Source organism: Yinghuangia seranimata (assembly GCF_029953285.1).
GTDB classification, from domain to species: Bacteria; Actinomycetota; Actinomycetes; order Streptomycetales; family Streptomycetaceae; genus Yinghuangia; species Yinghuangia seranimata.
The window spans coordinates 1-48,218 of sequence record NZ_JASAOI010000018.1; the positions used below are offsets into that span (position 1 = coordinate 1).

The following is a 48,218-nucleotide window of genomic DNA, read 5'->3' on the forward strand; positions in this document are numbered from 1 at the left end:
CCCCCCCCTTCCGCGTGTGTCGCGCGTTCGGCTATGTCCGGGCCTTCACCAGCTTGCGGTTGGCGAACTCGAAGACGCCCAGTCGGCCGAGTTCGCGGCCGAAGCCGCTGCGCTTGACGCCGCCGAACGGGAGGTCGGCGGCGGTCGACGGCGACTCGTTGACGTAGACCATGCCGACGTCGAGGAGGTCCACCAGCGCCAGCGCGTCCGCGGGGTCGGCGGCGTGCACCGACGCGGACAGGCCGTACGGCGAATCGTTGGCGATCCGGACCGCGTCCGCCACGTCGGCGAACGCGTGCACCACGGCGACGGGACCGAAGACCTCCTCGTCCCACGCGCGCATGCCCGGCGCGACGCCGGTCAGCACGGTCGGCTGGAAATAGGCGCCGGGCCCGGGGACGGGGCCGCCGCCGGTCACCGCGACCGCGCCCTTCGCCAGCGCGTCGGCGACCTGTGCGGCCACCACGTCGCGGGCGGCGTGCGAGGACATCGGCCCCATCGCCGTGCCTTCGTCCATCGGATCGCCCACCCGGATCCCGGCGACGGCCGCCGCGAACCGCGCGACGAACTCGTCGTACAGGTCCGCGGACACGAGGAACCGCTTGGCCGCGTTGCACGCCTGCCCGCAGTTGCCCATGCGGCCGACGACGGCCTCGGCCACCAGGGCGTCCAGGTCGGCGGTGTCCAGGACGATGAACGGGTCGGAGCCGCCCAGTTCGAGCACCACCTTCTTCAGGTGGCGGCCGGCCGCCTCGGCGACGGCGGCGCCCGCGCGCTCCGAGCCGGTCAGCGACACGCCCTGGACACGCGGATCGCCGATGACCGCCGCGACCTGCCCGTTGTCGAGGAACAGGTTGGTGTAACCGCCGGCCGGCAGGCCCGCGTCGGCGAAGACCTCCGCCAACCGCAGTGCGGACTCGGGGCACTGCGGGGCGTGTTTGAGGAGGACGGTGTTGCCGAGCAGCAGGTTCGGCGCCGCGAAACGGGCCACCTGGTAGTACGGGTAGTTCCACGGCATGACGCCCAGCAGCGGCCCGATCGGGGCCGTGCGGAGGAGGGCGGTCGCGCCGTCGTTCCGCGGGAGGACTTCGTCCGCGAGGAACTCCTCGGCGTGGTCGGCGTAGTAGCGGTAGATCTCGGCGCACAGGGCGACCTCGCCGCGCCCGGAGCGGACCGGTTTGCCCATCTCCGCGGCCATCACGGCCGCCAGTTCGGGGGCGCGTTCCTCGTGGAGGTCCGCGACCCGGCGCAGCAGGTCCCGGCGTTCGCCGAGCGGGGTGCGGCGCCACGTGCGGAACGCGCTCGACGCGCCGGCGAGGCCGGACTCGAGGGCCTCGGGATCCGCCGTCGGATACGGCGCGCCTTGCTCGCCGGTGGCCGGGTTGACGACCCGATAGATGCTTGTGGTCATGGTGCCCTCCGGGTCACAGGTCCAGCGTGAGCCGGTCGCCCCGGCAGCGCGAGACGCAGATCATCATCGAGGTGTTGGCGGCCCGTTCGGCTTCGTCGAGGATCGCGTCGCGGTGCTCGACCTCGCCCTCCAGGACCTCGGTCTCGCACGTTCCGCAGATGCCTTCGAGACATGAGGCGAGCGGCGAGACGTCGTTCTCACGGCACACCGCGTAGATCGACTTGTCGCGCGGCACGGTGAGGGTCAGGCCCGAACGCTTGAGGACGACCGTGAACTCGCGGTTCCCCGTGTCGTCCACGGCGATCGGTGTGAAGCGCTCGATGCGCAGCGCCCCCTGCGGCCACGCGGCGCACCGGGCCTCGACGGCGTCGAGGAGCCCTTCGGGCCCGCAGCAGTAGACCAGGGTGCCGGCCTCGGGCGCGCCGAGCAGCGCGTCCAGGTCCAGGTACCCGACCTCGTCCTGCGGGGCGAGCGTGACCTTGGCGCCGTACGGGGCCAGGCGGTCCACGAACGCCATGGCGCTCCGGGTGCGGCCGCCGTACACGAGCCGCCAGTCGGCGCCGGCCGCCTCGGCCTCGGCGACCATCGGGAGGATCGGGGTGATGCCGATGCCCCCGGCGATGAAGAGGTACCGGGGGCTGGCGGCCAGCGCGAAGTGGTTGCGCGGGCCGCGCACCTTCACCACGTCGCCGACGCGCAGGTCGTCGTGCACGCGCTGCGAACCGCCGCGCGAGTCGGCGGTGCGCAGCACGGCTATCCGCCAGATCTCGCCGCTCGCGGCGTCGCCGCAGAGCGAGTACTGGCGTACCAGCGCGTCCGGCCCTTCGCCGAGCACCAGGTCGATGTGCGCCCCGGGTGTCCATGCCGGCAACCGCTCGCCGGCCGCGGACACGAGGTCGAGCGACCGCACCCCGTCCGACTCGACGCGCGCCGCGCGCACGACCAGATCCATCTCGCGTTCATGAGGCACGGCCTCGGCAGACACCGTCACAGGGACCCCTCGCTCGCCAATCCGTCTTTTCAATAATTTATCAAAGATAGCGGAGTGGTGGGATGGGGGTCCCCGTGCACCGGGCTAGTGCGGGCCGCCGCGGTCGACACCGTCCGCCGGGGTGTCCGTCGCGCCGTCCGCGGCGAGCAGGCGCTGCCTGACGTCCGGCTTGAGGACCTTGCCGACCGTGGAGCGCGGCAGCTCGGGCCAGATCTCGACCTGCTTGGGGGCCTTCACACCGCCGAGGCGGTCCTTGACGAAGGCGCGCAGGGCGTCGGCGCCGGTGTCCCGGTCCGGGTGCAGCTGGACGACCGCGGTGACGCGTTCGCCCCAGGTGGCGTCGGGCAGGCCGACGACGGCGCACTCGCGGACGTCGGGGTGGTCGAGCAGCGCGTTCTCGACCTCGGCGGAGTACACGTTGAAGCCGCCGGTGATGATCATGTCCTTGAGGCGGTCGACGATGAACAGGTAGCCGTCCTCGTCGAGGTAGCCGACGTCGCCGGTGTGGTGCCAGCCGTGCCGGGACACCTCGGCGGTCGCCTCGGGGTTGCGGTAGTAGCCGGGCATGACGAGCGATCCGCGTACGACGATCTCGCCGCGGGCGCCCGGCGGCAGGAGGACGCCGTCGGCGTCCATGATCCCGACGGTGACGAGCGGGGTGGGGCGTCCGGCGGACGCGAGGCGTTCGCGGACCGGGGTGCCGTCGGGGTGGACGTGGTCGGCCGGGGCCAGCGTGGAGACCATCATCGGCGCCTCGGTCTGTCCGAACAGCTGCCCGAGGACGGGGCCGAGGCGGGCGATGGCCTCTTCGAGGCGCGCGGGCGCCATCGGGGCCGCGCCGTACCAGAGGCACCGCAGCGACGAGGTGTCGGTGCCGTCGAGCGCGGGGTGCGCGAGCAGGCCGTACACGAGGGTCGGCGGCAGGAACGTGTGGGTGACGCCGTGCCGTTCGACGAGCCCGAGGAACTCCCCGAGGTCGGGCCGCGGCATGACGACGATCTCGCCGCCCAGGCTGAGTACCGGGAAACACAGGACGCCCGCGGCGTGGGTCAGCGGCGCGAGGGCGAGATAGACGGGGCGCGGCCGGAAGGGGTAACTCATCAGCGTGAGCGCCGACATCGTCTCGATATTGCGGCTGCTCAGCATGACGCCCTTGGACTTGCCGGTCGTGCCGCCCGTCCCGGCGATCATGACAATGTCGTCGGGCGCGTCTGCGGACCACGGTTCCTCGCCGGTGCCGTCCAGCCACAGGCTGAAGGGGACCGCTTCCGCGAGTGACGCGGGGGCGGCCTCCTTCGGGTCGTCCAGGCATATGAGGGTGCGGAGTCGGGGGAGGTCCGCGCGGATGCTCTCGACGAGGGGGGCGAAGGACGGCTGGAAGACCAGGCAGACGCAGTCGAGGAGGTCGAGCAGGTCGCGGTTGTCGGCGGCGGCGTTGCGCGGGTTGACGGGGCACCACACCGCGCCCGCGCGGGAGATACCGAACACCGTGGCGAACGCGGTGGAGTTGTTGGCGGACAGCACCGCGACCTTCTCACCCGGGCGCACCCCCGACCGGTCGAGCGCGCGGGCGACGCGCCAGGACAGGACGCGTACTTCGCCGTACGTCAGCGTGGTCCCGTCCATCGTCAGGCAGGGCGCGTCGGCGCCGAGCGAGGCGCCCTTGTCGAGGTAGTCGCAGAGCCGCATGGGCGCTCCCGGGGTCGGTGGGGAAAGACGGGTGCGGGGGAGGCGGGGGGCGGGGGGGGGGGGGCGGGCGGCGGCCGCCGGGGGGGGGAGGGGGGGTGGGGGGGGGGGGGGGGGGCGCCGGGGCCCCGCCCCGCCGTGCGGGTCAGGTGCGTACGGTGACCTCCGGCTCCATCACGAGGCCGAAGGAGCGGAGCACGCCCAGGAGTTCGCGGTGGCCGAAGGCCTGGCACCCGGAGGCGAGGCCCGCGCGGCGCGGCGGCTGCTGGAGGAGCGAGTACGCCGCGTACGCCTGGAGCAGGCCGGTCTGCTTGTAGTTGCTGTTGCCGTGGATCACGCAGTGCACGCGGGCGAGCGGGCCGGTGGCGTGCACGGAGTCGAGCGAGGTGTTGATGCGCGGGTTCTCGCGCGGCGGCATGCCCGCCTGCACGGAGCCGGCGATCTCCGCGAGCGCCGCGTCCTGCTGGTCGGCCGGGAGGGTCTTGATCTGTTCCTCGACGAGCTTGACGGTCTCGACGACGCCCTGCATCACGCCGCGGTCGAACACGCCGCCCGCGACACGGCAGTTCGCCACGCGCGGGTCGTCCTTGAACCAGACGGGGTGACACGTGCCACCCCAGGGCAGCGCGAGCGCGACCTCGTGCTGTCCGGGAACGGCGACCTCGAACGTCGTCGTGGGCTCCCAGCGGCGGTACTCGTTCTGCTCCAGGTAGAACCAGTCCGCCTTGAGGATGGTGAAGATGGTCTGGGTGGAGGCGTAGGTCGGGAAGCCCTTCCACAGCACGAGGATGTCGAGCGTGTCGACGCCCGGCGTCTCCAGGCAGATGTTCGCCGCGATCTCGCCGGTGGTGTACATGTGCGCGAGGCCGGGCGAGAGGAGGAGCCCGGCGTCGGCGTACTGCTTGCCCCAGCGATTCTGCGCGTCGAGCAGCCAGTCCTGCTCGCCGGTGGTGTCGAGGTAGTGGCAGCCCGCGGCGAGCGCGGCCTCGACCACCTCGGGCCCGTACTTGATGAACGGGCCGACCATGTTGCTGACGACCGAGGCGCCGCGGAACAGGTCGGTGAGCGAGGCGACGTCGTGCTCGACCTCGACCACCTCGTGGTCGACCGTCTCGATTCCCGGTACGCGGTCCAGGACTTCGCGTATGCGGGCCTTGTCGCGGCCGGCCGCGATGAACGGCACGTTGTACTCGCGGAGGTATTCGCAGACGAGGCGGCCGGTGTAGCCGGAGGCTCCGTAGACGACGACGGGTTTGGTGCTGGTCATGGACCGCTCTCTCGTTTCGGCGGCGGGCACGTGGCCGCGGGGGAGTGGTGGGTGGCGGTGCGGGGGCGGCGTCGCCGCTACATGCCGAAGCCGCCGTCGACGGGCAGCCCGGCGCCGGTGATGAAGCGGGCCGCGTCGGAGGCGAGGAACACGACGGCGTCGGCCATCTCGCCGACCTCGCCGAGCCGGCCGAGGGGCGTGCCCTCGACGACCGTGGTGACCGCGGCGTCCGGCGTGGGCCACAGGCCGAGCGTGGCCATGTCCTCCGCGAGGCGGACGCCCATGTCGGTGGGGACGAGGCCCGGGTACACGCAGTTGACGCGCACGCCGTAGCCGAGCTTCCCGGACTCCAGCGCGGCCACCCGCGTGAGCCGGTCCACGCCCGACTTGGTGGCGGAGTAGCCCGCGATGCCGGGGAACACCGTGATCGCGGCGACGGAGGAGATGTTGACCACCGAGCCGCCGCGGCCCGCCGCGCCGCCGGGCCGCATCGCGCGGAACGCGTGCTTGGTGCCGAGGGCGACGCCGAGCACGTTGACGTCGAGCATGGCGCGCACGTCCTCGGCGCGCAGGTCGGCGACGAGCCCGGAGATCTCGACGCCGGCGTTGTTGACGACGACGTCGAGCCCGCCGAAGGCGTCGACGGTCGTGCGGACGGCCGCCTCCCACGCGTCGTCGTCGGTGACGTCGAGGGCCACGAACTCGGCGCGCAGCCCCTCGGCGACGAGTGCCTCCGCGGCGGCCTTCCCGGCCTCCGCGTCGCGGTCGGCGACCGCGACGACGGCTCCGGCGCGGCCGAGCGCCGCGGCCATGCCGGCGCCGAGGCCGCGCGCGGCGCCGGTGACGAGGGCAGTGCGTCCGGTGAGGTCGTATCCGCTCATGGGCGTCTCCTTCTGGCCAGGGAAATGCAACCGGGATGTGACGTGCCGCACAGCCTAGTGATGTCTTGACACTCGTCAAGCTTTTCCTGAACAACTGTCAAGTTTTCTTTGGACGTTTGTCCAGAGATCCTCGTGGGGTCTTCCGCCACGCGCTAAGCTGCGCTCACGTCTCGCGGTCCCCGCACCGCGTCGGCCGAACGGGAAGACGCACTATGACCCAGGTAGCGGACCAGGGCCGGGACAGGATCTCCCGCCGCCAGGTCGACAAGTTCGAGGAGCGCCGCAAGCAGCTCGCCGACTCGGCGCTGCGCACCCTCGCCGAACTCGGCTACGCGCGCACGAGCCTGCGCGACATCGCCCAGAACTCCGAGTTCTCGCACGGCGTCCTGCACTACTACTTCCGGGACAAGGTCGACCTGATCACGCAGTGCGTGCGCCAGTACAAGACCGAGTGCGTCAAGCGCTACGACCACATCGTGGCCGACGCCGACACCGCGGACGGCCTCGCGCACGGATTCGCCGACGCCATGGCCGCCACCCTGCGCGACGACGCCGCGATGCACCGGCTCTGGTACGACCTGCGCAACCAGAGCCTGTTCGAGGAGTCCTTCCGCGAGGACGTCCTGCAGATCGACGACAGCCTCGAACGCATGATCGCGCGCATCGTCGACCAGTACGCCGAACTCGCGGGCCGCCCCACCGCGTTCCCCCCGGCCGTCACGTACGCCCTCTACGACGGCCTCTTCCAGCAGGCCCTGCTGCGCCACATCGCCGGCGACCCCGAAGCCTCCGCCGACCTCGCCGCCCACGTCCTGCGCACCCTCCCCGCAACCCTCGCCGAGGCCTGATCCGGCGCGTTTGTGACGTGGCCTACACGACCCCGCCGAGGATTTGGCGGACGGGGGGAGGTCGTGCAACTGTCGTTGAGGCCGCACAAGCGGCACCTGCGGACGGCACGCCGAATCCTGCCTCCGTCCGGCAGTGGCAGTCGATCAGCGACTGAAGGCAGGAGCGGGGGAACCAGGTAAGCGTGGCACCGCCCAACGCGGCGGGTGCCCCTGGGGTGAAGCCGTGCCTCGTACGCACGGCCGGGCGTGTCCTCTTCCGCCCGAACCCGACAGCTCACCTCGCAGGCGTCGCAGAGGTTCATCAATGCGTTTCGGTTCCTTCAGCACGCCCGTTTCCGCCGTCGCCCGCACCAGCCGGACGAAGCGGATGGCGGTCGTGGCAGGCCTCGGCGTGGCGCTCCCGCTCGCCGGCCTTGCGGGCACCGCCCACGCGGCGTCCTCCTCCACCTCCTCCGCGTCGACCTGGGACCAGGTCGCGGCGTGCGAGAGCACCAACAACTGGTCCGCCAACACCGGCAACGGCTTCTACGGCGGCCTGCAGTTCACGCAGAGCACCTGGGCGGCCTACGGCGGCACGCAGTACGCGCCGCGCGCCGACCTGGCCACCAAGGACCAGCAGATCGCCGTCGCCGAGCGCGTCCGCGCCGGCCAGGGCCCCGGCGCGTGGCCGGTGTGCTCCGTCAAGGCCGGTCTCGGCGCGGGCGGCGACGCCAACGCGACCGCGCAGGGCGGCGGTTCCGCTAAGAGCAACGCCAAGTCGGGTACGTCCGACAACGGTTCGACCGGAACGTCCGGCAAGAAGGACGCCGGCAACGCCGGTTCCGGCACGAACTCCGCCGCCAAGCCCACGCAGGACAAGCCGGCCGGCAAGCCGGTCGAGAAGCCCGCGAAGCCCGCGGCCCCGAAGCCGGCCGCCCCGAAGCCGGCCGCCCCGAAGCCGGCCGCCGGCGGCGACTACACCGTCCGGTCTGGCGACACGCTGTCGACGATCGCCGCGAAGAACAACGTCAAGGGCGGCTGGCAGAAGCTGTACGACGCCAACCGCTCCGTGGTCGGCGGTAACCCGCACCAGATCCTGCCGGGCCAGCAGCTCACGATCCCGACCGCCTGATCCGGTCCCGGGACCCACGACTCCCGGGCTCCCGGCCTCGGTCGAGGCCGACACCGGCGGCCGGGGCCCCCCCCCGCCCCCCGGGGGGGCCCCCCGGGGGGGGTTGCGCGGCGGGGCCGCCCCACCAGCACCGGAACAGCACCGGAACGGCACCGAGTTAGCACACGCCGCGGCCGAAAGCCCGCCGTGTCTGCTCTCAGCGGCTGCGCCCTGGGCGGATCCGCCGACGGCAGATACGGCTGTCCGCGCGCGGCCCGCGGCCGCAGGCTGGACGGCATGAGCGAAGACACGAAGCCCCCGGTTTTCCCGGCCCGCTCCCGGCGTGAGCTGTACGAACAGCGCGTGCTGGTCCTCGACGGGCCCCTCGACGACGAGAACGGCACGCTGCTCGCCACCCAGATGATGAGCCTCGCCGCGGACGACCCGGAGTCCGACATCGCGCTGTGGATCCACTCGCCGGGCGGGTCGGTCCCGGCCATGCTGGCGATCCGCGACGTGATGCGGGTCGTACCGTGCGACGTGTCCACGCTGGTGCTCGGTATCGCGTACAGCGCCGGGCAGTTCCTGCTCTCGTCCGGCACCCGCGGCAAGCGCCGCGCGCTCCCGCACGCCCGCGTGCTCATGCACCAGGGCTCGGCGGGCATCGCGGGCACCGCCGTCGACATCGAGCTGCAGGCGAACGACCTGCGGCACACCCGCGACACCGTGCTCGGCCTCATCGCGGAGGACACCGGGCAGCCGGCCGAACGCGTCTTCGAGGACTCGCTGCACGACCGCTGGTACACCGCCCGGGAAGCCCTCGACTACGGCTTCGTCGACGCCATCGTTCAGCGGTTCGACGAGATCGCGCCGCGCGGATCCCGGCGCGCCGGGACCGGCACCGGATTCCAGGGAGCAGTGTGATGAGCACGTACGCCATTCCCAACGTCATCACCCGCGACTCGCGCGGCGAACGCATCATGGACGTGTACTCGCACCTGCTCGCCGAGCGCGTCATCTACCTCGGCACCGGCATCGACGCGGGCGTCGCCAACGCCCTTGTCGCGCAGCTGCTGTTCCTCGAGGCGGACAACCACGAGCGGGAGATCCAGCTCTACATCAACTGCGAGGGCGGCGACCCGAGCGCGATGCTCGCGGTCTACGACACCATGCGGTACGTCAAGTCGCCGATCGCCACCACGTGCGTCGGCCAGGCGGTCGCGGTCGGCGCGGTCCTGCTGTCGGCGGGCGAGCCCGGCAAGCGCGCGGCCCTGCCGCACGCCCGGGTCGTGCTCCACCAGCCGGCGGCGCAGGGCCGCGGCACCATCCCCGACCTGATCCTCCAGGCCGACGAAGTGGTGCGGGTGCGCGCGGACATCGAGCGGATCCTGTCGCACCACACCGGCCGCAGCACCGAGACGCTGCGCGCCGACACCGACCACGACCGGGTGTTCACCGCCGAAGGCGCGCGCGAATACGGCCTGATCGACCTCGTGATCCAGGAACGCTGATCCGGGACACGGGTGTTGAAGGGCGTCCGGTCAGGCCGCCAGGGCCAAGGCCGCGCGGCACATCGTGGCCGGGCGCCCGCCCGTCGGCCTGGCCTGACGCACCGTCGAGGCCCGCAGGGTGTCGGCGACGGCGAGGGTCAGGTCGACCAGCGTCTGGTCCAACGCCCCGCCGACCGCCGCGATCATCTCGCTCGACGGCTCCTTGACGCCGCGCTCCATCTCGGAGAGGTACTGCGGCGACACCCCCGCGCGGCCCGCGGTCTCGGCCAGCGTCTCGCCTCTTTCGAGGCGCAGCGACCTGAGGTGCCGGCCGAGGACGTCGCGCCACAGCGGTTCGCCGGCCGGCGCGGCGGGCCGCTGTGCGGGGCGCGTGTCGGCGGTCTCGGACGGCGGCTGAGGTGCGGTGTCGGCCATGCCTCATGGTAGGTCGGACACGCGTTCGCCTTCAGCTTTGTCCGCCGCGAGCGGAATCCGCGCGGGGTGTCGGCTCGCCTCAGGCCCGTGCGACGGCCGGTGCCAGCACCTCCTCGCACCACTGCCGGAACGTGGTCGGCGTCGCCGACGCAGCGGTGCGCGGCGCCGCGTTGTCCATGCCGGCGTTCTTGGCGTCGAACATGTCGGCCATCGCCTGCGCCATCGCCGCGCTGAAGCCGAAGCCGGTCATGCGCTCCTTGAACGCCTCGGCGGTGACCTGGCGGTAGCCGACGGGCCGGCCCAGTACGTCCGAGACGATCCGCGCCATGTCGTTCGGCGACAGGTCCTCGGGCCCGAGGCACGCGACCTCGTCGAACCCGGTCCAGGTGCCGTCGAGCAGCAGCCGTGACGCGGCGGCGGCGATGTCGCGGGTCGCGACGGTGGGGACCTTCAGGTCGGGGTCGGCCATCATGAAGAACAGGCCCTGCGCCTTGACGGCGCCGACGTGGTTGAGCAGGTTGTGCATGAACGACGGGCACACCAGCGCGCGGTAGGCGACCCCCGAGTCGGCGATGAGGTCGTCCATGGCGAGCGACGCCGTGACCGGACCCGCGTGCCGGGCCTGCGGGGTGCCGCGTCCGATCGCGGAGACGCCGACCACGCGACGGACGCCGTGCCGGGCGAACGCGTTGGCCGCCGGACGGGTGAAGTCGACGAACGCGGCCTCGGCGCTCGGCGCGGCCGCGTCGGCCGGGGCGAGCCAGAACACCGTGTCGGCGTCCTCGAACGCGCGTTCCACGACGACCGGGTCGCCGTGCGAGCCCTCGACGACCTCGGTGCGGTCGCGGATGTCCGGGGCGAGGCGCGAGGCGTCGCGGGTCACGAGGCGCAGCTTGGCGTCGCGGGCGAGCAGGTCGCCCACGAGCAGGCGGCCGATCGTGCTGGTGGGTGCGGTGATGACGATCACGGGTGGGTCCTTCGCTGATTCTGCGGATTGCGAACACCCTCACTCTTCAACGGCGACCCCGGTCCCGGCGATGCAAGAATCGGCACGCAATACTTGACGCAGAGCGTAAAGATGCAGTTCAGGAGTGCTTGTGGACCTCAACCTGCTGCGGGCCCTGGACGTCCTCCTCCAGGAGAACAGCGTGACCCGCGCCGCCGAGCGGCTCGGCACCTCGCCGGCCGCGACCAGCCGCACGCTGGCCCGGCTGCGCCGGGCGGTCGGCGACCCGCTGCTGGTGCGGGCCGGGCAACAGCTGGTCCCGACCCCGCGCGCGGTGGAACTGCGGGAGCAGGTGGCCGCTTTGCTACGCGGTTGCGACGAAGTCCTGCGCCCCGGCGCGGGGTTCGACCCCGCGGACCTGCACCGCTCGTTCACCGTGCAGACCGCCGAACTGCTCCTGGTGGGGCTCGCCGGAACACTGGCCGACCGCGTCCGGCAGGAGGCGCCGCAGGTCGACGTCGTGTTCCTGCCCGAGGCCATGGAAGGCGGTCCCGGGCTGCGCCAGGGCCTGGTCGACGTCGAACTCGGGGTCCTGGGACACCTGGACCCCGAGATCCGCACCCGGCCGCTGGTGCGGGCGGCGCTGGTGGGCGTCGCCCGCACCGGCCACCCGATCTTCGAACGGCGCATCGACGCACGGCGGTTCGCCGCCTTCGACCACATCGGCATCTCCCGACTGGGCAGGCGGCACGGCCCGATCGACACCGCGCTCGCCGAACTCGGCCTGAAACGCCGCGTCGCGGCCGTCGTGCCGAGTCACACGAGCGCGATGATGCTCGCCCGCGGCACCGACCTCGTCGGCCTCAGCCTCGCGGACTGGCTCCCCGACGCGACCGCCGCGCTGGGGCTGCGCACGTTCCCCATCCCGCTCGACCTGGCGCCGCTCGACGTCGGGATGGCCTGGCACCCCCGCAACGCGAACGACCCGGCGCACCGTTGGTTCCGCGACCGCCTGGCGGACGCGGTCCACGCCGCGTCCGCCGCCGCTCACACCCCGGGCGCCGCTCCGCGGTAGCGGCCCGTAGGGATGGGAGACCGGGCCTCAGCCGGTCACGCGATGGCCGCCGGCGAGAGCAGGGCGCCCAGCCGCTCCAGGATGTGCGGCGCCTGGCGGCCGAGCTGCGTCCGCACCAGGTGCTCGGCCATCTTCGGCACGCCGTCGAGCGTCAACCGGAAGTCCAGCACCGTGCCGAACGCGTCGGGGCGGACCGTGTAGCTCTGGGTGACCGCGGGCGTCGCGTCCGGCTCCGTCTCCAGGGTGAGGACGCGTCCCGCGTCGTACCGGGTGACGGTGAGGCGGACCTCCGCTCGGCGGCCCATCACCTTGCGGACCTGCGTGACCTGCGTACCGGGTCCGACATCGCCGCCGTCGGTGACGCGGACCTCCAGGACGTCCGGCTGCCAGGCCGGGTAGCCGGCGAGGTCCGTCACGGCCGCGAAGACCGCTTCGGGGGACTGCGGGTAGCCGACGCTCTGCTCGATCTCGATCATGCTGCTTCCTCCTGCTCGGGGGTGGACACGGTGGTGCCGAAGGGGCGGGACGCGGCGGTCACGCGTGCAGCAGACGTGCCGTGAAGGGGTTGAGCTCGGTCGGGTCGTCCTCGCCGATGACCACGGTGCCGCCGATGTTGACGGCGCGGCCGCCGACCACCGCGTTCGGCTCGAAGGCGAACGTCATGCCGGGCGCCAGAGGCAGTTCGGCGCCCATCGTGGGCAGTTCGAACAGCCGCCCGTAGTCGCGCGCTTCGGGTACGCGGCGCAGTCCGGCGCCGAATCCGCCGACCGGGCCCATCGGGTTGAGCGTGTGCACCAGCGGGTGGATGTTCCACGAGTCCGCCTGCGTCAGCGGCTCCTGCATCGCCTCGACGATGTCGCCGAACGTGTTTCCGGGGCGGGCCGCCTTGAGCCCGGCGTCGTACGCGGCCCGGGCGATCCCGGCGGCAGCGAGGATGTCCGGGTGCGGTTCGCCGACCGCGATCGCGACCTGGTGCTGCGTCTCCTTCATACCGAACCGGCAGAAGACCTCGGCGAGGACGATGTCGCCCTCTTCTATGACGCGCGGCGCCTGCGGCCGGTAGGACCATGCGGGCGGGCCCCACGAGATGAACCCGGGCCCTGAGGAGAGCAGCATGTCCGGCGCGGCCGCGCCGAGGCGGAACGCCGCCGCCATGCCCGCCGCGTAGATGTCCGCCTCGTTGACGCCCGGCGCGGTGGCCTCCAGCATGGCCCGGGCCATCGCGTCGCCGGCCGCCGCGGAGTACCGGATCACGGCCAGTTCCTCGTCCGACTGGCAGATCGTCGCGAACAGGTAGCCGAGCCCGACCGGTTTGAACGTGACGGCGGGCAGCTCGGCGAGCACGCCGCTCCACAGCACGTGCGGCATGATCGGGTTGACGTGGAACGGCGGGTACGGGTCCAGGCCCAGCACGCCGACCGCGGCCTGTTCGAGGTGGTGCTCGCGCAGCACCTCCACGACGCCCGCAGCGTGCTTGGCGACGCGGATGTTGTGCGGCTCGATCCACAGTTCGTCGCCGCGCCTGCGCGCCTCGATGTGGTCCTGCACCGCCAGTGTGGCCCAGGTCAGTTGGATCGGGTCGCGGTCACGGCAGAAGACGACGATCGACCCCGGGCGGTCGTTGGTGAAGTACACGTCGGGCGCGAACGGGGCCAGGTCGGCGCACTCGTGCTCGCCGTAGGCGATCAGCGCGTCGACGCCTTCGGCCTCCATCAGGTCCCTGGCCAGCGCCCAGCGCCGGTCGCGCTCCGCTCGGGAGTAGCTGGGAACGTGCAGGAGTGTCACGGGAGTTCTCCGTCTCTCCGGAGGCTGTCTCCGGGGCGGCTGCGTTGTCGACCACGACGCTAGAGACGGGCGGAACGGCGGGAATCCGTCACGTGACCGGTCACGGCGGGCCGGGCGGCGGGTCCGCTTCAGTCACCGTGGCGGCGGCATACGGTCAGGCGGTCGGCATTCGCTTGGGCGGCGGCGCGTGTCAGCCGGCGAACCTGGCGAGTTCGGCGCGCGACGCGATGCCCAGCTTCGGGAACGCCTTGTAGAGGTGGTAGCCGACCGTGCGCGCGCTCAGGAACAGCTGTGCGCCGATCTCGCGGTTGGACGCGCCGGTGGCGGCCAGCTTGACCACCTGGAACTCCTGCGGGGTGAGCCCCGCCAGCGGGTCGGCCGCCGCCGTGCGGGGGGACGGCACCGAGCCGGTGGCGCGCAGCTCGGCGTCGGCGCGGTCGTGCCACAGGCGGGCGCCGAGCGCGGAGAACGTGTCCGCCGCCGCGCGCAGGTGTTCGCGCGCTTCGACCCGGCGACGCTCGCGGCGCAGCCACTCGCCGAAGAGCAGTTCGGTGCGCGCGTGCGCGAGCCGCTGTACGCCGGACCGTTCGTGGAGCGCGAGCGCCTCGCGGAACAGCCTTTCGGCATCCCCGGGTTCGGCGACGAGCGCGGCACAGCGCCGGGCGACGGCGAGCGCCCAGTCGTCCCCGACGGACTCGGCCCACGCCGTGAACCGGGCCAGCGACGCGGCGGCCGCCTCGGGACGCCCCGTGCGGGCGGCCGCTTCGACGTGCTCGGGGGCGGCGTAGATGAGCGCCGTCATGCCGTTGCGCACCGGCTCGTGCGCGGCCTGCGCGAACCGTTCGAGGACCGCGTCGTAGCGCCCGACGGCGGCGTCGACCGCGACCAGGCCGTGCAGGACCCAGCCCACGATCGGCATGCGGTCGCCGTCCGACGACTCCGCCAGGGCCTCCTCGGCGATCGCCCGCGCGGCCTTCTCGTCGCCGAGATAGGCGTGCACCCAGGTGAGGAGTCCCTTGAGGTAGCCGACCCGGTACGGCTGCCCGACATCGCGCGCGATGCGCAGCCCGTCCTGCGCACTGGCCATCGCGTCGCGCGGCCGGTCCAGGAACACCTGCGCCATGCTCAGCAGGATCAGCGCCTGCGGGAGCAGCCCTGCCATGCCCGCCGCGCGGAACTCGGCCACGGTCTCGGCGGCCATGTCGTGCGCCCCGACGAAGTCGCCCACCATCATCGCGATGGCCGGACCGCCCGCACGCAACGCCGACAGCGAGCGGTCGGCGCCGCGGATCTCCGCGAACGCGGTGCCCATCATGCCCACCGCCCCCGCAGGGTCGCCCATGAGCGTGCGCAGGCCCACACAGAACGCGACGAGGGCCGGGGACTCGCCACCGGGAGCGCGCGCCGCCAGTTCCTCGATCCGGCGGAAGTACGCGTCCTGTTCGGGCCGCGCTCCCGCGTACCACGTGTGCATGACGGCCACGCTGAGCATGGTGACCATCGTCGCCGGGTCAGCGTCCTCGAGAAGCGCGGCGCCGTCGATCAGGATGCGGGCCGCCTCGTGCAGCGTGCCGACCTCGAACTCGACGGTGGCGCGCACCGCCGCGATCCGGGCGAGCAGGTGCGGGTCGCCGGTGAGCCGGGAGGCCCGCACGGCGAGTTCGCGGGTCCGGGGGAGTTGGCCGGCCTCCGCCGCGGCACACGCCGCCTCGACGAGCCTGCGGGCCTTCGCGGCGGGATCGGCGGTCAGCTCCGCCGCGCGCTCGTACGCCGCGGACACCGCCGCGTACCCGCCCCGCATGACGGACCGCGCGGCGGCGCGCTCCAACCCGGCGGCGACCTCCTCGTCGGGTCCGGTCGCGACCGCGGCCAGGTGCCACGCCCGTTCGTCGCCGTCCAGCACGGCGGCCAGCGCGCGGTGCGCGGCGGTCCGCTGCGCGATGTCCGCGTGGTACCGGGCGGCCGAACGCACGAGCGGGTGGCGGAAGACGACGCCGGCCGGGCCGACCCGCAGCAGTCCGGCGCGTTCCGCCGCGGCGAAGTCCGCCATCGAGCCGCCGAGTTCCTTCACGGCCCGGGCGACCGGGTCGAGCGCGCCGGAGTCGTCGACCGCGGCCACCAGCAGGCACCGCTTGGCGGCGTCGGGCAGGGCCGCGATGCGGTCACGGAACGCGGACTGCACGCGGTGCGCGGGCGTCGTCGCGCCGTCGAGCGAGAAGGCCAGCGGCGGCAGCGAGCCGGCCCGCTGCCCGTCGGTGAGGCCTCCGGCGATTTCGAGCAGCGCCAGCGGGTTTCCCGCCGCCTCGGCGACGATCCGTTCGCGGACCGCGAGGGCCAGACCGCCGTCGGCGTCCGCGAGCAGCAGCTCGGCCGCGTCGCGGGGGAGCCGGGGCAGGCGGACCTCGTCGAGGCCGGGACCGAAGACCCGCCCGTCGTCGCGCGCCGCGAACACCACGGCCACCGGCTCGGCGTGCAGGCGGCGGACGGCGAACAGCATCGCGTCGGCGGACTCCCGGTCCAGCCACTGGGCGTCGTCGACGAGGCACAGCAGGGGGCGGTTCGGGGACAGCGCGGCCAGCAGGCCGAGCGTCGCGAGACCCACCATGAAGCGGTCGGCGGCGGCCGCGGCGCCCAGGCCGAAGGCGCCGCGCAACGCGTCGGCCTGGACGGCGGGCAGTTCGTCGAGTCCGCCGAGGGCCGGACGCAGCAGCAGATGCAGTGCCGCGTAGGCGAGTTCGGCCTCGGACTCGATGCCGGTGACGCGGAGCACGCACGTGTCCGGTCCGGCCGCCGAAGCGGCGTGGTCGAGCAGTGCCGACTTGCCGATGCCGGCCTCGCCGCGGACGACCAGCCCACGCGCTCGCCCGTCACGCATGTCGGCAAGCAGCCCGTCGATCGCGGCTTTCTCGGAACCCCTGCCGTACAGAACAGCCATGACGGGCCATCACTCCAACTCTCGGTCACGGCGCCGCCGTGCCGGAAGCCGGTGCCCGGCCCGCTCGGCACCGCGCCCAGGACGTGCTTGTCCGGCCCTGCGCCGTCCAGTCTCGCCGCCGGGGCGTCGGCGATCAACGGTCGAACGCTGCACGAACGTTCAGCCTGGCAGCACGATCGGACCGCGGCCGTCCGGGGCCGGGGCGGTCGCGACCGCGGCGCGCGCGACGACTTGCGCGGCAGCCCCGGCGAACTGCTTAAGATCCTCCTCGCCACGCGGCCACGGCGTAGTCCAGCGCCACTTCGCATTTCGCCTTTCGCATAAGGAGAACCACCGTGCACGACTTCAGCGGCGCCGACGGCTTCGACGACACCGGGCACGGCGCCCTCGACGACCTCTCGTCCGACTCGCTGTTCGGCGACGACGCGGGCGGCTCCGACTCGCTGTGGGAGACGTCCGCGAGCGGCGACATCGACGCGATCGGGGTGCCGATGGACGGGGACGACGGCTCGCTCGCGCTTCCCGACCTCCCGGTGTTCGAGGACGGCGACGGCATACCGGCCTGGGCGGTCGACCCGGGCACCCCGGACCCGTGGGTTCAGGACCAGATCAACGCGGCCGAGGGCCTGCCGGTGTCGGACACGTACAACTACGAGCTCGACGAGGACCAGGGGGCGTTGGAGGCGGACGGTTCGTACGCCGACCCGTACGGGTCGGGTCCGTCCGACACCTACAACTACGAACTGGACGAGGACCAGGGGGCGTTGGAGGCGGACGGTTCGTACGCCGACCCGTACGGGTCGGGTCCGTCCGACACCTACAACTACGAGCTCGACGAGGACCAGGGCGCGCTGAACCGCGAGGGCGTCGGCTGATCTCGGGGCAGGGCTCGACGGCTGCCACGTGAGGCGCTCGGCCGGAGATCCCGGCCGGGCGTCCCGGGCGACGCGGAACCGCAACCGGCGGCGTGTGTCAAAACCTACCGATCACTAGGTATTCTCGCCACGCGTTCCCGCCACCGCGGACCCCGGTGCCGCTCGAAAGGATCACCATGGCCTCCATCGCGCACAGCCACGACGCCCAGCCCTCGGACCCGCTGGGCGAGGCGCCCGTCGTCCAGACCCCGGCCGGCGCGGTCCGCGGGACCATGCTCGGCGACTCCAACGCCGCCTACCTGGGCATTCCCTACGCCGAGGCGCCCATCGGCGACCTGCGCTTCGCCGCTCCGGTCAAGCGCGCGCCGTGGGACGGTGTGCGGGACGCGAGCAGCTACGGCGCCACGCCGCTGCGCGACTACATGATGGGCGTCACGCTCATCCCCGAGCCGTCGTTCCCCGGCGACGACACCCTCCTGGTGAACGTGTTCACGCCGAAGCCGGGGGACACCTCCGCGAAGCTGCCGGTGTTCGTGTGGATCCACGGCGGCGGCTTCGTGAGCGGCTCGCCGTCGTCGCCGTGGTATGAGGGCGGGGCCTTCCCGCGCGACGGCGTCGTGGTGGTGTCGGTGTCCTACCGGCTCGGCGTCGACGGCTTCGGCCGCCTCGAGGGCGCGCCGGACAACCGGGCGGTGCGGGACTGGCTGCTCGCGCTGGAGTGGGTGCAGGAGAGCATCGCGGCGTTCGGCGGCGACCCGGACAAGGTCACGATCGGCGGCCAGAGCGCGGGCGGCAGCGCCGTGCTCACGCTGCTGTCGATGCCGAAGGCGCAGCACCTCTTCCGGGCCGTGGTCTCCGAGTCCCCCGGAGCGTTCGGCAGCTCCCGCGAGGCGGCCGTCGCGCGCGCCGCCACGTTCGCCAAGCGCCTGGGGGTCAGCCCCACCCGGGAGGCGTTCGCCGCCCTCGACGAGGACGTCGTCTTCAAGGAGCAGGCGAAGATGAGCGACGAGGAGATGGGCCCGCAGATGATGAAGGGCCTCACCGGCGCGGACGCCAACGGCGTCTCGGCCTGGGCGCCCTTCGTCGACGGCGACCTCGTGCCGTACTCCTTCCAGGAGGCCGTCGAGCGCGGCGTCGGCGCCGACAAGCCGCTGCTGATCGGCGCGACCGCCGGTGAGTTCGAGATGGTCTCGACGATGATGCCGGCCCCGCTCGACTGGCTGCCGCGGCGTGTGGCGCTGCGCCTGGCCGGGTTCTCCGGGGCGCGCGGCCGTACGTACGGCGCGGCGACCCCCGGCAAGCCCCGCCTGCTGTTCGGCCGGGTCATGACGGACTTCCTGTTCCGGTTCTTCGTGGCGCGCACCCTCGCCGCGCGGTCCGCGAAGGGCGGCGCGGGCACCTTCGCGTACGACTTCCGCTTCCAGAGCGCGGGGAACGGCTTCGCGGGGCACTGCATCGAGCTGCCGTTCGCCTGGGACTGCCTCGACAGCGAGAACGTCCCGGCCAACACCGGCGACAACCCTCCGCAGGACCTCGCCGACACCACGCACGCCGCCTGGGTCGCCTTCATCCGCGACGGCGAGCCGGGCTGGCAGGCGTACGACACCAAGACGCGCCAGGGCATGGTCTTCGACCGCCAGTCGCGCGAGACGGAGGTCTACACCCGCGAGTCGGACCTGAGCGCCTCGATGTCCGCCTGACCCCGAAGCGGAACCGGCCGCCCGGTGTCGGCAGCTCCCCGGCGCCGGGCGGCGCACCCCGTCGTGCTCCTGTGGCGGGCGGCCGGGCCCGGGTGTGTGCTGGAGACATGAGTGATTCCGCGATCAGCGCGTTCAAGACCCGACTGATGCAGATGACCGGCCTCGACGAGGCGCAGGCCCGCTCGTTCGTCGAGGAGGTGTACGCGTCGGGCGCCACGGAGGCGAGCACCAAGTGCGCCTCGGAGCTCGACGAGTGCCTCCACGAGCGCGCCCACCTGATGCGCGCCCTGGCCGAGGCGCGGGCGCACACCTAGGAGCAGCCGCCGGGCAGCCGCCGACCGTCCGGTCGGCGGCTTCGGCCTGGGCATAAGATCCCCGACATGGATCATCGCGACGGGAACGCGGGCGTGTTCGTCAAGGTCTGCGGGCTCGGGTCGCGCGGGGACGTCGACGCCGCCGCGGCGGCCGGGGCGGACGCCGTCGGGTTCGTGCTCAGCCGTACCAGCGTCCGGGCGCTGGCGCCGGAGAAGGCGCGGGAGCTCGTTGCGCACGTGCCGCCGACGGTGCTGTCGGTCCTGGTCGTCCACGACATGGGCGCCGTCGAGGGGGCCCGGGCCGCCGAGGACCTGGGCGTCGACGTCCTCCAGCTGCACGGCAGGCGCTACGCGGAGCAGGACTTCCGCGACGCCGCCGCCCACTTCCCCCGCCTGTGGCGCGCCACCTCGCTGAGCGAACGCCCCGACCTGCGCGTGGGCGCCTACGGCGAGGAGTCCCTCCTCCTCGACTCCCCACGCGCGGGATCCGGCACCCGCTGGGACCTGTCCCTGCTCACCGACACCCCACCCCGAGGCCGCTGGCTCCTGGCCGGCGGCCTCGACGCCACCAACGTCGCCGACGCCATCCACCAGGCCCACCCCTGGGGCGTCGACGTCTCGAGCGGCGTCGAATCCGCCCCGGGCGTGAAGGACCACACCCAGATCACCCGCTTCGTCGAGGCCGCCCGCAAGGCCGTCTGAGCAGCGTTTTCACGGCGCCGCAGCGGGACCGTCGTCTCGGGGTGCGGGCCTTCGTCACGCCATGTGCGGCAAAACCCGACCGCCCCGGTATCGACCTGCCGAACGTTTCGTTGTTTGATCGTAAGGTGCTGCCTGGCCGGGATGTTCGTGTACGGGGGACGGGGGCGGGCGCAGATGCGCGAGCAGCAGCGGATGAGCGATATCGTGCAGTACTGGCGGGCGACGGAGTTATTCAGCCCTCCCGCGATCCCGAAGGTCCCCGACCCCGACGATGCCGCGGCCCGGCGTCGGGAATGCGTGTACGACGTGCCGGTCGAGCCCGGTGCCGCGCTGCCGATGCTGCCCTGGGACGCTCAGCATCCGCACCAGCTCGAACCGATCGACACCGCCCGTTTCGCCTGGCGACACACGGTGTACGGCGGAGTCTTCGCCCTCGATCGGATCCGTCAGGCGCTCGTGGCGGAGTTCGGCGGCGACGCCCCCGACCACGGGGGCACGCGGCCGACCGACGACGCGGCGATGTTCGCGTTCACCGTGAACGACCGCGGGGTCCTGCTCGGCAACACCACGGCCTTCTCGTCCTGCGCCTGGGCGATCGGCCGGATCCGCGACCCCGGGCTGGGCGTACCGGGCTGGCTCGACGGTTTCGACGAGGCGGCCGAGGAGTGCGCGGAAGCCATCCGGATCCTCACGGGCCGGGACATCGTCTACGAGCCGGACGCCCCGCCGGTGCCGACGGCCACCACGCCGGACGGCCGGCCGCCGAGTGCCTGGCAGACGCTGATCGCGACGTCCCAGGCCGGCGCGGCGGCGCGTCAGGCGTCAGGGACCGACTGGAAGACCCTGCTGGGCGAGATCCTCGGCGGCGCCGCCGTCGGCGCGATCGGCGCGTTGATCGGCGACATGGGCGCGGGCATCGTCGCCGGGGCCGTCGCACCCGTCGTCCGACGAGCCGTCGAGCGCCGTGACGCGGGTGACTCCGGTGACGCCGCGGCGGGGGGCCGGGCGCCGCGGCCGGCGGTCTCATCGGCCCAGCCCGCTCCGTCCGCCGAGGCATCCGCGGCCGAGCCCGGGAACGGGCCTGACGAGGTGCCGGAGGAGCCGCCCGGCCGTCCCGTGCTGCTGCCCGACGTCGTCGCGGTCGCCGCCCACGTCGCCGCCGTCTGCGGCGTATCCGACCTGCTCGGCTCCACACACCGCATCCGCGTGGTCAGCCGCCAGGTCTGGTTGGACAAGGACGGATCGCCTCCCGACCCCGCCCCGGTCTTCCTCAACAGCCTGCTGCCCGACGACCTGCGCCGGGTCGCGGAACACCCGGGCGAATACGGCCCCGCACTGGCCGCCTATCTCACCGACGGCGCGTCGGTCGCCGCCGCCGACCGTGTCGACATGCGGACGAACCCCGAGGTCCTCATCGAGACCCTGTCGCCGGAGCGCTTCCCGGAGGGCCGCTGGCCCGCGCGCAGCGACCGCCCTCTCGCGGCCAGCCAGCAGTTCGCCGTCAACGCGGCCTGGGGCGAACTGGCGGACGCGGGGCTCTTCTCGGTCAACGGCCCGCCGGGTACGGGGAAGACCACGATGCTCCGCGACCTCATCGCGGCCGTGGTCGTCGAACGTGCCCAGAGCATGGCCGAGTTGGAGTACCCGCACAGCGGCTTCCGCGGCGTGGAGAGCTGGACGACCGATGAGGGGGTGGTCCGCAAGTTCCGCCCGGTCGCGGACACGCTGGCCGGATTCGAGATCGTCGTCGCCTCCTCGAACAACGGCGCGGTGGAGAACATCACCAAGGAACTGCCGGGGCTGGGCGCCCTGGACGACGAATGGCACGGCGAGGCGTCGTACTTCGTCGATCAGGCGGTGTCGATGCTCGGCGGCCTGCCGGCCTGGGGGATCGTGGCCGCGCCGCTGGGGAACGCGAAGAAGCGGAAGGCGTTCAAAGAGACCTTCTGGTGGGGGAGCTCGGCCGACGACGATGTTCCGTCCCGGCCGCGCGGCGCGGGCCCCGACGCCGAGCCGGACGACCCCGAACCGCTCGGCATGCACGAACTGCTGAGGCAACTGGCCGACAACGCAGGCCTCTACGATCCGCCGGTCGCCGAGCGCTATCCGGCGGCAGGACCGCCCGGGCTGCGTCCCGTCGCCGACGACGCCGAGGACCTCGCGATCAAGTGGTCGGACGCGGTGGACGCGTTCGAGGACGCCTGTTCCGCCGAGACGGTGCATCGGCTGCGGAGGACGGCCGCCGCGGCGGCGTGGGAGGCGTGCCGAGACCCGTTGGGCGGTACTGCCACACGGGCGAATCTGATGCGCCTCGACCAGGCCCGCCGCAGGTGGCCGGAGCACGTCCCACCGGACGAATGGGCGGTGCTTCCCGAGTCCGAGCGGGAACTCCTCGCCCCGTGGTCCGACCCCGAATGGGCCGCCGCCCGCACCCGGGTCTTCCTCGCCGCGCTCGACCTGCACCAGTGCTTCGTCGCGGCGAACGCCGCCACCATCCGCCGCAACCTGAACGTCCTGATGGGGCTGCTCGGCGGCCGCGGCGACGGGACACCCGGGGAAGCGGCTCTTGCCGCCTGGCGGACCCTGTTCCTGCTCGTCCCCGTGGTCTCGACGACGTTCGCCTCGTGCGGCAGGTTGTTCCGCGACCTCGGTGCGGAGAGCCTCGGTTGGGTGCTCGTCGACGAGGCGGGCCAGTCCACTCCGCAAGCCGCCGTAGGGGCGCTGTGGCGGGCCCGCCGGGCGGTCCTCGTGGGCGACCCGCTCCAGCTCGAACCCGTCGTCCAGCTGCCGCAGACCGTCCAGAACCTGCTGCGGAGCGTCTACGGGGTCGGGGCTGAGTGGATGCCTTCCGTCACGTCCGCCCAGCGGGTGGCGGACCGCACCAACCAGTGGGGCACGTCGCTGACCGACCGCGGGCCGCACGGTGAGGACAGCGAGGTGTGGGTCGGTGCGCCGCTGCGTGTACACCGCCGCTGCGAGAACCCGATGTTCGACGTCTGCAACGACCTCGCCTACGAGGGACTGATGGTCTACGGCACCGCCGAGGCTGCCTTCCCGAGCCCGCAGCGCCGCTTCCCCAACAGCAGCTGGGTGGACGTCAGCGCGGGCCAGGCCCACGGAAAGTGGATCCCCCGCGAGGGGGCGGCGCTCGCGGACGTCCTGGCGAAGCTGCACAAGCCGCGGGACCACGTGGCGACGGGATACGGCGTGGACCTGGCCCGAATCCGCGTACTCAGCCCCTTCCGTGACGTCGTGGACGGCGCCCGGCAGGTCGTGCGCGACCTGCGCTGGGAGGGCGAACCCCCTGAAGGCATGGACCGTTTGGCCTATGCCGCCCAGGTGCGCGCCTTCGTGCGCGACAACATCGGGACGGTCCACACCATGCAGGGCAAGGAGGCCGACGTCGTCGTCCTCGTCCTGGGCACACACCCGGACGCGGACGCCCCTGCACGCGCCTGGGCGGCGGCGAAGCCGAACCTCCTGAACGTCGCCGTGAGCCGTGCGAGGCGGCGGCTGATCGTGATCGGCGACCGGTCGTTGTGGGCCCGTGAGCGGTACTTCGGTGACCTGGCCCGGCAGACGGCGTTTCCCGTCTACGCCTGGCCGCGTCAACGAAGCGCTGTGGATGGCGGCCTGTCCGCGCCGCGCCCCTGATGTGCCGCGCGGACAGGCTGATTGTGGGGGCGGTCAGCGCTGTGGGGTGAGGAGGCGGGCGCGGAGGCGGGCGAGGGTGCCGGGGTCGAGGCCGAGGCCGTCGTGGAGGTAGGCCGCGAAGGAGCCGTAGGTGGCCTGGACCTGGTCGAAGGCGGTGTCGAGGTAGGAGGCGTCGACGGTGAGCATCGGGGTGATGTAGTCGGGGTTGTAGCCCGCGCTGCTCAGGAGGTGCCCGACGGCGGCGACCACGGGGGCCATGTTGTCGCGGGAGATCAGGTAGTCGGCGTAGACGGTGTCGCGCGGTACGCCCAGGGCGGTCAGGAGGACGGCCGCCATCCAGCCGGTGCGGTCCTTGCCCGCGCTGCAGTGGAACAGGGCCGGGTCGCGGCCGTCGGCGATCGCGCGGAGGGCGTCGGCGAAGCGGGAGCGGACCTCGGGGTCGGTGACGTACGAGGCGTAGGCCTGCTTCATGATCGCGACGGCCTGGCCGTTGCCGAACTGCTGCTCGTACTGGGCCGGCGTCATCGCGAAGATGTCGGCGGGGCCGCCGCCTCCTCCGCCGATGCCGATCGGCTCGTTCAGGACGTCCACGCCCGTCGGGACGTGGTCGGGGCCGTTCGCCGCGATCTCGGAGTCGCTGCGGAAGTCGACGACGCGGTCCAGGCCGAGGCCCGCGAGCGTGGACACGCCGGCGGGGGTGACGCCCGAGAGGGTGTCGGAGCGGAACACGCTGCCCCAGCGCACCTGGAGGCCGTCGGCCGTCGAATAGCCGCCGATGTCACGGGTGTTGCGGGTCCCCGCGACGGGGATGCCACGCACGGCCGTTGCGGTCGTGAACCCGGCCAGGGGGCCGCGCGGGACGAGCAGGAAGTACCAGCGCCGGGTTCCGTCCAGGCCGGTGACCGCCGCCGATCCGGACGCGGCCGCGCCGGTGGTCGAGGCGGCGAGGGTTCCGTGCGCCCGGATGTGGTCGGGGTCCGTCGAGGCGTAGACGTCCACGCCCTGTACGAACGGCGCCTGCTGCCACGTGAGGTGGAAGGCGCCGGAGGCGTCCTGCGTGACGGCCGCCTGGGACAGCGGCGCGAACTGTGCGAAGGGTGCGGCGGCGGCCGGCGCCGCGGGGTCCGCCGCATAGGCGGGGACCGCGGGCAGGGTCACGGCGCCCAGGGCGGCGACGGCGACGGCGAGGGCGGCCGCGCGGGAACACGCGGTGCGTCCGTCGGGGAGAGCATGCATCGGGGACTCCTTCCGGTGCGCAGAACGTATAGCGTAAATTCTGCGATCGTCAATGATCCGCAATTTCATGTTCCGGCGCACCGGGCAATGGCCCTGGTGGAGTGAATTCAAGACGTGCGGGGAATCCATGCGAAAACGCCGGGAACGAGGATGGATCATCCCCTGGCGTGGCGTAAATGTGAAGCCTGGAATTCCGCAGCGGAAGACGGAGCGGGAAATCAGGAGGCGCGGGCGGCCTGGCGCGCGGCCAGTGCGGCGCCCCGCAGCACGGCGTCCGCGTCCAGCGCGGCGACCGCGACCTCCGGGGTGGACGGACGCAGCCGGCCCACGAACGACGTCAGGCGCGTGCGCACCGCGTCCAGCAGCAGCGACCCGGCGCCCGCGAGCGCGCCGCCGACGACCACGCAGCCCAGGTCGAGGGGCGTGGCCACCGTGCCGGCCAGCCCGCCGATCGCCGTCCCGGCGCGGGCGACCGCGTCGCGGCACGCCTCGTCCCCGGCGCGCGCCGCCTCCACCACCTGCTCGACGGTCGTCGGGCGCCCGTCGACGCCGCCCCCGGCCGCCTCGACCAGCGCCGCCCCGCCGATGACGGTCTCCAGGCAGCCGACCCCGCCGCACCAGCACGGCCGGCCGTCCGTGTCGACGCTGGTGTGCCCGAACTCGCCCGCGGCGCCCCCGCCGCCGCGGTAGATCCGGCCGTCCAGCACCAGCGCGCCGCCGACGTAGGTGTCGCAGTACAGGTACATGAAGTCCCGGTACGGCTGGGCCGCGCCCTCGTGCATCTCGGCCAACGCGGCCAGGTTGCAGTCGTTTTCGACCGCCACGTCGACGCCGAGCGCGGCCGCGAGGTCCTTGGCGAGCGGAACGCTGCCCCAGCCCATCGCCTGGTGGTAGCCCTCGCCGAGCAGCCCCGGCGGCGTGCCCGCGCCCGTGCGCACCAGGCCCGGCACCGCGACGACCGCGCCGGACGGCTTGGCCGCGGGCAGGCCGTCCTCCGTGAACCGCGCGACCAGCCCGGCGACGGTGTCGATCGCGTGAGAATAGGGGTACGGCGCCGACACCTCGGCCGTGTGCACCCGCGCGTCACCCGACGCGGTCAGCGACGCCACCCGGATCGCCGTGCGCCCCAGGTCGACGCCCAGGTGCCACGAGGCCTCCTGGCCGCGCAGCCGCAGCACCTTCGTCCGGCGGCCGTTGCGCACGCCCGGCTCCAGGAGGATCTTGCCCTGGTCGAGCAGCACCTTGACCAGGTTGGACACCGTCGCCTCGGACAGGCCGGAGGCGGCGGCGAGTTCGATCTGGGGGAGCGGGCCCTGCGCCAGGCAGTCCAGCAGCCGCCGCAGGTTCCAGGCGCGCAGCTCCTGCTGCGATCCGCCGCGGGAGGTCATGTCGGTCATGCTCGGCCGCGGCGTACGGGGTGTCAAGGAGCCGGAACGATGCCGCCGGATTCCGTGGGCGACGGCCCGGAAATCGCCGGTCGGCCCGCCGCGAAGCCCCCTTGAATTAATCGAGTGAAGTCAGCGGGTGAATTCTGCGCGTCGCTTGCCGTATCGCTTTTCCGTGGGATAGCAATAACGGCATTCACCGGAAAGGACCTGCCGCAATGGGCAACAAGGCCACGGTCGTCAAGACCGCCGGCGGAGCCGTGCAGGGCGTCGCCCTCGATCCCCGCCTCACCGTTTTCAAGGGCATCCCCTTCGCCGCGCCGCCCGAGGGGCCGCTGCGGTTCCAGGCCCCCGCGCCGGCCGAGCCGTGGGACGGCGTTCGGCCCGCCGACGCGTTCGGGGTCGTGCCGCCCCAGCTGCCGCTGATCCCCGGCATGCCGGCCCCCTGGCGTCGCGAGGACGGCATGGACTGCCTCAGCGTCAACGTCTGGACGCCCGGCGGCGCCGGCGACCGGCTGCCGGTCATGGTGTGGATCCACGGCGGCGGCTGGAAGAGCGGCCACTCCGCCGACCCCGCCCACAACGGCGCGGTCCTCGCGCGCGGCGGCGTGGTCGTGGTGACGTTCAACTACCGCGTCGGGTTCGAGGGGTTCGCGCACGTGCCGGGGGCCCCGGCGAACCGCGGGTTCCTCGACCAGGCCGCGGCACTCCGGTGGGTGCACGAGAACATCGCCGGCTTCGGCGGGGACCCCGACAACGTGACGCTGTTCGGCGAGTCCGGCGGCGGCGCGTCGATCGCCGCGCTGCTGACCGCCCCGGGCGCGCGCGGGCTGTTCCGGCGCGCGATCGTCCAGAGCCTGGCCGGGCGGTACCTGCCGGAGGAGGAGTCCGAGCGCATCTCGCAGCAGATCTGCGCCGCGGCCGGGGTGGATCCCCGGGAGCTCGCCGGCGTGCCGGCGGAACGGCTGCTGGCCGTGCAGGACGTGCCGCTGACGGCCATGGAGGCCGACCCCGCGGCGTGGACGACCCCCGAGGCGATCACCGCGTTCTCGCCGATGATCGACGGGGAGACGGTCGTCGACCTGCCGTGGCGGGCGCTCGAGTCGGGCGTCGCACGCGACGTCGACCTCATCTCCGGCTACACGCGCGACGAGTTCACCCTGTGGTCCCTGCAACACGGCGCGATCAAGCCCACCTTGGGCGGGCTGGTGAAGTCCCTGCCGATGATGCTCGCCATGGCGCGCAGCCGCCCGAAGCGCGACAAGTCCGCGCCCAAGCCGCCGCGCGGCGGGCGCCGGGACCTGGGCCTGGAGACGACCGCGCGGGTGCTGGGCCTGGACCCGTCGGCCGTCGCGCTGTACCGGGAGGGCCACCCGGGGGAGTCGGACGGGCGCCTGTACACCGCGATGTACTCCGACGCGCTGTTCCGCATGCCGTCGACGTGGCTCGCCGAGGCGCACGCGGAGGCGGGCGGGCGCGCGTGGCTGTACGAGTTCGCCTGGCCGGCCCCGGTGTTCGGCGGCGCGCTGGGCGCGGTCCACACCGTCGACATCCCGGCGGCCTTCGGGCACGCCGACAGCGACATGGGGAAGTTCCTGTTCGGCGGCAAGGGCATGCCGGACGACTACCGCCGGCTGTCCGAGCAACTGCGGGCGAGCTGGATCGGGTTCGCGACCTCGGGCGACCCCGGGTGGCCGCGGTTCGACGGTCAGACGGCGAAGACCCGCATCTGGGACACGGAACCCGCCGTTGTGGCGGACCCGTTGGCGGCGTCACGGAAGGCCTGGCGCGACCTGCGGCAGGCGAAGGGGGAAGCGTGATCATCCACACCACAGCCGGTCCGGTCGCAGGCACGACGGACCCGAACGGCCAGTGCTTCAAGGGCGTTCCGTACGCGGCTCCGCCCGTCGGGGCCGACCGCTTCCGGCCGCCGCGCGCGCCGGAGCCGTGGACCGGGCCCCGGGACGCCACCGCGTACGGCCCCGCCGCCGCGCAGCCGGTGGACCACCTGCTCGTGGCGATGTTCGGACAGCCGGTCTTCCCGGTGGACGAGGACTGCCTGACGCTCAACGTGTGGACGCCGGACACCGAGGGCCGGCGGCCGGTCATGGTCTGGCTGCACGGCGGCGGGTTCATGACCGGCTCGGGCCGCGACCCGGTGTTCGACGGAAGCCGGCTGACCGCGCGCGGCGACGTGGTCGTCGTCACCGTCAACTACCGGCTGGGCGCGTTCGGGTTCCTGCACGTGGCCGAGCTGCTCGGCGCCGAGTACGCCGGGGCCGGGAACCTCGGACTGCTCGACCAGGCCGCGGCGTTGGCGTGGGTGCGCGACAACATCGCCGCGTTCGGCGGCGACCCCGGCAACGTCACGGTCTTCGGGCAGTCCGCCGGGGCGATGAGCGTCGCCGCGCTGATGGCCATGCCGGCCGCGGCCGGGTTGTTCCACAAGGCCGTCATACAAAGCGGCAACGGCGAGTTCGTGCACGACCCGGAGCAGGCCACCGACGTGGCCCGCCGGATCCTGAAGGAACTGGGCACCGACGACCCGCAGGCGCTCCTGGACGTTCCGGCGGCGGAGCTGATCCGCGCTCAGGAAACGGTCGCTGCGGCGGCGTTCGCGGAGAACCCGGCCGGGGGGCCGCCGTTCCGGCCGGTGGTCGACGGCACGGTCCTGGCCGCAACGCCGCTCGCCGCCTTCCGCGCCGGCACGGCCGCCCGCGTCCCGCTGGTCATCGGGGCCATGTGGGAGGAGAGCCGGCTCGGGCTGCTGGCCGGACCCCCGGCCCCGCTCGACGACGCCACCGTCGGCATGATGTTCGCCGCGGCCTACCAGGACCCCGACACGGCACTGAGCGCGTTCCGGGCGGCCGAGCCGGACACCACCGCCGCGGGCCTGGGTCTGGCGCTCGGCAGCGAACGCATGTTCCGCGCACCGGTGTACGACCTCGCCGAGGCGCACGCGGGACACGGCAACGCGACGTGGGTGTACCTGTTCGCCTGGCGCTCCACGGCGCTGGACGGGGAACTGGGCGCGTGCCACTCGCTGGACCTGCCGTTCGTCTTCGACAACCTCGCGCTGCCCGGCGTCGAACAGTTCACCGGCCCGACGCCCCCGCAGGCCGTCGCCGACGCGGTCAGCACGGCGTGGACGCGCTTCGCCCACGCGGGCGACCCGGGCGACACGTGGCCGGGCTTCACCGCGGCCACCCGCACGGCCATGGTCTTCGACGAGGAGTCCCGCGCGACCGAACACCCGCTCGCCGCCCTGCACATGCTGCCGACGAACAACTGACCGCCGCCCCGCCGGGAAGGATCGTCATGATCGAAGCTCAGGCACCGGTCGCCGACACCACCCTCGGCGCGATACGCGGCGTCCGGGCGGAGGGACTGGAGGTCTTCCGCGGCGTTCGAGCGGACGCCGGCACGCTCGACGGCCTCGGATCGGCCGTGCACGAGGCGGGGATCGCGTTCGTGCGCACGGGTGACCCCGACCACGCGGGCATTCCCGCGTGGGGTCGCTACACCACCGAGACCCGGTCGGCGATGCGCTTCGGCACTGCCACCAGTGCCTTCAGCGAGCCGATCGGCCCGCGGTCGGGGGACCACAACTCCTGACCGCGGGGCGCGCCTCGGGCCGGGCGGCGCACCGGGGCCCGAGGCGCGCAACCACAGCAGTGTCCGCAAAGGCCGTTCGACTCAGGCGCGGCGGAAGAAGTACGCCAGGTTCAGGGCCAGGAGTCCGGCCCAGGTGACGAGCGTGGTCGTGGCGCCGCCGGAGGACAGGGTGGTCGCGGCGGTGCCGAGGGCGGCCGAGGTCAGGACGACGGCGGGGGCGGCCTTGCGGTTGCGGACCAGGGCGCGGCGCAGCGGGCCCGGTTCCGCGAGGCGTTCGGCCAACTGTTCGTCGAACGCCTCGGCCACCCGGTCGTCGATGCGGTCGCCGAGCCGCGTCATCAGCACGGTCGTCCCGGGCGGTCCGTCGCAGCCCGACCACCAGTCGGCGTCGGGGGTGCCGGCGGCGCCCCGCGCGGGTCGCGCGGTGGGGACGGCGGTGGCGTGGGTCCGTATCGCGTGGGGTCGTTCGGTCATGTCGCCGGCTCCTCCGCTGCGGGTTCGGCGCGCGGTGCCGCGCCGCACGGCTCACGGTAGTCGATTGCAGAATCTTCTGCAAAGAGTTTTGCATAGAGTTCTGCATAGCTTTCGGTATCATCCCGGGCATGAGCCCCGACCAGCCCGAACCCGCCGACGGCGGCGACCCCACGGGGGCGAACGGCGACCGGTCCGCGGTGTACCGGACCCTCGCCAATCCGCTCCGGCGCCGCATCCTCGACCACCTCCAGCGGCACGGCGAGGCGAACTCCACCGGCCTGGCCAAGGCGCTCGACGAGAGCACCGGCACGACCAGCTACCACCTCCGCAAGCTCGCCGAGCAGGGCTTCGTCGAGGAGATCGCCGAGCGGTCGGCGGGGCGCGAGCGGTGGTGGCGCCCGCTGCCGATCCGCATCCAGATGCCCGACCCGGCGAAGATGGCCGCCGCGGAGCGCTCGGCGGCCATGAAGCACACCCGCCTCCGGGCGGACCAGGACATCGACCTCTACTTCCGGGTCCTCACGCAGTACGACGGCCCGGACGGCTGGGCGCAGGCCATGCGCGCCGGCTTCTACATGACCAAGGACGAGTACCTGGGGTTCGTCCGCGCCTACGTCGAACTGCTCGAGCAGTACGGGCACAGCGCACAGGACGCCCCTGAAGGGGCGCGGCGGATCGCCCTGCGGTTCTTCGCCCTTCCCGACGACCCCGCGGACGACCCGCCGCGCTAGCACGGGCTGCTCAGGACGGCCACTCCGGCTGAGTGCCCGTCACGGTGAAGACCAGCGCGACGTCCTGGACACGCCCGTCGGCGAACGCCGCGCGCACGGCGGCTGTGTCCTCGAAGCGGAGGTCCCACGTGCCCGCCGGGTCGCCGCCGACGAGCGGCTGCCACGCGGTTCCGTTGGGGCGACGGGTGCCGGCCACACCGTTGACCGTGCGGACCGCGGCGGCGTCGGTCGCCGTCCCGCCGGGCGGGGTGTGCCGGAGCGCGGAAACGGTCAGCTCGTCGGTGAACGCGGCGTCCCGCACCGCGAACAGGGTGACGTGCGCGACCGCCAGGTCCGAGACGTGCGGCGGGAAGTCCGACCGGTCGAGCGGCAGGACGGCGTGCATCCGGCGCGCCGGGTCGGCCACGGTGTCCGGGTTGACCAGGTCGTACCAGACGTCGGGGAACTCGTCGCGGAGCGAGAACGTGCGGTCGCCGCTGAACCCGGGGTTCAGCGAACGCACCACGGTGTGCCGGTAGTCGGGGCTGTCCAGCGCGGTGTACTCGACGGTGAAGAGCACCTCGGCGATCGTGTCGTAGTCGAACGGGTTCGCCGCCTTGGGAAGTTCGAGCTGCCAAACGGTGTCCACCCCCATGCCCTCGAAGGGCAGGAGCATGTTGCTGTCCGGTTCGAGCTTGAACGCGCCCGCGGCGTTCAGCGGCGCCGTGACCGCGATCGACTCGGGGTCGCGCCGCAGCATGACGGTGTCGAACGAGTCACGGGCGACCACCGTGCGCGAGACACCGGACGCCGACAGCGTCCCGGACACGCCCCCCGGCGGCGGCACGACGGCGAACAGCGACAGTTCGACGCGGTGCACCAGCCGCAGGTAGTGCCCCGGGAAGTCGCGGTCGAACAGCTCCTGCGGGGTGGCGAAGGTGAGCACGCCGGTCTGCCGGAACTGCTGCATCTCGTACGCCGCGAGCTGCGACAGCGCGAAGGTGCGTGTCAGGTGCAGCTTGCGCCGGTCGGTAGCGAACGCGTGCTGGTCGAGCTGGAAGAGGTCCTGGAGCAGGCGCGCGGAGCCGGTGATGCCGCGCCGGTCCGTCGGGGCCTGCCCGACGGCCGTGTCGTTCTGTGCGGCGGCGGGCTGCCAGTAGTCCGCCGCGATGAACCCGGCGAGCGGCTCCTGGCGTTCGAACGCCAGCTGGGCCTGCGCGAGTTGGGCGATCGCGGTGGCCTGCTGGAGGAAGTAGCTGTACACGTTGCCGAGGACGCCGCTCATCCACTCGTACAGGTGCGCGTTGGTGAACTTGGTGGCCAGGAAGTCCGCGACCGTGTTGGCGTGGTCGAGCTGTTCGAAGGCGCTGTCGCGCTCCCGGACGGCGATCTGCTGCTGGATCTTCGCGCCCGCGACCGACGTCTCGGCGATCTGCCGGTCCTGCCCGGCGAGCGCCCGCTGGAACCGCCACTCCTGCGCCCGGCGTTCGAAGCCGGCCCGGGTCTGCTTCAGCTGCGCCGCGGTCGACGCCGCCGCGGCCTCCTCGGCGAGCGCGCCCGCGGCAGCGGTGCCTTCGTGGAGCGGGTCGACGTCGGCCAGGTGCGCGAACCCGGCGGCGACGTGCAGCGGCGCGGAGACCTTCATGAGGTCCATCGCGGCGCGCTCGTCGTCGTTGAGCCCGCCCTCGATCCAGCCGTCGTAGGTGTCGAACTGGAGGGCCGCGCGGTCACGTTGCTGCCCCGCCTGCTCGACGGCGTTACCGGCCGCCTCCACCCGCAGCTCCTGCGTCGACAGCGCGGCGCGCGCGGTGCGCAGGTCGTGCCCGGACTGGAGCAGGTCGTAGGTGGCGCCGTCGGCGTGCTCGAGCGCGGACAGATAGGCGGACTCGACCTGCTGAGCGATCGTCACGAGCGTCTTGGCGCGCTCGGCGACCACGCTGTACCGGTACACGCTCGGCAGCACGCTCTCGCCGCCCGACGCGACGACGCCCTGCCCGGCGACGTTGAGCCCGGCGTGGATCTTCGCGAGCCCCGCCGCCGCGCGCACCCCGAGGTTCCGCCACACCGGGTTGACCGGGAACGGCACGGACGGCCCGGTCTCCGGGGTGAGTTCGGGCAGCGCGAGGAGGTCCGTCGCGCTCTGGTACAGCGCGCGGGCACGCGCGTTCGAGTCGGGGGCGTTGCGCGCGAACTCCGAGTCGGCGAACGCCAGGAAGCACTCGACGACCGACATGAGGGTGTACCGCGTGTACGCGCCCTTGCGGTGCCGCGCGGTGAAGTGCGGGTTGAGCTCCTTGACCAGCGGCAGCCACTCCGGGAGCCGCCCGAACGTGGACGTGAGGTTCTGTTCGAGGGCCAGCCCCTGGTAGACGAACCGCCGGCCGGGCGGCAGCCGGAACGCGAGCACCAGGTGGTACCAGTCCAGCGCGTCCGCGTAGTGCCCGCTGTCGTGCAGCTTGCGGGCGAGCGCGACGGGCACCAGCCAGAAGATCTCCCGCAGGTGCTGCGGCATTTCGCGTTCCTCGACCGGCGCGTGCCCGAGCCAGTCGGCCGCGAGGCTCGCGCACAGCGCCCGGTAGTCGTCGCTCTTCACCCCGGGCCGGATCGCGGCCAGCGGCACGCGCTTCATGGCGTCGGCCATGCCCGGATCGGCCTTCATCTGCGCGAGGTAGGCGTCCGCGAACGCGTTCGCGTCGGCGGGCGTGAAGCGCGACACCCCGACGAGGCCGGTCGAGTGGGACGTGCCGAACATCAGGTCGGTGAACGGTTTGCTCGGTGCGAGCTCGCGGTCGCTCGCCACGAACTCGTGGACGAACAGGCTGGGCAGCAGCCGGTTCTCGGGGTACGCGAAGGCCTGCATGGCGGCGCTCCACCGGGCGTACGTCTCCAGCCACGCCCACTCGGCGTCGAAGCCCGCCTCGTCGGACACGGTCACGGTGTGCGCCGCGCCCTGCGTCACCAGGCGGCCGGTGCGCGCCGACACGAGCAGGTTCTGCAGCGAGTCGACGGCCTGCCCGACCCGGGTCGTCCGGGTGCCGGCTGCGGCCCGCAGGTCGATCGACAGGTCGCGGGAGAGCTGCTCGGCGGTCTGCTCCATGCTGCGCGGCGGGTTCGCGCGGGCGCCGGTCTCGGTGACCAGGGCGTCGCGCAGGTCGGGCAGCACGGTCTGCTCCACGGCCGCGACCGCCGCCGCGTAGCCGGCCGCGGCCGCGTCGGACTGGCGCTGCCGCGCCGCGACCGCGCGTTCCCAGCGGTCGCGTGCGGCCCGCGTCGCGCGCCAGCGCAGCGCGCCGGTGAAGGCGACCGGGTCGAGACCGGGGTCGGCGGTGAACACCGCGGGGTCGAGCGCGAGGATCCCGGCCTGCCGCTCGGCCAGCCGCCACGCGCCGAACTGCCCGCGCTTGCGCGCCTGCACGGCGATCGACACGACGTCCTGCCACTCGCTCTCGGTGACCGACGACGTCGCGACCAGCGGCCGGAGCCGGGCGAGGAACCGGAACGCGGCCAGGTCCAGGCCGAGTGCCGCGACCTCCGCGGTCACGTCGACCCCGTCGTGGTCGCGGGCGGCGACCGCGAGCAGGTCCACCGTGATCCCGGCGTTGCGCAGCGCGGCGTCGAAGCCCGCGTCGGTGCGCCCGGCACCGGTGAACAGTGCGGCGGTCTCGGTGACCCGGGCCTGGATCCAGTCGCGGCGCTGCGTCCACAGCGCCCGCGCCGGGTCGGTCGGCGCCGTGGAGCGCACGTGCGAGACGTCGACCAGGTCCGGGTCGATCAACGGCAGTTGGCCGCCGACACCGTCGCGACCGGCGGCGTCGGCCTGGGCCCACGCGGCTTTGAGGGCGTCCTGCTGCCACAGCGCGACCTGGGCGGGCAGCGGCGCGGCCAGCGGGTCCGCCGGGTTGGTCGAGCGGTAGCCGAAGACCTGCTCCAGCTGGGCGTCCGTGACCGTGTCGGGCGCGAACGTGAGCGCGTCCAGCCGGTCGGGCCGGGGCGTGCCGAGGCCGATGCCGAGCCGCGCGGCGAGTTCGGCGCGGGCCGCGGCGTCCGCGGTGCGGGCCGAGCGCAGTTCGTCGGACGAGGTGCCGAGCCGCCGCAGCACCTCCTCGTACGCCTGGGCCCGGAACCGCTGGTCGAGCGCGGTCGGTGCGGGCGGCGTCAGGCCCGCGCGCAGCACCTCGACGGCGAGCCTGGCCTGCGCGGTGTCGGCGGTGACGGCGTCGAACGAGGCCGGCTTGACGACGCGGTCGAGCGGCTGCCGCAGCAGCGCCGCGAGCCCCGGTGTGGTCGGGCCGGTGGTCGCGCCGTCGACGCGCAGGTAGCGCGAGGCCATGCCGAGCGTCTCGCGCAGGTAGCTCGTCGCGGCGAACGCCTGCTCGACGGGCGTGGGTTCGACCGGCGCCTTGACGGTGATCGTCGTGGCGACCGTGGCGGCGTTGCCGAGCGTGTCCGTGGCGGTCACCCGGATGGTGTGGTTCCCGACGGCGAAGGACAGGTCGATCGCCCACCGCCCCCAGTCACCGGACAGGTTGCGCGCGGCCACGGGGGCGCCGCCGTCGACGGCGACCTGCACGCCCGCCACCCCGGAGTCCGCGTCGGAGGCGGTGCCGGTCAGCGCGAGTTTGTAGGGCAGTTCGGACGGAGTGACGTCCTGGGCGAACGGGTCGATCGCCAGCAGCGGGAACGTCGCCTCGGTGACCACCTGCACCTGGCGGTCGACCGTGAACGGCCGGTCCACCGGCTCGGGTTCGGTCGGCGTGCCGCCGTTGGTGGTCTCGATGGCCTCGCCGGTCGCGGTGATCAGCACCGCCGCGCCCCCGGTGGTCCCGGCGGGCAGCTGCCCGGTCGCGCGCCACGAGTTGCCGCCGGCCGAGGTGGCCCGCACCACGGGCCCGTTCGCACCGAACCGCACGGTGGCGCCGGTGAGCTTGTAGTTCGGGAACCCGTGGCCGGGGTTGAGGTCGCCGCCCGCGAGCGTGACGGTGACGGTGCGGCTGACGGTGGCGCCGGCCGTCGGTGACAGCAGGTTGAAGAAGAACTGGGTCATGGAAGATCCCCCCTGATCTCGGATTACGGTTCGTCGGCCGCGATTACGGACGCGGCGTCGGCGTCGGCGTCGGCGTCTGGCGCGTGCTGGGCAGCTCGCGCGTCGGCGGCGCGACGGCGTCCAGCCCCTTGAGGAGGCGCTGCGTGGTGACGGCGTTGTAGGCCGCCATCATGTGGTCGTAGGTGTCGAACTCGCGGCTGGTGACGCCGTCGAGGACATAGCTGAACCGGATGTGCGGGGTGCCCGTGCCCTGGCTGGCGACCGCGGCGTTGAGGATCGCGGTGACCTCTCGCTGGGTGGGCTTCACGCCGGTGTATCCGCGCATCGAGGTGCTGCCGCGCACGCTCGTGATGAAGTCCTTGTCCATGATCCCGCCGGGCACGAAGGCGGGGTCGGGAGCCGGGAGCTCGTCGCGGTCGTGCAGGCCGAGGGTGTGGCCGGCCTCGTGGGCGACGGCGACCGGGGAGTCGCCCTGGTCGCCGTCATGCCGCTCGCGGTTCATCGCGATGACCTTGCCGATGCGGGTCTGCCCGCCGGTGAACTTCCCGGTGGTCCCGTCGGCCTCGACCTCCTTGGGCGCATAGGTCGAGACCCACGCTGCGCGGGCGTCCTCGTCGGCGTAGTTCGCGTAGAGGTTGACCATCGGATCGCGGCGGTTCAGCTGGGTCATGTATTGGCCGAACGTGATGCGCCTGGCGTTCTCGATCGGGTAGACCGCGCGGATCGCCCGCAGCTGGAACTGCACATCCATGCCGCGGTACTGGGTGCCCTGCAGGTTGTTCCACAGAGCCAGGCCCGCGGTGAGCTGCGGTATTTCCGCGAGTGTGTTCGCGGCGTACTGCGCGCTTATGGTGATGCGGTTGTGGTCGAAGTCGAAGACGACGTGGAAGTCGCCGCCGGACGTGTCGACCTGCTTGAGCGGGTTGTCCGCGCAGTAGCGGTACAGGTTGACGCCCGTCGGGTGGCCCTGAGGGTCGGGCGCCGTCCATGTCCCCGTCCACGGCCGGTAGTAGCGGACCCCGTGCAGTGCCAGGCCGCTCTCCTCGTCGCGTTCACGGCCCGTGAAGCGGTAGCGCTTGCGGGTGAAGCCGCCGAACGACGTCTCGCCGTACGGCGTGAACTCCTCGCGGTTGGTTGCCGAACCGCCGCCGTCCACCACGACGTTCGCGCTGCCGAGGTGGTCGGGCAGGTGGTACGCGACGGCCGGGCCGCGCTCGTCGGGGTGTGCCGGGCCGGTCCGCACCAGCGCGATGCGGCGGTGCTCGTCCATCACGTGCACATGGTTGTTGGCGCCCGCCGCGATCCCGGTCCAGCGGTGGTGCTCGAACAGCCCGTCGACGTAGTGGACCACCTCGTAGGTGCCGCCCTGCTTGCGCACCAGCTTCTTGGTGCGCCGGCCGTCGTGGTCGTAGAAGTACTGGGCGTGGAGCGACGGTTCGGCTCCCGCGGTCTGCGTGGCGAACGCCTTGAGCCGATCGTCGTGCGTCCAGGCCAGCCGCCGCGAGGCGGCCTCTCCGGTCAGGTTGCCGTTGTCGTCGTACGCGAAGTCGTAGGCGAGCGTGCCGATCGTCGCGCGTGTCTGCCGGCTGCTCGCGGCGGAGACGGTGAACTGCCGGGTGAACGTGGCCGATCCGGAGTGGGACAGGCGCACCAGCGTCCCGGCGGCGTCGTAGTCGTAGCGCTCGGTGTAGGGCTGCGTCAGCGTCGGGTCCGCGCCGCGCGGAGTGTCCGCCCACGGGTCGCCGGCCGGTGCGGCGGCCGCCTCGCGCCCGGTCGCGGTCACCAGCCGGTAGGTCGGGTCGTAGGCGAAGCGGCGGTCGAGCGCGTCGCCGCTGCCGAGCAGGGCCCGCAGCACGGGGTCGGAAGCGGCCGCCGCGGCGGCGTTGTTCGGGATGCCCGAGCCGGGTGTCCGGTCGTGCAGCGCGAGGACGTTGCCGGCCAGGTCGAACTCGTAGCCGACGTCCTGCAGCGGAGCTCCGGTCGGTCTGTAGGCGGCGTCTCCGGCGAGGGTGTAGTGCTCGGTGCGCATCCGCGCCGTGCGGAAGGTACGCGGGTCGTACGCGTACCGGGTCAGGACGCCGTTGCCGTAGGCGATCAGCGCCCGCTGCCCCTTGGCGTCGTAGGCGATGCGCTGCACGTAGACCGTGTCGTCGAGGCGGACCTGTTCGAGGGCGCCCGCGCGGTTGTACGTCGGCGCGACGACCCGGCGTCTGCCGTCGACGTCGGCGGGCAGGACGTGCCGGGTGACCCTGTCGAGCGCGTCGTAGGCCGTGGTGCTGATGTAGCCGGTCGCCTCCAGGAGTTCGGCGTCGCGCGCGGCCTGCGACTGGCCGGGCGCGGGCGTCCACTCGGGGACGAACGGGACGACCTGCCAACCCGCGGTCCTGGCCCGCTCGTACGTCGCGAGGACCGGCGCGTCGGCGATCATCCGCCTCGTGGTGCCGAGCACGTTGCCCTTGAAGTCGACGGCGTCGACGGCGGTCAGGCCCGCGCCGTCGTAGCGGCGGACGACCCGGCCGAGCACGTGTGCGGCGCGGGCCGCGGCGCGGTCGGCGGCGGGCTGGTCGGGTGCGCCGGCGTCGCCGTAGTCGACGCGTTCGCGCAGGGTGACCGGTGCCGCGATGTCGTCGCGCGCCCACACGCGGGACGGCCGGGCCAGGACGTCGAACGCGGCGAGCGTGAGCGCGCCGCGCCCGTCGCGGGCCTCGACGGTGCGGCCGAGCGCGTCGGGCACGGTGTCGCGGGCGCCCGCGTCGCCGCCCAGCGCCCGCCAGCGGCGGCCGCCCAGGTCGAAGCGGTAGGTGAACGCGGTCCGTCCGACCGGGTCGGTGATCGCGACGGGGTTGCCGAGGATGTCGTAACCGGTCCGGGTGGTGAACCACTGGTCGGAAGTCGGCCCGTTGCGGACGACGGTGGCGACCGCCCTTCCCAGGGCGTCGAGTTCGGTGCTTGCAGGCGTGTTCCAGTGGGAGCGGTAGTCGGTCGCCGTCGTGGGGTGGGTGCGCCCCGCGTTGTCGTTGGCGTCGTAGCTGTACGCCTCCCACGGGGTCGGCGTGAACGTGTCCGGATCGCCGAGGTCGACGGGGACACCCTGGACCATGCGTTCCTCGCTGCCGTCGGGGTTCGCGGTGCGGACGACCTGGCCGCGCGGGTCGTAGAACACCTGCGCGCGCTGGCCGAGTTGGTCGGTGCCGGGCGCCGCGTAGCCGAACCCCGTGGCGAAGAACGGCTCGTAGCGCTGGACGACGCGGCCCTTGTTGTCGTAGACGCGCGCCCCGGTCACCACGACGTTGTCCGGGTCCCCGGGGCCGCGCGTGCGCCCGACGGTGGGTCCCGGCGGCACGCCCGGCTCGGGCGGGATCACCCGGCCGCCGAAGACCGCGTCGCCGAACACGGTGTCCTCGGCCAGGCCGCGCGTCTGCACGATCCGGCCGAACCCGTCGGAGTACTCGACGCTCACGAGCACGTCGTCGCGCTGCGCGGCGGGGGTCGCCGTGTCGGTGTCGTAGTGGACGCGCCGCTCGGTGCGTACCGACAGCGGGGTCCCGTCCGCGTCGAAGGAGTCCAGGTCGTAGATGAGCCGGACGCCCGGCGCGGTGCCGTCGCCTTCGCCCCCGGCGCCCCGCGCGAAGCGCGCGGTGACCAGTGCTGCGGGAGAGTAAGTGACGGTGTGCGTCGTGCCGTTCGGGTCGGTGACCGACGCCGGCTTGAGGACCCGGTAGTCGTGTGTGGCCGTGGTCGGCAGCCCGGCCGCGTCGGTCACCCGCACCGCGAGCAGGTCGTGCTTGTCGTGGTCGGTGCCGGACCGCGCGCCGAGCGGGTCGAGGGCGGCGACGACCAGCCCGCGCGGCGTGCGGCCCGGGGCCTGCGTGTCGTACTGGAACCGGCCCGTGGTGCGGTAGAACCCGGCGGGGGATCCCGGGACTTCGCCGTCGCGGTAGTGCCTGTAGCCGGCGAGGGCGGGCAGCCGGGTGCGGAACTCCTCCGGGTACTCGGGCTGCCAGACGACCGGGGCGTCCGGGGTGAGGTACGGCGGGCGTACCGGGCCCGGCTTCGCGGGCGGCGGCGTCGGCGTCCCGGAGAAGGCGGGAGCGCCGGTCTGCGCGGCGGCGGCTTCGAACGCGGGGTCCGGGAGCGGGAGCGGATCGCTGTCGACCGGTCCGCCGCCGGGTTTGCCTCCGGCGGGTCCGCCGGGCCCGTCGCCGGGGATGTCGGTGGGCGGCGGGGGCGGGAACAGGTCGTCCAGGAAGGCGTCGGTGAAGGCGAGTTCCTCGGTGCGGGACGTGAGCCCGTACGCGCCGAGCGTGCCCAGCGGCAGGCCGGTGAACGCGTCGCCGTCGAAGTAGGTCCGGGCGTGCGCGACCGGGCGCAGCGTGACGTCCCCGGTGGTCGGCGGCGGCCCGTCGAGCAGGATGTGCCGCAGGTCGGCGAACGTGCGGCGTCCGTCGTTCACGACCTCGGACGTGGCGACGCGGGCGACCCGGTCGACGAGGTAGTGGTCGGCGTCGTCGCGCCGCGCGAACTCCGTTGTCGTGAACGTCGCGAGGTACGGCTGCGCGCGGCCCGTGGCGGGGTCGGCGGGCGCGAGCGGGTCGCGTCCGCGCGGCACGGCGACGTCCAGCAGCCGGGTCGCGAAGCCGTACGCGTCGTGGCCGTCGGTGAAGACGAAGCGGGTCATCGGCTCGCTGCCGCGCTCCCACTGCGTGGTGCGGGTCGTGACCGTGAATGGAAAGAACACCCGTTCCGCGTCAGGTCGTTCGGTTCGCGGCTCGACCTCGCGGACCCCGGACACGGTCTCCGTGACGGTGTAGGGCCGGGCCTCGCGCGCGGTGCCGTCCAGCGCGTACAGCTCGGTGCGCAGCACCCGCCCGCGCAGGGTGCGCAGCGCGGCGCGCCGGGCGGTCGGCGGCAACCCGGTGAGGAGCGCGGTCGTCGCGGCCGGGCGGGGGAGCGAGACGCGGTCGCCGTCCCAGTACTCGGCGCTCAGGTCGAGTTCGGTCCAGTCGTCGGCTTCCGCGGCCGCGACGGGCCCGGGGTGGAACCAGGTCTTGGTCAGCGTCGGCGGCGAGAAGTGCTCGGCGGGCACGGCGCCCGGGCCGCCCAGGTCGAAGGCCTCGCTGTCGAGCTGCTCGACCATCGCGAAGCCGCGGAACTCGCGCTCGACGCCGTCCCAATAGCCGTGGTGGTAGCGGAACTCGGTGGTCAGCCGGCTGTTCGAGACCGCGTCGGCGACCTCGGTCCCGGCGACCACGTGCACCGGGAACGGCAGCGGCGTGCGCCAACGGGTCGCCGCCGACGCCTGGTCGCGCAGGAAGTCGTGCGTGGACGGCCGGTAGCGTACGGTCGTGCGGGCGCCGCGGTGGTTGTCCATCGCCGTCAGGAGGTACGGCTTGGCCGCGCCCGCGAGGTCGAGGAACCAGTCGCCGCCCCGGCCGGAGCGCGCGGCGGTGCGGGTGAACAGCACGCCGCTCATGCCGGTGCCGTACAGGTCGGCGAGGCGTACCGCGTCGGCGTCCGTGACCGCGGGCGTGCCCCGGACCACGACCGGCTCGGGCGCCCAGGAGCCGCCGCCGCGGTTGGCCCACACCAGCACTCGGTCGCGGTCGACGTACACCAGGTCGGCGACGCCGTCGCCGTCCACGTCGCCGAGCAGGATCCGGCGCGGGTCGTGCCCGTCGGGGAGCCGGGGCGGGGTGCTCATGACGACCGCCGCGCCCCACCGGCCGTGGCCGAGGCTGGGGTGGTAGACCACGGAGCCCCGGCGCAGGACGACGAGGTCGGACAGGCCGTCGCCGGTCATGTCGGCGATCCGCACCGACGGGTCGGCGAGGTCCACGTCGAGGCCGGTGCCGCGCGCGGTGCGCCGCCAGGCGAGGCGCGGGTCGCGGTCGTTGAACCAGCACTGCGGGCGCGGGCCCGAGCGGACGACGTCAGTCAGGCCGTCGCCGTCGAGGTCGATCAGCCGCACCGCGGGATCGGCCAGGTCGACGGAGGGCGCCTGCGCGTAGCGGCGGAAGCCGCGCCGGCTCCAGCCGCCGGCGAACGACACGGGGAAGTAGCCGGCGAGCGGGGCTCCGCCGGTGCGGCCCGGGCCGCGCGGCGCGGAGACGAGCAGGTCCGGACGGCCGTCGCCGTCGGCGTCCAGGAACGACACCCCGGCGTCGCCCAGCGGGAACGGCGGCGCGTCGGCGAGCGGCCGCGGCGCCTCGAACCGGCCGCCGCCCGCGTTCCGCCAGACCCGCGGCACGGGGCCGAGCTCCACGGCGTCGGGCAGGCCGCCGCCGCGCAGGTCGACCAGCGCTGTGCCGGGGGAGCCGAGCGTGCCGGGCGGCATGTTCGTCGTCGTGACCGGGGCGAACGCGCGCCCGGCCGGGTCGAACGGCGTGTACGCGAACGTCAGCGGCGGCATGGCCTCTTCGGCACGCGTGGGGCCCTGGTCGTCGACGCCGACGTCGTCGACGCGGGTGAGCAGCGACACCGCGTTGAACGGGGCCTGCCCGTACCCGAAACGGTACTCGCGCGCCGTGCGGGTGACGCCGTCCGACGCGTGCGTGGCGATGCGGACGGCTTTGCAGCGCAACGTGGTTCGGATCTCGAACCCCGCGCGGTAGTCGGAGAACGGGTCGGGGCGCGGCTCGTAGAGGAACTCGAGGGAGACCAGGAAGTCGGGGCGTGCGCGGTCGCCGTAGTCGGCGTACGAGATGCGCGAGACGAGCGGCTGGTCCCACGCGTGCGGTCCGGAACGGCCCTGGTCGCGCAGGTACTCGTAGCGCACGAGGTTGCCCAGCGGGTCGCGCGTCTCGGTGATCCGCCAGCCGAACACCCTGTGCGGGTCGCCCGGGTCGGCGACGGCGGCCGGGTCCGTCCAGCCGTCGGGGGCCGGGTCGGGGCGCGGCGTGCCGTACCGGGTGGCGGAGCCGTCCTTGGCGCGGACCTCCCAGAAGTCGCCCGCCGCGCCCTGCACGTGCTCGATGCGCGCGAACAGCCCTTCGGTGCGCGGCCGGTAGCGGGTCCGGCCCGCCGCGGCGCCCACGACGGGGACGAGGTCCTCGGCCCCGGACAGCACGAACACGTCCGGCCGATCGTCGCCCGCGTCGACGTACCGCGGCACCCCGCGCGAGGTACGCCGCGCCACGCCCGGCAGGTCGAGCCGCCAGCCGAGCCCGAACGGGCCGTTGCCCTGGCCGGTCCCGTAGGACAGCGCCAGCTGCGGCTGCACGCCGCGCCGCCCCGCGGGCACCGTGAGCGGAAGCGCGAAAGCGCCGGTCCCGGTGAACGGGTCGGCCGTGAACTTCTCCCCCAGACCGCTGACGGCCCCGCCGCCGCTCGGCAGCGACACCACCGAGCCGGCGACCGTCGGATCGGTGCCAGCATCCATGTTTTGCCCCCCATTGCGTCGTATGGACACCTCTTCGGGCAGCACGAAGGCACGGCGAAGGCACGGCTGAGCCACCGCGCACCGCGTGAAGAGATGTCCCGCCCCCGAGGGGACCGCGCCGTCCGGCCGGGAGTCCGGCACCGTCGACAGTGCCGGAGCCCGACGGCTCCGCGGTCCGCCCCCTGTTCCACGGCGCCGTGCGCCGCGGCCCTGCTCAACAGTCACAACGGCGCCCCGGCGCCCGCGGTTCAACGCGCGGAGACAATTTCCGCCGCTCCTCGCCGACGAGCCGGTGCGGGCGGCGTGGACGGCCGTCGCCGCACTCCCCTCCACCGCCCGGTCGCCGTGATAGGACATGGGCATGTCCGCAGACCGCACCGCGTTCGAGCCCGCTCCCGCGGCCGCGCGGCGTACCGGGAGGTGCTGATGGCCGACGACGAGTCGATCCTCGCGAAGCCGACGCCGGAGCCGGACGCGGAGCTGCGGTACGGACCCGAGGCCGAGCACGTCGCGGACGTCTGGCTGCCCGCCGAAGACACCGCCGGCACGCCCCTCGTCCTCCTCGTGCACGGCGGCTTCTGGCGTCCGGCCTACGACCGCGTCCACACGCGGCACATGGCGGCCGCCCTGCGCGACGCCGGTTGGCCGGTGGCGGCGCTGGAGTACCGGCGCGTCCCGGGCGCCCCGGAGGCGACGACGGACGACGTGCGGCTGGCGCTGCGCGAGATCCCGGAACAACTCGCGCCCGGCGGCCCCGACTCGGCGACGCCGGTGCCGACGGTCCTCATGGGGCACTCGGCGGGCGGCCACCTGGTGCTCTGGGCCGCGGCCGTCAGCCCGCCGGACCACCTCCTCGGCACGGTCGCGCTCGCACCCGTGGCCGACCTCGTCGCGGCCGACGCCGCCGGTCTCGGCGGCGGAGCGGTCAAGGCCTTCCTCGGCACCGCCCCCGACGCGCGCCCCGACCTCGACCCGCTGCGCCTGGACGCACCGGCCACCCCGGTGACCCTCGTCCACGGCGTCGAGGACGCCACCGTCCCGGTCGCCCAGAGCCGCACCTACGCGACCGCCCACCCCGCCGCACACCTCGTCGCCGTCCCGGACTCCGGCCACTACGACGTGATCGACCCGTCCTCGGAGGCCTGGCGGCACGTCGTGGAGGCGGTCGCGGGTTTCGGACACTGACCCGCGTCCGGGCGCTGTGATCGGCGGGCGCGGGGGAGCGGAGAGCGGGGCCGCGTACACTGTGCGTTCCGGAGCACGGCGCTCAGCGGTCACCTGCTGGGGGTCAAGGGGCCGACGGGGTGATTCCTGTCGTCCCGGCTAGCGTTTACGCAGGTCGAAGGCCGTTCTCTCCATGCGGAGGGGGCGGCTTTTTCCCGTCCTCACGAGAAAGTCGCACAATATGGTCGCCGTGCAGGGTCGGTCGAGGGCGATTCTGTGGGCCACGATCGGTGTGGCAGTCCTGGGGTTCCTGGTGGCGCTGGAGGCCGCGGCGCGGCACTACGGCGTCGCGGGGCCCATCACCGAGCAGGCGCGCGAGGTGGTGTTCGCGCCGAACTCGGGGCCGCTGCTGTACGCCGGGCTCGCGTTGATGATGGTCGTACTCACCTGGCGGCAGCGGTTCATCGCGGCCGGGGCCGCGGTCGGCATCGACGTCGTGTTCTTCCTGGTCCGGTGGATCGTCGGCGCCGACATGAACTTCGGCAACGGCGCGATGTGGGTCCTCATCGGCTGCGCGGTCATCGCGGTCACCCGCAGAACCGGCGACGAGCGGCTCCTCATGCTGAAGGGCGTCGGGCTCGGGCTGCTGCTCGTGGCGGGACACAAGACCGGCGACACGTGGCTGCTCATCACGTCGAAGACCCGGCCGCAGGTGCTCGACCAGTACGTGGCGACGGCCGACCACGCGCTCGGCAATCCGTCCTGGGTGGCGGGCCGGCTGCTCGACGCCAGCGGCCCCGTCGGCGAGCACCTCCTCGGCGCCGTCTACGGGCAGCTGCCGCTGGCCGCCGCCATCGTCGCGCTGTACCAGCTGCGCAACGTGGCGGTCGAGCGCCGCTTCCCGGGCCACCACCTCATACGCACGTTCCTGGTCATCGGCCTGATCGGGCCGGTCTTCTACATGATCATGCCGGTGGTCGGGCCGGTCTTCGCGTTCGGTCCCGACGGCGGGCACTGGGCGGCGGCGAACATCTGGCCGGACACCGCGTCGTCGATCGCCAGTCCGCAGCCGTTCCAGTTCGACGCGATCACCCCGCGCAACTGCATGCCCAGCCTGCACACCGCCTGGGCGACCACGCTCTTCATCCACTCCCGCAAGGGCTCGCGGCTGTTCCGCTTCGCCGGGGCGTTCTGGCTCGTCGGCACGCTGTCGGCCACGCTCGGGTTCGGCTACCACTACGGCGTCGACCTCGTGGCCGGCGTGGTGTTCGCCCTCACGATCGAGACGTCGATGCGGGCCTTCGACCGCGGCTGGGACTGGTCCGGCTTCCGGTTGGTCGGGTACGGCGCGACGGTCTTCGGCACGCTGCTGCTCTCGTACCGCTTCCTGCCGACCCAGATGGCCGCGCACCCGTGGCTGTTCGGACCGCTCCTGCTCGCGCTGATGGGCTCGGTCATCTACGGATACGTGCGGACCACCAGGCAGTGGGACCCCGTGGACGCTCCGGCGGGACAACCGGAGCCCCAGCTCCTGGCGGTCTGACCATGCCGCGCCGCAGCCGGGCCTCCAGCCAGTTCGCGAAGGTCGTGAGCGTGAGGTTCAGCAGGACGAAGAGCGCCGCGACCACCGTGAAGCAGGCGATGGTGTTCGCCCCGTAGTTCGCGCTCATGGGCCGGACGGAGGCCAGCAGCTCGGAGAAGCCGAGCAGCGCACCGCCCAGCGCGGTGTCCTTCACGATCACGACCATCTGGCTGACGATCGCGGGCAGCATCGCGGTGACCGACTGCGGCAGCAGGACGTAGCGCATGACCTGGTTCCTGCGCATGCCGATCGCCTTGGCCGCGTCGGTCTGGCCCCGCGGGAGGGCCAGGATCCCCGCGCGCACGATCTCCGCGAGCACCGAGCCGTTGTAGAGGACGAGGCCGGTGACCACCGCGTACAGCGGCCGGTCGTCGGAGCTGATCTGGCTGAACTTGGCGTACCACGCGTTCGCGAACAGCATCAGGATCAGCACCGGGATGGCCCGGAAGAACTCGACGACCGTGCCCGCCGCGCCCCGCACCCAGCGGTGCTCGGAGAGCCGGGCGATGCCGAACAGCGCGCCGAGCGGCAGTGCGATGACCATGGCGAGCGCCGCCGCGATGACGGTGTTCTGGAGCCCCGGCAGGAGGAAGGTCTCCCAGACACGGGAGTCGGTGAAGAACGGCCGCCACTTGGCCCACTCGAGCTGGTTCTTGTCGGCCAGGCTCGTGACGACCCACCACGCCACCACACCGAGGGCGACGAGGAAGAGCGCGGTGTACAGCAGGTTCCGCCGCTTCGCCCGCGGCCCCGGCGGGTCGTACAGGACGGTCGGCGGGCTCACCGCTTCACCGACACCTTCCTGCCCACCCAGCCGAGGAAAAGCCCGGTCGGGAGCGTGAGGCAGATGAACCCGAACGCGAAGACGGCCGAGATGAGCAGCAGCTGCGCCTCGTTCTCGATCATCACCCGCATGAGCGCGGCGGCCTCGGCGACCCCGATCGCGGCGGCCACGGTGGTGTTCTTCGTCAGCGCGATCAGCACGTTCGCCAGCGGGCCCACGACCGAGCGGAACGCCTGGGGGAGGACGACGAGCCGCAGCGTCTGGGGGAACGTGAGGCCGATGGCGCGCGCCGCCTCGATCTGGCCGAGCGGCACGGTGTTGACGCCGGACCGCAGCGCCTCGCAGACGAACGCCGCGGTGTAGGCGGTCAGCCCGAGCACGGCGAGCCGGAAGTTGATCGTCGTGAAGTCGTTGGCGCCGAGCGTCACGCCGAGCGTCTGGAACAGGCCCAACGAGGTGAAGACGATGATCACCGTGAGCGGGATGTTCCGGACGACGTTGACGTAGACGGTGCCGAAGCCGCGCATGAGCGGCACCGGGCTGATGCGCATGGCGGCCAGCGCGGTCCCCCAGACCAGCGCGCCGACGGCGGAGAAGACGGCGAGCCGGATGGTCGTCCAGAAGGCGCCCAGCAGGTCGTAGCCCTGGAGGAAGTCGAACACGGTCTCCCAGCCTTCCGTGCCGGGGAAGGGGCCGTGGGGGGGCGGCCGGCCGCGGGGGGGCCCCGCCGGCCGGGGGGCGGGGGGGCTGTGCGCGGGGTG

33 protein-coding genes and 1 riboswitch are annotated in these 48,218 nt (G+C 73.3%); of the genes, 16 read left to right on the top strand and 17 right to left on the bottom strand.

The window, feature by feature from the left end; genetic code table 11:
- Positions 1 to 31: 31 nt before the first annotated feature.
- The 5 genes from QI554_RS12825 to QI554_RS12845 form a co-directional block, all read right to left on the bottom strand.
- Positions 32 to 1,411: an aldehyde dehydrogenase family protein gene (locus QI554_RS12825; protein WP_281469401.1), complete on the bottom strand. Its 1,380-nt coding sequence runs from the start codon at positions 1,409 to 1,411 to the stop codon at positions 32 to 34.
- A gap of 13 nt (positions 1,412 to 1,424) precedes the next feature.
- The gene (locus tag QI554_RS12830) at positions 1,425 to 2,363 is read right to left on the bottom strand and encodes a PDR/VanB family oxidoreductase (RefSeq protein WP_281469403.1); all 939 of its coding nucleotides are present in this window, start codon (positions 2,361 to 2,363) and stop codon (positions 1,425 to 1,427) included.
- A gap of 123 nt (positions 2,364 to 2,486) precedes the next feature.
- Positions 2,487 to 4,091: an acyl-CoA synthetase gene (locus QI554_RS12835; protein ID WP_281469405.1), complete on the bottom strand. Its 1,605-nt coding sequence runs from the start codon at positions 4,089 to 4,091 to the stop codon at positions 2,487 to 2,489.
- A 142-nt stretch (positions 4,092 to 4,233) separates the two neighbouring features.
- On the bottom strand, positions 4,234 to 5,355 hold the full coding sequence (locus QI554_RS12840; RefSeq protein ID WP_281469407.1) for a DUF5938 domain-containing protein: 1,122 nt from the start codon (positions 5,353 to 5,355) through the stop codon (positions 4,234 to 4,236).
- Positions 5,356 to 5,432: 77 nt separating this feature from the next.
- Positions 5,433 to 6,236 (bottom strand): SDR family NAD(P)-dependent oxidoreductase, encoded by an 804-nt coding sequence (locus QI554_RS12845; RefSeq protein WP_281469409.1) that lies wholly within the window; start codon positions 6,234 to 6,236, stop codon positions 5,433 to 5,435.
- A 212-nt stretch (positions 6,237 to 6,448) separates the two neighbouring features.
- Here QI554_RS12845 and QI554_RS12850 point away from each other — a divergent pair, with 212 nt between their 5' ends.
- The 4 genes from QI554_RS12850 (at position 6,449) to QI554_RS12865 (ending at position 9,685) form a co-directional block, all read left to right on the top strand.
- On the top strand, positions 6,449 to 7,084 hold the full coding sequence (locus QI554_RS12850; protein ID WP_281469411.1) for a TetR/AcrR family transcriptional regulator: 636 nt from the start codon (positions 6,449 to 6,451) through the stop codon (positions 7,082 to 7,084).
- 138 nt (positions 7,085 to 7,222) lie between these two features.
- A riboswitch (cyclic di-AMP (ydaO/yuaA leader) is annotated at positions 7,223 to 7,387 on the top strand.
- Between the two features lies 1 nt (position 7,388).
- A complete protein-coding gene (locus tag QI554_RS12855; protein WP_281469413.1) occupies positions 7,389 to 8,195 on the top strand; it encodes a LysM peptidoglycan-binding domain-containing protein in 807 nt (268 codons plus the stop codon).
- A 276-nt stretch (positions 8,196 to 8,471) separates the two neighbouring features.
- The gene (locus tag QI554_RS12860; protein ID WP_281469416.1) at positions 8,472 to 9,098 is read left to right on the top strand and encodes a ClpP family protease; all 627 of its coding nucleotides are present in this window, start codon (positions 8,472 to 8,474) and stop codon (positions 9,096 to 9,098) included.
- Complete coding sequence (locus QI554_RS12865) at positions 9,098 to 9,685, top strand: ClpP family protease (RefSeq protein WP_281469418.1); 588 nt, start codon at positions 9,098 to 9,100, stop codon at positions 9,683 to 9,685. Before QI554_RS12860 ends, QI554_RS12865 begins: the two co-directional genes overlap by 1 nt.
- A gap of 30 nt (positions 9,686 to 9,715) precedes the next feature.
- On the opposite strand, the gene QI554_RS12870 is transcribed toward QI554_RS12865, so the two are convergent.
- Positions 9,716 to 10,099: a helix-turn-helix domain-containing protein gene (locus QI554_RS12870; protein WP_281469420.1), complete on the bottom strand. Its 384-nt coding sequence runs from the start codon at positions 10,097 to 10,099 to the stop codon at positions 9,716 to 9,718.
- Between the two features lie 79 nt (positions 10,100 to 10,178).
- Positions 10,179 to 11,066 carry an NAD(P)H-binding protein gene (locus tag QI554_RS12875; RefSeq protein WP_281469422.1) on the bottom strand — a complete coding sequence of 296 codons (888 nt, stop codon included), beginning with the start codon at positions 11,064 to 11,066 and terminating at the stop codon, positions 10,179 to 10,181.
- Positions 11,067 to 11,196: 130 nt separating this feature from the next.
- Between QI554_RS12875 and QI554_RS12880 the strand changes: the two genes are divergently transcribed.
- Entirely contained in the window at positions 11,197 to 12,120 is a 924-nt protein-coding gene (locus tag QI554_RS12880; protein ID WP_281469424.1) for a LysR family transcriptional regulator, read from the top strand.
- Positions 12,121 to 12,155: 35 nt separating this feature from the next.
- Here QI554_RS12880 and QI554_RS12885 read toward each other — a convergent pair whose 3' ends face one another.
- The 3 genes from QI554_RS12885 to QI554_RS12895 all read right to left on the bottom strand — a co-directional run bounded on the left by QI554_RS12885 (position 12,156) and on the right by QI554_RS12895 (position 16,840).
- Positions 12,156 to 12,596 carry an SRPBCC family protein gene (locus QI554_RS12885; protein ID WP_281469425.1) on the bottom strand — a complete coding sequence of 147 codons (441 nt, stop codon included), beginning with the start codon at positions 12,594 to 12,596 and terminating at the stop codon, positions 12,156 to 12,158.
- Positions 12,597 to 12,654: 58 nt separating this feature from the next.
- Positions 12,655 to 13,905: a M24 family metallopeptidase gene (locus QI554_RS12890; RefSeq protein WP_281469427.1), complete on the bottom strand. Its 1,251-nt coding sequence runs from the start codon at positions 13,903 to 13,905 to the stop codon at positions 12,655 to 12,657.
- Positions 13,906 to 14,095: 190 nt separating this feature from the next.
- Positions 14,096 to 16,840: a LuxR family transcriptional regulator gene (locus tag QI554_RS12895; protein WP_281469429.1), complete on the bottom strand. Its 2,745-nt coding sequence runs from the start codon at positions 16,838 to 16,840 to the stop codon at positions 14,096 to 14,098.
- A gap of 335 nt (positions 16,841 to 17,175) precedes the next feature.
- Between QI554_RS12895 and QI554_RS12900 the strand changes: the two genes are divergently transcribed.
- The 5 genes from QI554_RS12900 (at position 17,176) to QI554_RS12920 (ending at position 24,085) form a co-directional block, all read left to right on the top strand.
- Positions 17,176 to 17,715, top strand: coding sequence for a hypothetical protein (locus tag QI554_RS12900; RefSeq protein ID WP_281469431.1), 540 nt, complete (start codon positions 17,176 to 17,178; stop codon positions 17,713 to 17,715).
- Positions 17,716 to 17,891: 176 nt separating this feature from the next.
- Positions 17,892 to 19,415, top strand: coding sequence for a carboxylesterase/lipase family protein (locus tag QI554_RS12905; protein WP_281469433.1), 1,524 nt, complete (start codon positions 17,892 to 17,894; stop codon positions 19,413 to 19,415).
- A gap of 107 nt (positions 19,416 to 19,522) precedes the next feature.
- Positions 19,523 to 19,729, top strand: a complete 207-nt coding sequence (locus tag QI554_RS12910) for a hypothetical protein (protein WP_281469435.1) — start codon at positions 19,523 to 19,525, stop codon at positions 19,727 to 19,729.
- Positions 19,730 to 19,795: 66 nt separating this feature from the next.
- Positions 19,796 to 20,431, top strand: coding sequence for a phosphoribosylanthranilate isomerase (locus QI554_RS12915; RefSeq protein WP_281469437.1), 636 nt, complete (start codon positions 19,796 to 19,798; stop codon positions 20,429 to 20,431).
- 192 nt (positions 20,432 to 20,623) lie between these two features.
- The gene (locus QI554_RS12920) at positions 20,624 to 24,085 is read left to right on the top strand and encodes a DEAD/DEAH box helicase (RefSeq protein WP_281469439.1); all 3,462 of its coding nucleotides are present in this window, start codon (positions 20,624 to 20,626) and stop codon (positions 24,083 to 24,085) included.
- Positions 24,086 to 24,118: 33 nt separating this feature from the next.
- Here the strand turns inward: QI554_RS12920 and QI554_RS12925 are convergent, their stop codons facing one another.
- Together QI554_RS12925 and QI554_RS12930 are read right to left on the bottom strand one after the other, a co-directional pair.
- Positions 24,119 to 25,321 carry a tyrosine-protein phosphatase gene (locus QI554_RS12925; RefSeq protein WP_281469441.1) on the bottom strand — a complete coding sequence of 401 codons (1,203 nt, stop codon included), beginning with the start codon at positions 25,319 to 25,321 and terminating at the stop codon, positions 24,119 to 24,121.
- 218 nt (positions 25,322 to 25,539) lie between these two features.
- A complete protein-coding gene (locus QI554_RS12930) occupies positions 25,540 to 26,709 on the bottom strand; it encodes an ROK family transcriptional regulator (protein WP_281469443.1) in 1,170 nt (389 codons plus the stop codon).
- A gap of 215 nt (positions 26,710 to 26,924) precedes the next feature.
- On the opposite strand from QI554_RS12930, the gene QI554_RS12935 reads away from it, so the two are divergent.
- The 3 genes from QI554_RS12935 to QI554_RS12945 are packed head-to-tail and all read left to right on the top strand — an operon-like array spanning position 26,925 to position 30,321.
- Positions 26,925 to 28,526, top strand: a complete 1,602-nt coding sequence (locus tag QI554_RS12935) for a carboxylesterase/lipase family protein (protein WP_281469446.1) — start codon at positions 26,925 to 26,927, stop codon at positions 28,524 to 28,526.
- Positions 28,523 to 29,998 (top strand): carboxylesterase/lipase family protein, encoded by a 1,476-nt coding sequence (locus tag QI554_RS12940; RefSeq protein ID WP_281469448.1) that lies wholly within the window; start codon positions 28,523 to 28,525, stop codon positions 29,996 to 29,998. The genes QI554_RS12935 and QI554_RS12940 overlap by 4 nt, the downstream gene beginning before the upstream one ends.
- 26 nt (positions 29,999 to 30,024) lie before the next feature.
- On the top strand, positions 30,025 to 30,321 hold the full coding sequence (locus QI554_RS12945; protein ID WP_281469450.1) for a hypothetical protein: 297 nt from the start codon (positions 30,025 to 30,027) through the stop codon (positions 30,319 to 30,321).
- Positions 30,322 to 30,402: 81 nt separating this feature from the next.
- Here the strand turns inward: QI554_RS12945 and QI554_RS12950 are convergent, their stop codons facing one another.
- A complete protein-coding gene (locus QI554_RS12950; RefSeq protein ID WP_281469452.1) occupies positions 30,403 to 30,795 on the bottom strand; it encodes a hypothetical protein in 393 nt (130 codons plus the stop codon).
- A gap of 128 nt (positions 30,796 to 30,923) precedes the next feature.
- On the opposite strand from QI554_RS12950, the gene QI554_RS12955 reads away from it, so the two are divergent.
- On the top strand, positions 30,924 to 31,526 hold the full coding sequence (locus QI554_RS12955; protein WP_281469454.1) for an ArsR/SmtB family transcription factor: 603 nt from the start codon (positions 30,924 to 30,926) through the stop codon (positions 31,524 to 31,526).
- Between the two features lie 10 nt (positions 31,527 to 31,536).
- On the opposite strand, the gene QI554_RS12960 is transcribed toward QI554_RS12955, so the two are convergent.
- Positions 31,537 to 36,549, bottom strand: a complete 5,013-nt coding sequence (locus QI554_RS12960) for a Tc toxin subunit A-related protein (protein WP_281469456.1) — start codon at positions 36,547 to 36,549, stop codon at positions 31,537 to 31,539.
- A 43-nt stretch (positions 36,550 to 36,592) separates the two neighbouring features.
- A complete protein-coding gene (locus QI554_RS12965; protein WP_281469458.1) occupies positions 36,593 to 43,927 on the bottom strand; it encodes a SpvB/TcaC N-terminal domain-containing protein in 7,335 nt (2,444 codons plus the stop codon).
- A gap of 426 nt (positions 43,928 to 44,353) precedes the next feature.
- Between QI554_RS12965 and QI554_RS12970 the strand changes: the two genes are divergently transcribed.
- On the top strand, positions 44,354 to 45,112 hold the full coding sequence (locus QI554_RS12970; protein WP_281469460.1) for an alpha/beta hydrolase: 759 nt from the start codon (positions 44,354 to 44,356) through the stop codon (positions 45,110 to 45,112).
- Between the two features lie 250 nt (positions 45,113 to 45,362).
- A complete protein-coding gene (locus tag QI554_RS12975; RefSeq protein WP_281469466.1) occupies positions 45,363 to 46,634 on the top strand; it encodes a phosphatase PAP2 family protein in 1,272 nt (423 codons plus the stop codon).
- On the opposite strand, the gene QI554_RS12980 is transcribed toward QI554_RS12975, so the two are convergent.
- Positions 46,546 to 47,457, bottom strand: coding sequence for an amino acid ABC transporter permease (locus tag QI554_RS12980; protein ID WP_281469462.1), 912 nt, complete (start codon positions 47,455 to 47,457; stop codon positions 46,546 to 46,548). The genes QI554_RS12975 and QI554_RS12980 overlap by 89 nt on opposite strands.
- On the bottom strand, positions 47,454 to 48,119 hold the full coding sequence (locus QI554_RS12985) for an amino acid ABC transporter permease (RefSeq protein WP_281469464.1): 666 nt from the start codon (positions 48,117 to 48,119) through the stop codon (positions 47,454 to 47,456). Before QI554_RS12985 ends, QI554_RS12980 begins: the two co-directional genes overlap by 4 nt.
- Positions 48,120 to 48,218: the final 99 nt, after the last annotated feature.

Coding starts and splice junctions, on each gene's coding strand:
- QI554_RS12825 (WP_281469401.1), bottom strand. CDS start 1,411: ATGACCACAAGCATCTATCGGGTCGTCAACCCGGCCACCGGCGAGCAA.
- QI554_RS12830 (WP_281469403.1), bottom strand. CDS start 2,363: ATGGATCTGGTCGTGCGCGCGGCGCGCGTCGAGTCGGACGGGGTGCGG.
- QI554_RS12835 (WP_281469405.1), bottom strand. CDS start 4,091: ATGCGGCTCTGCGACTACCTCGACAAGGGCGCCTCGCTCGGCGCCGAC.
- QI554_RS12840 (WP_281469407.1), bottom strand. CDS start 5,355: ATGACCAGCACCAAACCCGTCGTCGTCTACGGAGCCTCCGGCTACACC.
- QI554_RS12845 (WP_281469409.1), bottom strand. CDS start 6,236: ATGAGCGGATACGACCTCACCGGACGCACTGCCCTCGTCACCGGCGCC.
- QI554_RS12850 (WP_281469411.1), top strand. CDS start 6,449: ATGACCCAGGTAGCGGACCAGGGCCGGGACAGGATCTCCCGCCGCCAG.
- QI554_RS12855 (WP_281469413.1), top strand. CDS start 7,389: ATGCGTTTCGGTTCCTTCAGCACGCCCGTTTCCGCCGTCGCCCGCACC.
- QI554_RS12860 (WP_281469416.1), top strand. CDS start 8,472: ATGAGCGAAGACACGAAGCCCCCGGTTTTCCCGGCCCGCTCCCGGCGT.
- QI554_RS12865 (WP_281469418.1), top strand. CDS start 9,098: ATGAGCACGTACGCCATTCCCAACGTCATCACCCGCGACTCGCGCGGC.
- QI554_RS12870 (WP_281469420.1), bottom strand. CDS start 10,099: ATGGCCGACACCGCACCTCAGCCGCCGTCCGAGACCGCCGACACGCGC.
- QI554_RS12885 (WP_281469425.1), bottom strand. CDS start 12,596: ATGATCGAGATCGAGCAGAGCGTCGGCTACCCGCAGTCCCCCGAAGCG.
- QI554_RS12895 (WP_281469429.1), bottom strand. CDS start 16,840: ATGGCTGTTCTGTACGGCAGGGGTTCCGAGAAAGCCGCGATCGACGGG.
- QI554_RS12905 (WP_281469433.1), top strand. CDS start 17,892: ATGGCCTCCATCGCGCACAGCCACGACGCCCAGCCCTCGGACCCGCTG.
- QI554_RS12910 (WP_281469435.1), top strand. CDS start 19,523: ATGAGTGATTCCGCGATCAGCGCGTTCAAGACCCGACTGATGCAGATG.
- QI554_RS12915 (WP_281469437.1), top strand. CDS start 19,796: ATGGATCATCGCGACGGGAACGCGGGCGTGTTCGTCAAGGTCTGCGGG.
- QI554_RS12920 (WP_281469439.1), top strand. CDS start 20,624: ATGAGCGATATCGTGCAGTACTGGCGGGCGACGGAGTTATTCAGCCCT.
- QI554_RS12925 (WP_281469441.1), bottom strand. CDS start 25,321: ATGCATGCTCTCCCCGACGGACGCACCGCGTGTTCCCGCGCGGCCGCC.
- QI554_RS12930 (WP_281469443.1), bottom strand. CDS start 26,709: ATGACCTCCCGCGGCGGATCGCAGCAGGAGCTGCGCGCCTGGAACCTG.
- QI554_RS12935 (WP_281469446.1), top strand. CDS start 26,925: ATGGGCAACAAGGCCACGGTCGTCAAGACCGCCGGCGGAGCCGTGCAG.
- QI554_RS12945 (WP_281469450.1), top strand. CDS start 30,025: ATGATCGAAGCTCAGGCACCGGTCGCCGACACCACCCTCGGCGCGATA.
- QI554_RS12950 (WP_281469452.1), bottom strand. CDS start 30,795: ATGACCGAACGACCCCACGCGATACGGACCCACGCCACCGCCGTCCCC.
- QI554_RS12955 (WP_281469454.1), top strand. CDS start 30,924: ATGAGCCCCGACCAGCCCGAACCCGCCGACGGCGGCGACCCCACGGGG.
- QI554_RS12960 (WP_281469456.1), bottom strand. CDS start 36,549: ATGACCCAGTTCTTCTTCAACCTGCTGTCACCGACGGCCGGCGCCACC.
- QI554_RS12965 (WP_281469458.1), bottom strand. CDS start 43,927: ATGGATGCTGGCACCGATCCGACGGTCGCCGGCTCGGTGGTGTCGCTG.
- QI554_RS12970 (WP_281469460.1), top strand. CDS start 44,354: ATGGCCGACGACGAGTCGATCCTCGCGAAGCCGACGCCGGAGCCGGAC.